The organism is Fibrobacter sp. UWR4 (genome assembly GCF_003149045.1).
In the GTDB taxonomy this organism is placed as follows: Bacteria; Fibrobacterota; Fibrobacteria; order Fibrobacterales; family Fibrobacteraceae; genus Fibrobacter.
This window is the reverse complement of sequence record NZ_QGDU01000026.1, coordinates 1-54,772: the sequence shown is the minus strand read 5'-3', so window position 1 is coordinate 54,772 and position 54,772 is coordinate 1. Positions and strand designations below refer to the sequence as shown.

The window sequence follows — 54,772 nt, the reverse complement described above, 5'->3', positions numbered from 1 at the left end:
ATTAAATTTTAGAAAATAGCCCATTTTTTGTTTAATTTAGGCGAAAGTCAACAAAAAAGGGTGGCGAAGCCACCCACACATGTTGATGAAGAGCCTGAAAAATTTTGTTATAGGTGATGGCCCTCACGAACGCATCGGGAAAACATCCTGCTTTCCGTAGGATAATTCATACAAAATAGATGTTTTAGTTTGTACGTACTTCCTTGATCACAAGCTTATTTTATCTGCAGGTAAACAAAAAAAGGTCCCTTGCGGAACCTTTGATGATGAACAAACTCTGGTTTCAGGCGCTAGAGTTTACCATTGACGTGGTCGATGTACTTCTTCATGCCTTCTACGCCCAGGCTGTACATGTCCACGAACTTGGTGGCGAAGGGGGGAATCTTTCGATCATGCATGCCCAGGGCGTCGTGCATCACAAGAACTTGACCATCGGTGAACTTTCCACCGCCAATGCCGATGGTAACGGCCTTTACCTGATTGGTAATGAGGGTCCCTAGTTCTTCGGGGATGTGTTCCAGGACGAATTCGAAGCAGCCCACTTCGTCGGCAAACTTGGCGGAATCCATGACCAGCGTGGCTTCTTCCTCGGTGCGGCCTTTCTGCTTGAAGTTTTCCGCAGTCTGGGGAAGGAGTCCAAAGTGGCCGCATACGGGGATGTTGTTGGCGATAAGTTTTTCGAAGACGCCTTCCTTGATGCCTTCCAGCTTGACGGAAGTGGCGCCTGCGTCCATGAAACGGCGGGCGTTGTCGTAGGCCAGCTGGGGATTTTCGTCGCTCATGTAGGGCATGTCTGCGACTACATGGGTGTTCGGGGCGCCGCGGCAAACAGCGGAAACGAAGATCAGCATTTCGGTCATTCCCACTTCACGGGTGCTCTTATAGCCGAGCATAGTATTGGCAAGACTGTCTCCTACCAGGATCTGGTCGATGCCGGCTGCTTCTGCCATCTGGGCGAAGGCGAAATCGTAAGCGGTAATCATGGATACTTTTTCGCCTCTGACTTTCTTTTGCATTATGTCATTTGCGGTGAGCATAGTTTTCTAATCTCCTGTAACCATTGAATAGAATGAAGTTCCTTGAGGAAGCCGATATGGTTTCGAAGGTAGGCGAGGAGGGCGTTTTCCACAAATGCTCTCTGCTCGCTGGAAAGGGACTGGTTGTGATGTAGGGTCCATAATCCCTGCAGGGTCTCTGGCTTTGCGCGGGGCGTGTCGATCCCGAGGCAGGCCTTACAGACGAGACCGCCTGTTTCCGGATGGAAATCCGCGGCTACTTCCTGAAGAGGCTTTTCGCACCTGCTGCAGGACGTAAGGTCCAGATGATAGCCCCACAGGTCGCTTGTGTCCAGAAGCCACCGGGCGAAAACGTCCTGGCGGGGCGTTTTCTGGCTTAGTTCGTCCAGCGCGGAGTTGAGCAGGACGAATTCATCCTGAAGGGGGACTCCTTGCGGGGCGTATTTCAGGACGATTTCCGCCATAACCTGGGCTGCCGCCTGACTCATCAGGTCGTTGCGTAAATTTTCCCGCCAGTTCAGGAGGGTCGCCTCCTTGATGAACTGCAGGGCGGATCCGTCCGCCTTCTGTGGGGTTTCCCTGTAGACCACTTCCGAAAGGGACAGCGGATCCAGCGCTCCCCTGAAGGGGGAGTCCTTGCGCTTGGCGCCTTTCAGGATAAAACTCACGATGCCACTCTCTTCGGTGAGGGCCTTAACGATTAAACTGGAATCGCTATAAGAAAACCGATGAAGGACGATCGCGCGAGTCTTGATCATCTTGCCTAGTCAGCTTTACTGCTGGACGGGAAACGGAGGCCAACCCAGTTTCTGTCCGCCCACTACGTGAAGGTGGATATGGAATACGGTCTGGCCGGCATCTTCCTTGCAGTTGAATACGAAGCGGGCACCGGATTCTTCAAGACCCAGTTCCTTGGCGATACGCTGTGCCTGGAACAAAAGCTTGCCGACTAGTTCGCAATCTTCAGCCTGCATTTCCATCAGGCTGGAAATGTGCTTCTTGGGGATCACGAGGAAGTGGACCGGAGCCTGGGGGGCGATATCGTAGAAGGCGAATACATCGTCGTCTTCGTAAATCTTCTTGGAGGGAATTTCACCCTTGATAATTTTGCAGAAAAGACAATTTTCACTCATAATGCATAAAAATAAAAAACTACCCTTTATTTTTCATCATAACTGGCGAAATTAGCGGTTTTTTACGGGTTTTGTACCACTTTTCAAATCTTTACATTATGAGTAAAAATTGCTATATATGGCGCCGACTTAAGGCGTAATTTAGGATACGCGCAAATTACACAAGGAGAAAATCATGACCTTCGAAGAAAAGGCTCTCGCATACCACGCTAATGGCAAGCCGGGTAAGATTGAAGTCGTTCCCACCAAGCCGTATAGCACCCAGACCGATCTGGGCCTGGCCTACACTCCGGGTGTTGCTGTTCCCTGCTTGGAAATCGAAAAGAATCCGGAAGCAGCCTATGACTACACCGGCAAGGGTAACCTGGTTGCTGTGATTTCCAATGGTACTGCTGTTCTTGGCCTTGGTGACATTGGCGCCGTTAGTGGTAAGCCTGTGATGGAAGGTAAGGGTCTCCTGTTCAAGATTTATGCAGGTGTGGACGTTTTCGACATCGAAGTGAATGAAAAGGACCCCAAGAAGTTTATCGAAATCGTTAAGGGTATTGCTCCTACTTTCGGTGGCATCAACCTGGAAGACATCAAGGCTCCGGAATGCTTCGAAATCGAAGAAACCTTGAAGAAGGAACTGGACATCCCCGTGATGCACGATGACCAGCACGGTACCGCCATTATTTCCAGCGCCGCTTTGATCAACGCTCTGGATATTGCCGGCAAGGACATCGACAAGATTAAGCTGGTGGTGAACGGCGCAGGTGCCGCTGCTGTGGCTTGCACCAAGCTTTACCTCTCTCTCGGCGTCAAGAAGGAAAACGTGGTGATGCTGGACTCCAAGGGCGTCATCTACAAGGGCCGTGGCAAGCTTACTCCGGAAAAGGAATTCTTCGCAACCGAACGTACCGACGTGAAGACTCTGGAAGAAGCCATCAAGGGCGCAGACATGTTCCTTGGCCTTTCCAAGCCTAACATCCTCACCAAGGAAATGATCCAGTCCATGGCGAAGAACCCCATCGTGTTCGCCTTGGCAAACCCCACACCGGAAGTTTCCTACGATGTGGCTACCTCCGCCCGTGAAGATGTAATCTTTGCAACTGGCCGTTCCGACTATCCTAACCAGGTGAACAACGTGATCGGCTTCCCCTACATCTTCCGCGGTGCTCTGGACGTTCGCGCCAAGTGCATCAACGAACACATGAAGCATGCTGCAGTCCGCGCTATTGCCGCTCTCGCCCGCAAGCCGGTGCCCGATGTAGTGAACATCGCCTATAACTCCGAACGTTTCAGCTTCGGTCGCAAGTACATTATCCCGAAGCCGCTGGATCCGCGTCTGTTGACCGACGTTTCCATCGCTGTTGCCAAGGCTGCTATTGAAAGCGGTGTGGCCCGTAAGGAAATCAAGGACTGGGACGCATATGCAAACAGCCTCCGCGATATGATGGGCTACGACAACAAGCTGATCCGTGAATACGAAAACATGGCTCGTACCAACCCGAAGCGTGTGGTGTTCACCGAAGGCTTGAGCGTCAACATGATCAAGGCTGCAATCCAGGCTAAGGATGAAGGCATTGCATTCCCGATCCTCTTGGGTAATGCAGATCGTATCAAGGAACTTGCCGCCCTCGAAAAGCTGGATGTTTCCGGTATCGAAATCGTGAATCCCCGTTCTCCGGAAGAATACAAGCGCCGCATGAAGTTTGCCGAAATTTACGCTGCTGAAAACGGCCGTAACGGCGAAACCTTCGAAAAGGCCGCCTACGAAATGCCGGAACACAACCACTTCGGCATGATGATGGTGAAGACCGGTGACGCAGACGCCCTGATTTCCGGCTCTAACAGTAGCTTCTCTACCAATATCAGTCTTGCAAGAAAGATGATCGGCATCCGCGAAGACTACAAGCACTTCGGCGCCCTCCACATTCTTTCTACCAAGAAGGGTACCTTCTTCCTGGCAGATACCTTGGTGAACCGCGACCCGGATACCGAAACCCTGGTGGACATTGCAAAGCTCACGCACGACGCCGTGAAGTTCTTCGCCCACGAACCGGTGATGGCTATGCTCAGCTACGGTAACTTCGGTGCAGACAAGAGCTCTACTCTCGGTACCGCAGGCAGCGTGCGTGATGCCGTGAAGATTCTTCACGAACAGTATCCGGACTACGCCGTAGATGGCGAAATGCAGGTGAACGTGGCATTGAACAAGGACCTTCGCGACAAGAAGTATCCGTTCAACACCATCAAGGGCAAGGACGTGAATACCCTCATCTTCCCGTGCCTCTCCTCTGCAAATACCACTTACAGAATGCTTCTGGAAATGGGCGTTGGCGAATCCATCGGTCCTGTTCAGATGGGTCTGAAGAAGCCCATCCACTTCACCGACTCCGAAGCTTCTGTCCACGACATCTTCAACCTGACCGTGGCTGCCGTCATCGACGCTATCGTGCAGGAACGTATTGATAAGGCTCGTCCGGTTAAGTAACTGGTGTGGCTCGTCTGCGATTTTGAATATCGCAGGCTTGAGCTGCAAGTGAACCAAAAAACATGAAGGGCTGTACCTCAGAAGGTGCAGCTCTTTTTCTTTTTATCTCCGTATGCTTTGACCGAGGGGGTTGATTAGTCTGGGAGATCTGTTTCGAGGTGTTGATTCCTTAAAGAAAACACCGGAACCACGGTGGATGTTGACGATGAGTCTGGAAGTTGTTTTTCCGGATGCTGTTGCTCTTGGCGTGATTGCTTCAGTGTTTCCGTTTACAGTAGAGGGAGCAAGGCCGCCTACGGCAATGCCTTCGCACTTCAGTTCCTTGTTGTCATTGAAGTCCAAGAACGTTACCTTGGTGCCGTCCTTCTTCCACAGGATAATGTTGTCCAATTCCAGGGAGGCATCCACATCTACGCCTTGAACATTGATGCCGATGGCTACTACCTTGGAAATGTCTTCAAAATCCATGCCCGGTTCCGAGGAGCCATCAAAGGCGATTTTGATATTCTGCCATTCGCCTGTAAAGTCATTAAAGTCCCCAAGGCTCACCTGGTTCCATTTCCAATCCGCGGACATGTTGAACAGGGTTACTCCAGACCATGAGCTGCTGGATCCCTTGAACTTGATGTCAAAGGACATGGCTGTATATTGGCTCCAGTCCTGGGCGGCAAAGCCGTAGCTAAGAGTTCCTGTTTCTGCGGTGTCGCTCTGGGCTTTGTAAACCACCTTCATTTCACGGTCGCTATTATCCAAACTCTTTTCTACCAGGGCGTCGATGGAGTTGCCTTCGAACTTGGGCAGGCCATAAGCGGCACGCATGGCGTTCAGACTTTCGTAATCCAGGATGCCGCGGTTCTTGTTTCTGCGGATGATGGTCATGTTGCCGTTGCCTTCGTCACCGGTATCCCAGATGCAAGGGACAAATCCGTACTTCTTGGAAAGTTCCGCAATTCTGCCATAGTAGTCGGCACGAGACTTCAGATGCAGCCGCAGGTCTTCACCTTTCAATTCAAGACGCTTGATGACGCCGAATTCACCAATGACCATAGGAATGTCCTTGAAGTCTTCTCCTAGCATGGCGAAGACGGAATCCACGTATTCGGGGCTGGCGTAGGCCCCCTTCTTAACATTGTGTGCTGCATCCGTGGTGGAGTAGTTGCCTTCGCCCCAGTAACGTATGGTGTTTCCCCAGTCAGCATCCTGTTCCATCAAGGCGAACGTATAGGGATAGAAATGGAATTCTCCCATCATGTAGTCGGTGCCGGCAGGGTCTGCGGGAAAGTTTCCCTTCAAGTAATTGTGAGCCTTGTTTTCGTCGGTGTCGGGTGCCTGCACGATGATGGTGCGTGTAGCGTTGTTACCGCCGGAACTGCGAACGGCCTTGATCATGGTTTCGTGATAGGCTTTCAGTGTGTTGGCGTTGTCCTGTTTCAGTCCGTCGCCACTTTCGCCGGGCTCGTTGGTGCTGGCGAACAGCAGATGTTCATCGTAATCCTTGAACTTGGCGGCAATCTGTTCCCAGTAGGATTTCTGGCGGGCGTTAATCTTTTCGTCTACGGAAGTTCCGATATGGTCTTCCAGCCAGCCGTTATCCCAGTGGATGTTGAGGATGGCATACATGTCTCGCTTGACTACGTAATCTACCACGGTCTTTACGGAATCCAGCCAGGTGGCATTAATGGTGTTCTCGTCACCGTTAGGAGTATAAAGTGTCCAGTTGGAATCTACGGCGATGGCGTTGGAATGGCTGTACCAGGCGCAGGGAATGCGGACCGTGTTGAAACCTGCGGACTTGACGGAATCGATCAGCTCCTGGGTGGGAAAATCGTTTCCCCAGGCGGATGGGTTCATGGGAACTTCCAGCGTGTTTCCGATGTTGTAACCCATTCCCATTTTCGCGAAGACTTCTTTTGCTGTGGGAAGTGCATTGGCTGAACTAAATAGTAGACCAATGCAGCAGGGAATGCTGAAAATTCTTTTGAAATTCATCGGAAGGTCCTTTGTTTTTTGTCTTTCCATAAACTATTCTAAAAAAAGAAAAAACTTTTGGAAAATTTCAAAGAGCAATGTATTTCGATGTTTTTTTCGCAACAAAATTTTGAACCATGGAAGCCTATAAAAAAAGCCCGATTCTCTATCAAGAGAATCGGACTTTTTGCCCAAACACCCGGGGGTGTATAATAATTACTTCAGGATTACCTTCTGGCTGTAAACCTGGCTGCCCTGCTTGATCATGAGGATTGCGGGACCGCGGGTTTCAGCCTTCAGCTGTACGGTGTTGTTGCCGCCGCGGGTCACGAAGTTTTCGCTGGCGATAACCTGACCCATAGTGTTCACGAGCATTGCCTTGGCCTGAACGTTGCCCTTTGCAGAGAAGGTGGCGTTCACGAAACCCTGCTGAACATTCACGAACATCTTGCTTGCTGCTGCGATAGCGGTAGGCTTGATGGCGGTAGTCATTCCCGGAGCGGTGGAGGTGGCCAGCTTGGCGGAAAGAATGCCGTCGGTTTCAGCACCGATCTTCTTGTCGAAATCGGCGAGGACATCGAAGGTACCGTCAGCCTTGATCAGACGGAAGTTATCGAAGAGAATCGTGCCGCTGAGCTGAGTGCCATAGAGGTTGATGCCTACGGCGTTGACGCTCTTTATGTTTTCAATGTCAAGGCCGTCGGGACCGAGCGGTACCGTGTAAGTTGCCCAACCCGCTTCCAGGTCATCTTCTTCGAAATTGTAGTCGTTCCAAGTCCAGGTGTTGCCGCTCATGGCGAACAGACTCAAGGTCTTCCATGCATAACTTCCACCAGTGGCAGGGCCTGCGGATTCAACGTCTACCTTTGCCTGGAAAGCGATAGCAGTGTACTTGCTCCAATCCTTGGTGGTAACGTTGAAGCGTAGTGTACCCACTTCGCTGGAGTCGGAGGTGACGGTGGTGTAAGTGGCTTCGAGCATCTTGTTGCTTTCGTCGAGACTTGCGTTTACAAGGGCGTCGATAGAGTTGCCTGCGATAGCGGTCATGCCGTATGCGGCACGGAGAGCATTCAGGGTTTCGTAGTCGGTAATATCGCCGACGTTACCGCCGAACTTCTTGGTCTGACGACGGACGATGGTGAAGTTGCCGTTGCCTTCGTCACCGGTATCCCATACGCAGGGGATGAGGCCGTTCTTCTTTGCAGATGCTGCGGTATAACCATACCATGCAGCTCGAGCTTCCAAATGAGACTTGAGGTTTGCGCCGGAAAGAACATCGAGGCGCTTGACGGCACCCATTTCACCGATCACAACAGGGATACCCTTGCTTGCGAACTGGGTGTTGAGACCGCCGAAAAGTTCATCGATAGAGGTCTTGGAACCGAGAGCGCCGTTTTTGCAAGTGTGAGCAGCGTCTGTACCCGGAGTCTTGTCTTCCCAGTAATAGAACATCTTGCCCCAGTCTTCGTCGCCTCCGGTCATGAGGGAGAATTGGTAGGGGTAGAAATGGATTTCTGCCATGGTGTAGCCTGCGCCAGCCGGGTCAGTGGGGTACTGGGCGGCAAGGAGAGGGGCCTTTTCAATTTCGGTACGAGGAGCCTGGACGACCACGATACGGGTCGCATTGTTGCCGCCGGTAGAACGGACTGCTTTAAGGCATGCTTCGTGGAACTGCTTGAGAACCTTCATGCGGTTTTCGTCGAAAGCCCACTGTCCATTATCAGCACCACCGTTCCACGGGTCGTTTACGCCCGGTTCGTTGGCGGATGCAAAAATCAGATGTTCATCATAGGCGGCGAACTTGGTAGCGATCTGCTTCCAGTAGTTTTCCTGCTTGGCGGCTACGGTTGCTGCAGCGCTGGTAACAAGACCGGACTTGTCGTAGCCCTGACCGTCAAAGACGTGGTCTTCCAGCCAACCGTTATCCCAGTGGCTGTTCAGCATGGCGTACATGCCTTCGGCGATAACCATGTCCACAACGTTTTTTACGGCGTCCATCCAGGCGTCATCAATGACTCCGTTGGTGGCGTGAGAATCCCAACCGCAGGGGATACGGACGGTGTTGAAGCCGGCTGCCTTGATTGCCTTGACATACTCGGCGGTGGGCAGGGGATTGCCCCAACCGGTATTGGCGCCTGTGATCATTGCGCTAGGCACTTCCATGGTGTTTCCGATATTGAAACCTAGGCCCATGTCGGCAACCAGGTCGGTTGCCTTGGGGAGGGCGAATGCGCTAGTGGCGGCCAGCAGGCCAAAGCCACAGGTGAGGCCAAAAAGATGCTTAAAATTCATTTGGGAACTCCTTTATTATAATGCCCAATTGTTGCTATACATTCTAAAAGTATATTGAAAAGCTTGAGCTGGAATCGATTTTTACGATTCATTGAGAAAATGTGATGAATATTTCACAACACCCCAAAATGCTTAATTCTTTCGAAAAAAGCCGTTTTTGGGGGTCGGTGTTGAAAATTTTAACGGATGTTGACCTTCAGGGTCTGTGCTCCGCTCTTGGCAATGTAGAGACCGCTCTGGATACCTGCCAGGCTCATAATGGCTCTGTCGGAAAGGGCGCTGACCTGACGAATCAGGTTGCCGTTCATGTCAAAGAGCTTGATGGAGGCGTTGTGTCCCTGGGAAACTATCATGTTGCCCTGGCGGGAGAGGGTTACCTTTGCAACCTGCGATTCGTTAATGCCCATGCCCGGGTCAAAAGAACTGCTGGAGTTAACGGGGACAACCGGCATGCAGTATTCTGTAATTCCCATGGAGCAAAGGGCTTCGTGCGTGTATCCGCATTCCGGTGTCAGGGCGTCGCAGGTTGCCTGATTACTGCTGGAGCTGGACTGGGGCTGCCACGGGTTCACGGAACTGGAGCTGGACTGAGGCTGCCACGGGTTCACAGAGCTGGAGCTAGACTGGGGCTGCCACGAGTTCACGGAACTGGAACTGGATTGAACCGGCTGCTGCACGCTGGAAGAGCTTGCCACGGAGCTGCTGGAGTTTTGAATGGGGGTGTTGCCCGGAATCAGGCTTTCGTTGTGGGTGACGCCCTTGTTTACGTAGGTTCCAAGACCATACACACCGCGCATGGCGTTGATGATTTCCGGTTCCACCACCTTGCCCATGGGACCGCCGAACTTGTTGGTTTGACGACGGATGTAGGCCATGTTGTCGTAGCTGGCGCCTTCGTTACCCATGTCCCAGACGATGGGAGTAAGGCCGTAGTTCTTTGCTGCGGTTACAACGTCCTTGTGCCACTGGATACGGCCCTGGCGGTGCAGTTCCAGGTCGGAACCGGAGAGTTCCGGAGAACGGTACAGGGATCCGAATTCACCGATAATGACGGGGTAGCCCTTGTCAACATAGTTGGATTTCATCTTGGCGAACTGGGCGTTGGGGAAACCGATGCCAGCTTGGTCCTTGTCGATGGAGTTGGCCCAGCAGTTGTAGCCTGCGTTGTGCTTCGGATCGCTAGCCTTCTGGTAATCGCCGTAATAGTACTGCACCTGAATGTCGCCGTTGGGGCATCCCCAGTTCTGGGAGCTGGTCATGAGCACATACTGGTAAGGACCATAGAAATGCACTTCGAACATGAGTCGGCCGGTAACCTTGTCCTTGGGGAAGATGCTTGTGGGGGCAAATTCTACGGACTTGTCGATGTCGGTCTGCAGGCCTTGAATAATCAAGGTACGGGTGGCGTTGTTACCGCCGGTGGCGCGGACTGCGTCAATGAAGGTCTGGTAATAGCCCATGAGAACCTGGGCGTGCTGGCTTGTCCAGGTGAGACCCTGCTGGCCTTCGCCCGGTTCGTTGGCGCCTGCAAAAAGAAGATGCTCGTCGTAGTTCTTGAACTTATTGGCAATCTGAGTCCAGTAAGTCTTCATCTTGTTATCGACAGTGGTGTTCTTGGTGGTTGCCATCTTGGTCTGGAACCAGCCACCTTCACCTTCGTGATGGATGTTAAGCACCACGTACAGTTCGTTACGTAGGGCGTAATCCACCACGGTCTTTACGGAATCCAGCCAGGTTTCGGTAATCTTGCCGTTCTGGGTATGGGAATCCCAAGCGCAGGGAATGCGAACGGTGTTGAAACCTGCTGCCTTGATGGAGTCCAGCAAGGCCTGGGTGGGATAGGGATTGCCCCATCCGGTAGGATTGTTGGGCACTTCCATGGAGTTCCCGATATTGTAACCCATGCCCATGTTCTTCTGAACCTGTGCCGCGGTGGGAAGATCGGCAAATGCGGCTGTTGTCAAAGCGCCTGCGAACATTAACCCAAACATCAATTTTTTCATAGCGATCCTTTACGTAAAGATCCAAAACACCGACTATAATATATACCGAAAGAAAACGACTGTCAAAAATAAGTGCCGCGGCGGAGAAAAGCAGTTGTGTTTTTTTCAACGAACGTAATCAGCACGTTACCAAACCGCGAAAAATCAAAAAAAACCGGCAATTGCTTGTCGGCTTCTTTGGTTAGGGGTATTGAAATTTATTTCAAATTCACGCGAAGAGTGTTGTTGCCGCTCTTGGCGATGTAGCTGCCTGCTCGAATTCCGGCCAAATCCAAGGAGGCGGAGCCAGAGTGGCCGCGAACTTCTCGAATCAGGTTGCCGTTCAGGTCGAAGAGACGGATGGCTGCGCGAGTCCCCAGAGCCACCAGCATGTTGCCTTGGCGGGTGAGGCTTTGCTGCCCTTGCTTCTTTGCGATGGCCTTGATGGCGGTTGTGGTTGCTTTGACGCTTTCGGTTGCTACCAAGGACTTTGCGGTGATGCCTCCGCCAACGTTCTTGGCTCCGACTAGGTTAAAGTCCAAAGTGTCTGCGGTGCCGTCGGTATTCTTGAAGATGATCCAGTCCACATAGACGTTGCCGGTGTAACCCAGAGTGTACATCTGCAGTCCCATGAAGACAATGTTTGTGGGGTTGCCCGGAACCATCAGGTTGTTGCCGCTTTCTCCTGTGGTAGCGACCTTGACCTCATAGGTGTTCCAGGTGCCCAGCTCGACTTCGCCGAGGCCTGCTTCCTGCCAGTTCCAGTCGGCGCCGTCCATGGTAACCAAGTTGGGAGCGATAAAGCCGTAGTCGTCACCTACCTTGGAAATGGTTCCGTCAAAGAAAGCCCGAATGGAAACACTGGAAATTTTGCTCCAGTCCTTGGGAACGCTGGAAAATTCGATTTGACCGTATGTGCTGTCTGCGATGGTGAATTCTGCCTTGATGGACTTGTCTGTATCGGTGCTGATGACCGGATTGCTGCTTCCGTCAAGGTTTGGCATGCCATAGACATTTCGCATGGCGTTCATGACTTCCGGGTCAAAGACGGATCCGTCGGGATCTGACTGACGACGGATGATGGTCATGTGGTTTTCGCCCTCGTGACCGGTATCCCAGGCGATGGGGACCACCTTGTTGTCGAAGGCGGCCTGGGCTACGGCCTTGTACCAGCCGATACGGCCATTGCGGTGGCGCTTGTAGTCGTCGCCTTTCAGAATGCCCAGTCGGTCGTTGGCGCCGAATTCACCGATGATGACCGGAATACCCTTATCCACATAGTTGGTCTTCATTTTCTTGAAAGCCACCTGCATGTCGTTGGCGCTGCAGGGAGTTCCCATGCTGCCGCCCCAGGGATTGTAACCGCAGTTGTGGACGATATCGGCACCGGTGGCGTAGTTTTCTTCGCCCCAGTAGTATTGTGGTTGCACTTCAACACCCCAGTTGACGGGTTCGCCAACGATGGTGTAAGGGGACGGATCGTAGTAATGCACTTCAAACATCATGCGGTTTGCGATAACGTCGTTAGGCATCATGCTTGCGGTGTAGGCTTCTACGGAGCGGTCGATGCTGGTGGAGGGACCCTGGATGATCAAGGTGCGGCTGGCGTTGTTGCCGCCGGTGGCACGCACTGCGTCTACAAATGTCTGGTGGTAGCCTTGAAGAATCTTGGATTCGTTCTTGTAGTCGGCGTCAGTGGTAGCGGGTTCGTTGGCACTTGCGAAAAGAAGCTTTTCGTCGTAGTCCTTGAAACGCTTTGCAATCTGGGTCCAGTAGGCTTTCTGCTTGGCGTTGACTTCGGTCTTCTTGTCGTCTTTCAGGTTTTCTTCCAGCCAACCGCCGTCCCAGTGGATGTTCAGAATTGTGTAGAGACCTGCCTTAACGCTGTAGTCCACTACGGTCTGGACAGAGTCCATCCAACTTTCGTTAATGACGCTGTTTGTGGCGTGGGAGTCCCAGGCGCAGGGAATGCGGATGGTGTTAAAGCCTGCAGCCTTAACACCCTTGATATAAGCCTCCGTAGGGAACTTGTTTCCCCAGAGGGTAGGATTCCCGGGCACTTCCATGGTGTTTCCGATGTTGATGCCCAGACCCATTTTTTCAAAGATTTGCTGAGCGGTAGGCAGGTCGGCTGCGAAAGTAGATACGGTGGCGGCGGAAAGTGCTGCCAAAAACTTGGACACAATTGTCCGTTTTAAAAGTGTGTTCATAACAACTCCCATAACAACGGGAATAAATATAAATTCGTAAAAATGCACTGCTATAACATATTTTTTGTGAAAATGTTGATAAAAAATCAATAAAAATATCAAGACTGTATCAGATGTATTTATAAAAAAGAGTGAAAAGCGTTTTTTGCCTTCCACTCAAACTTAATGACGAAAAAAATTAAAGGTGGGCGCCAAGAAGTACAATGGCGTTGCAGATGACCAGCAAGCCGATGATCAGGGCGATTGCAACTTTCGGGGACATTTTCTTAGGATTTTGATCTGCCATAGGTTACCTCTTGTATTTTTGAAATTCGTTGGGTGTAGTTAGTGGGCGATAAGCCAGTTTTCGCCGAAACCTACGCTTGCCACCAGGGGGACCTGCAATTTCATGGCGTTTTCCATTTCGGATTTTACCATGGCGGCGAGCGTTTGGACCTGGTCCTTGGGGCATTCGAAGACCAGTTCATCGTGAACCTGGAGCATCATGCGGAGCGGGAGCTGTTCGTCATTGATGCGTTTCTGGATGCGGATCATGGCAATCTTGATCAGGTCGGCGGCGCTTCCCTGCACGGGAGTGTTCACTGCCATACGTTCTGCCATCTGGGATTCCATTCTGTCCGAACTATCGATGCCAGCGATGTAGCGGCGACGTCCGGAAAGGGTTTCTACGTAACCATCGCGATGGGCGTTTGCCTTTGTGCTTTCGATGAACATCTGAACGCCCTGGAACATATCGAAGTAGCCTGTAATGAAATCCTTGGCCTGACCCATGGGAATTTTCAGGTCGCGGGAGAGGCGGAAGGCGGTCATGCCGTAAAGCACGCCGAAGTTCACCACCTTGGCGTCGCGACGCATATCGCTGGTGACGTTTTCCAGCGGGACTCCGTAAATGGCTGCTGCGGTACGGGCGTGAATATCGATCTCGTTCTTGTAGGAATCGATAAGGGCTTCGTCTCCGCTCAAGTGTGCCAGCATGCGCAACTCAATCTGGGAGTAGTCAACGGCGAGAATTACGTTATCCGGATTCTGGGGCACAAATGCGGCGCGGATCTTTTTACCCAAGTCGCTACGAACGGGAATGTTCTGCAGGTTAGGATCGCGGCTGGAAAGTCGGCCTGTTGCGGTTCCCCACTGGATAAAGCTGGTGTGGATACGCTTTGTCTCGGGATTCACAAGCGTCGGCAGCACACTGATGTAGGTGCTCTGCATCTTCTTCAGTTCGCGGTACTCAATGACGGAAGCTACAAAGGGGCTGGCGGTCTCGTAGAACAGCTCTTCCAATACGGCGGCGTCGGTACTGCGCTTTTTCACTTCCCGAAGTCCCAAGGTATCAAACATGACTTCGGCCAATTGCTTGGGGCTACCGATGTTGAATTCCGTTCCCGCCATGTCGCAAATTTCCTTTTCCAGGTTTTCAATGCGACGCTGCAGTTCAAATTCCAGAGTTTTCAGGCTGGGAACATCCACTGCAATCCCCACCGATTCCATCTGGTAGAGAACTTTCAGCAATGGCATTTCCTGCTGGTAGAAATACTTCTCGTAATCGTACTTCTGTAACTGCTTCTGTAGGGGTTGCCACAGACGTAAGGTGTAAACCGCATCCTCTGCACCGTATTCCGTTGCTGCAGGAATGGGTGCGCGGTCAAACGTAATCTGGTTCTTGCCGCGGCCAATGAGATTCTCGATAGGGATCATCTCGTGCTGCAGTTTCTGCATCACTTGATTGTCTAGACCAAGGCCGTTTTCGCCGGGGCTCAACATCCAGGCGGCAATCAGGGTGTCAATAATGTCTGCATGGTCGATTTGCTGTTGGGTAAGGCCGAAGGCTCTTGCAAGAATGTGCAGGTCAAATTTCGCGTTATGGAAAATAAAAGTATGGGTGGGCTGCGCGGAACCTTCTTGAGACTCGTCGAATAAATCCACGAACCACTGCTTGACTGCATTGGTGTCAAAGTTGCCGCCCTTCGCTACGGGCAAGGGGAAACCGATATCGTCTCGGTGATTCAGCGGAATATAATAACCCTTACTGACGCTATACTCGTCAGCGGAATTTTGCGGGTCTATTGCGGCAAGGCACAAACCGACCAGACCGCACTGCATGGGGTCCAACCCGTCTGTTTCCGTGTCTACACCGATGAGACGGGATTCTGCGAATTCGGACTTCATCTGTTCAAAGACTTCGACAGAATCTACGCAGATGTATGTGGGCAAGACGTCCTTCGGTAAGTCAAAATCCGCGCGGATAATACCTGCGTCCGCAGAAGGAGTTTCGGAACCGGCGTCTTCGTTTGTTTCGGCGTTAGCGGCCCTTACAAATCCGGTCTTGCTGGGAATTTTTTCCAGCAGGCGGAGCAGACTGTTGATTTCATGCTCCTTGAACATTTCCGCAAGAGTGTCTACATGAATGCCTGTGTATTCCAGGGTGTCCAAGTTTCCGTTAAAGGCCCGCTTGGTCTGGAGGGTAACCAGTTCGCGACTCAGGAATGCCTGTTCACGATTGTTTGCCAGGTTGTCGTGCAAACCCTTCTTCTTGATGTTATCAATGTTGGCGTAAATGTTGTCCATGTCGCCAAATTCTTCTAGCAGCTGGATGGCTGTTTTGGGGCCAACCTTAGGAACACCAGGGACGTTATCGCTGGCGTCTCCCATGAGGGCCAGGTAATCGCGAATCTTTTCGGGAGGCAGGCCGTACTTTTCGACCACTTGCTCCGGGCCAAAGTCAATGCCGTCGGCGCCCTTTTCCAGATGGAACAAGTGAATCTTGTCGTTTACGATCTGGCTCATGTCCTTATCCTTACTGATAATCAGGACGTGGTCAAAACCTGCTTCTGCCGCGGCAACAGCAGTACTTGCCATTACGTCGTCCGCCTCGTATCCCGGTTCCGACAGCAGGGGAATTCCACTAGCGATAAGGGATTCTCCAAGAAGAGGCATCTGGGCTGCCATTTCCTCGGGCATGGGGCCGCGATTGGCCTTGTAATCGGGATAAAGTTCGTGGCGGAAAGTCTTGGTGTGTGCCACATCTCGGGCGATGGCGAAATGGGTGGGTTTATGCTTCGCGAGAATCCTAAGGACGGCTCCCCAGTAGCCGTGCATCATGGACACGTCTTCGCCCGCGCTATTCTTTAGCGGGTTCTGGGAGTAGGCATAAAACATGCGGAACGCAAGTGCGTAGGAATCAAGCAAAAGTAAAGTTTTTTCAGCCATATAGTTATAGATAGCAAAAAGGTGGGGGTGACGGTCTTCTTTAGGCTCTCGGGTGAGTCTTCTTGAAGGCTTCCCGCAGGCGTTCCGCGCTGACGTGGGTATAAACCTGGGTAGTGGAAATGCTTTCGTGTCCCAACATTTCCTTCACGCTCATGATTTCTGCGCCATTTTCCAGCAGGTGGGTGGCAAAACTATGACGAAGGACGTGTGGACTTGCCTTGCCTTCCCAGCCAATGTCCCGAAGAAGATTGTGGATGTCGTCCCGCAAGGTGCGGAGGCCGAAGGGCTTTCCGTTTTCGCTCAGGAACACAAGTCCTGTAGCAGTCATCATGTGCCCCGCCTTTGTCTGCAGCTGCTTGAATTCATCGATGCGCTTCAGGAGGGCTTCGGTAACGGGGACGATTCGTTCCTTGTTGCCCTTACCAATCACTCGCACTAGATGCTCGCTTACCTGGATCTGGTTCCAGTGCAGTCCTTGACATTCAGAAATTCGAAGGCCGGAACCGTAGATCAGCTCCAGCAGGAGGCGGGCTCGGGCCTGTGGCAGGGTGGGGTTCTCGATTTCAGGGAACTTGTCCTCTCCCAGGTCCTTCTGGCTTAAGAAGGAAACAAGCCTTCTGGGGCGCTTGGGCATGGGAACGTTTCCTGCGGGATTACTCTGGAGAATGTGGCTTCGAATCAAGTATTTCCCGAAACTCTTAAGGGCGGCCAGGTGTTCGCATATGCTGGTGGGGGCAAGCTGCTGCTTGATTTTCATGTCCCATACGAAGCTTTTTACGGCTGTTTCCGTAAACTTTTCCAGAGGGGCGTTTTCATCGCCCAGATGCACCAGGAATTTTTCCAGGGATTTCCGGTAGGTGTCTTCCGTACGGTCGGAAAATCGGCGCTGCGCCGTCAAATACACAAGAAATTGCTGGATATATTCTGAAAGATTCATTTTACAGGGGGCTTCCCGGGTTTTGATAACAAAAATAATCTATCTTGTTTGCCAAGATATGACACTGAGACTTTCCAACGTAATTTTTACCAGCGTACTGCTTGCTGTTGCCCACGCTTTTGCCGTGGACAAGGTGTCTGGTGCCAATGAAACCTTTAATATCGAACCGGGTGCCCGCTCTGCGGCACTGGGTTCCGCCACTATGGCCATTGACGGGGACTATCTGGGCCTCCTTTCCAATCCCCATCAGCTGGCGAACGTGAATTATGGCTGGGTGAATTTCTCCCACACGGAATACTACGAAGATACCCGTTATGATTTCGCCTCGGCGGTAATGCCTCTTGGTGAAGGTCAGGGTCTAGGTATTTCCTTTGGACGATTTGGCGCCAATGATATTCCCTACATCAAGGAAGGGGAGCCTCTTCCGGATGGGGATGTCTATAACACCTTGTCCATTGCAGATTATGTATTCTCTGTTTCCTGGGGTCGACGGCTGACGAATCGTATAGACCTGGGCGTTTCCTTCCATGGCATCTATAGGGATATGGACCAGAGCGGATGGGGCTTCCGCGGTGATGCTGGCCTTCGATACAAGGTGATTGACCGACTTTATGTTTCCGGACTTTTGAAGGGATGGACCTCTTCTGCAACATCCTGGGAATCTGGCGAGTTTGAATACACTTCTCCCGAGTTTTATCTAGCTGCTAATTATTCCGTTCCAGTACCCTATTTGTACGGTACGCTTGCTGTTTATTGGCAAGGTGCTGGACTATTCCATGAAGAATCCAGGGCTTTGGACTTCGATACCGACGAGGATGTTGGCGCTCGAATTTGGGAAGATCCTCTGGATTGGCTTTCCGGTGGCAAGGCTGGTGTTGAGTTCAATTTTGACTTCGGTCTGTCCCTTCGTGCGGGACTCAGTAGCTTTACCACGTTCCAGAGCGTGACTGCAGGTGCAGGTCTTACCATTTCCAAGTTCCTGAAGATTGACTACGCTTTCGAATCCCACCCCACGCTTTCGCCTGTCCATCGTGTGAGCATCAGTGTAAGCCCCTACTTGTTCTCGAACAAGCCTAAGGCTGGTACTCCCGAGGCTTATGTACCTCAGCGCACTCGCCTGACCGAAGAACCGGACGAAGAAGAAGTTGTGGAAGAGCCGGCTGCTGAAATTCAGGAAAACAACCTACCTGTTCTGGAAAAGCCCCTCGAAAGCGAAGTGGGCCAGGGTGTTTCCCTTGAAGAACCTGCGGAAACGGTAAATAAACCTGCAATCATCGAGTCTGACGACGAGGTTTTGGAATAAACGGGATTCATTCAATCCGATTTTAAGTTATATTTGAAATATGGCTGTTAAGAATTATCGCGAAGTTGGCATTTTTGATTTGTTGGTTGCCCCGTTGAATCCAATTGGGGCCTTTGATGCTGAACAATTCAAAAAAGATGTCCAAGAACTTCTTAGCGAAAAAACGGACGAAAAGTTCCTGGCTGTGGATCTTTCCGGTTTGGATTTCGTCTATAGCGACGCCTACAACGCATTTATCCAGTTCCAGGAAGAAATGGAAAGCCGTGGCGGCATGTTCGCCCTCCTTACCAGCAACAAGATCATTATCGACGGGCTTAAGAAAGCTGGTCTAGATAAGCGTTTTAGAATTCTTGCCTCCGAAGAGGACATGATGTCCTTCTCTCTCCAGATTCAGTCCCCCGAAGAATCTCAGTCTGCATCTCCTGCAGCTCCGGCTGTCGAAGAACCTGCAGAATCGGTTACTCCTGTGGCTGCAGTCGCTTCCCAGAATGTGGCTGGATCTATGGACGAAACGAGAATTGTTCCGCCCACCTCCCGTCCTACCGGGAACCATCGTAGGTTTACCAAGAGCTTTAACGCTATCCCCAAGGAAGATGCTCAGTCGCAGAAGAAGGGTCTGGATGTTCCCTTCGACGAAGAACCGTCCTCTGCACGTACGGTCATCGTAGTCATTCTTCTCCTGTTGATTGCTGTAGGTGCCACCCTGGCCTTCTTCTACATCAAGTAATCGATGGCTGTTGAATTCCAGGAATATAAGGGCAAGCGAAAGCCCATCAATACTCAACATAAGTTTCCTCTGCTTAGGCTGCTGATTGTTGCCATAGCCGCTTTTGCCGTATATTGGTCTGGTCTTCCTACTAAAATTGCCAATGCGCTTCCCTTGCCGGGGAACGAACCTGAGGTTGTGGTAGAAACCTGGGATAGTCGTTGTGTTGCTGTCGGTGGTGAAGCTGTTACCGTAAACGACAGTATTGGGCAGTGCTCCTGGCAGTTAAGCGAAAATGATTCCCTGCTTCTTCCAGACCCGTTCCTCCGTTACCTGTCTTCCCGTCGAAAGATTTCAGATCCCAAACTTTACTGGTATGCCAAGACTACGGATTTCGCTTCTCCGCTGGTGGTTCTTTATGACAATGGTACTCGCGAAGGCTATTACCATATGATGAAGAAGGATTCCAGCTACGTCTGGGTGAAGGATAATGGATGCCGTTTCCCTGGGGTGTGTCCTCATATGCCTCTGGAATGGTCTGCACTTTCCATTACGGAAGGTTTCGACTTTGAAGGTCAGGAATCCCTCATTGCGATGGATGTCTTCCGTGGTATAGGGGAGGCTCCCATTCATGCCGTGCTGCCGGGTCGTGTTCTTGACTTGGGCAAGGATACTCTGGGCTACTTTGTTGAAATTGATCACGGCAACAATATTTCCAGCCGTACTTCCGGTATGGGACTGCGTGCTGATTCGCTGAAAGTGGGTGATTCTGTGAAGGTGGATGTGCCTGTAGGTAGAATCGCTCCTATGGATAGTTCGGAATTCTATCTCTCTGTCCGCGAGAATGGTCGTTTCGTTCGCTGGAAAGATTTCTACGCTGAAGCTTATCCCTTCACCGCAGAAGATGTTTCGACTTTTGTACGTCGCTTCAAGTAAGGGGCTACAGGATGAGCCAGAAAAAGTTGAACGTCTTTAGAATAGTCCTTACGGTATTGGCAAGCGTGCTTGCAGTCCTTTTGTGTAGCTGCGAGAAGAGTACGGATGGTCCTCTCTCTGTATCGGACAGTAGCGCTAAGTTTGAAGATGAGGGTTATTTCCTTTCCGCCAATTTGGATTCCGGTGCGACGATCCATCTTGCTGATGACACCCTCTATCTTGCAATGGGGAAAATCTGGTCTTTCAACAATTGTTCCCTGAAGGATATCCAGTTGAACTACACCCAGGAGGATTCCATTCTATGGATTGCTCCGGTAATCAAGATCAGGTCAAATGGGGAAGACTGTTCTGCTCCATATTTCAGACCTGATACCGTACTTAAACTGAATCTGGAAAGTCGCCTGAAGGATGACATTTCTGTAGTCAAAGTCAAGAACGATACGGACTCCCTTCTGGATTCCATTATGGTTCGTCGCGGCTCCTTCCGGAAGGACACGTTTGAGATCTACCTGGATTCCATTTTCAATGACGTAAAGCATTATCCTGTACGTACCAGCGATAAGGGCGATTCCGCAGAAAAGCCTACGGTACTCCGCATGCTGGATTCTCTGACCCCGCGTGTTTTTTACTGGAGAACGATGGAATCCACTTGCACCCATCGCGTAGACATGTGCAAGTCTGTCGTTCCAGATACGTTGTATCCGACTACTTGGAACGTCAACGATACCAACCTTGTTCCGATCCACTATGCTTGCGCCGATTCCGATTCCGTGTACTGCATCAATTCCAAGTGGGAGAATGATTCCTCCGCCCTAGGTAAATTGCAGGAAAGACCTGATACCATTTGGCATTATAGCACCTACTACATGGAGAAGGTGGCGAAGTGCGGTACGTACAACAGCTTTGCGGTTAGAAATTATTATATCGGTTCCAAGGCTTACGTGATTCGCGAGTTGATGATTCCTGCTGAACGCGAAACCCATTGTGGTCCTTCGTCCACGGAAGACTGGATGATTTACAATTTAGCAACATGGAAACTGGTGACAAACACGGATTCAACGGCTCTCGTAGATACCGTCTTTGCTCATTGGGATAAGGCTGAAGTTGCCCCGGAATCCCTGGTTGTAAAGGAGTAGACATGATTGAATATACCTATGCCGCAGAAATTGCTGAAGCAGATCGTGAAATCCTTCTGAACTCCAGAATCTATACGGAATGGCTGGCTGCCGCCCAGAAAAAATTTACGGTCTCCAAGGTCCACTTTGCATCCGCAGATTTTCTGATGAAGGGCCGACAGCCCCTGTTCATTAAACTCCAGGCTACGGCAACGCTTCCCGATGGTCGACCTGTTCACGGAATTGTTCTTGTCCGCGGTAACGCCGTGGGTATTCTGGTTGTTCTTCGCTGTGAAGGCAAGCCTTACTTGCTGCTGGTTCGACAGCCTCGTTTTGCCATTACGGAACAGGCTTCCCTGGAAATTCCTGCAGGTATTCTGGACTGGACAGGAGACTATCGCAAGGTGGCCCTTTCCGAACTGGAAGAAGAAGCCCAGATCAAGGCCGAAGATTCCGAACTGATCGACCTGATGGACTTCTGGTATAATGGTTCTACTCCCGGTTTTGCAGCAAGTTGCGGCCTACTGGACGAACGTATCCGCCTTTACGCCATTGAACGTGAAGTGACCCGGGAACAGCTGGAAGCCATGGACGGCAAGGACCAGCAGTATACCGAAGAAATCGAATGGATCCGTACGGAAGTTCTCCCATACGAAGAAGCCGCCCATCAGTTTGTGGACGGCAAGAATCTCATCGCCATGTTCCTTTACGAACGCTGGCTAAAGGCTCAGGGAAGAACTCTTTAAGTTCCTAGAAAATATTGTTGACGGTGAGGCCAACAAAGAATACGGCCAGATAACCGTACCAGAGACCGGTCAGCACGTAGTTCAATCCACGCTTGTAAGCTTTGGGTTCGTTCTTGTTCTTTTCACGGATGGTAAGAACATTTTTGCGGCAGAAGAATGCGCAGACGGCGAGACCTGCTAAGCTTGCGAGAATCAGAAGTACGTATGTCATATTGACCCACAAGATAACTATTTTTTGACCTATGGAAAACTTGTTTGCGTCACAAAAGCGATTTAAGGATGTTTTTAGGATCCTCTCCACGGTTCTTGCCTTCTGGGGAATTCATGCCATTCTTCGCGTGTTGCTCCTTTTCAGAAACAATCCTTATGGAATTCCTTTTGTGTCCAAACCGGACTGGTACATCTTCCATGCCATCTGCATTGACTTTATCTGGCTTGCGGAAATGGCGTTGCCCTTTGCCTTACTTGCCTTTTTCCTTTCTCCCGAATCCAAGGGACGCAGGTTTTTAGGTCCCGTATTTACGGTACTGCAGAGTATACTACTTCCTTTTACCCTGCTGGATCATGAATTCTGCAGATTTCTGGGAACGCATTTTTCCATATCCCTGCTGGACACCTATAAGGATGTTTCCTCCCTGGCCATGTTGATTGACTATGTGGCTGCGGACCAGTCGGTACCTTACCTGCAGTGGTTTTTATGCGTGACCATGATTCCTGCGGCGGTACTTCTAGGGAAGTTTATTTTCGGTAGGTTCCGCAAGAGGAATTATAGGGGTGGCCTCCTGAAGGTCTGGCTTATAGGCTGTGTGGCGTTCTTTGGCGCATCCGAACTTTTCCTGAAGGTCATCTGGACGGGTGGCAACCGTATGCGCAAGCTGGAACCTGTGGTCAGCATCTTTACCCGGGATATCCAGAAGATTATTACGGGGGAAGGGGAGATGGACCCTGCCTATTTAAAGGCTGCTACGGAAACAGCCCGTAGAATCTGGGCGGAAGTGGAAGGGGACAACGCCAACCTCTACGAGTATCCTGATGATGACTATCCGTTGTACCGTGTCCGTAAAGATACGACGGCGGAATTGTCTTACTTGCCGATAACGGTTGACTCTGTCAGCGGTGAAATTGTCCGCCCTAATTTCCTCGTCATTTTCATGGAATCCCATCGTGGTATGAATGTGGGATTCATGAATGAATGGAAGGATCGTAAGGAGAACCGCCCGAGTGCAACGCCTGTTTTAGACTCCTTGTCTCGAGAAGGGATGGCTTGCACCAAATTCTATACAAGTGGAATTCCCACTGTCGGTGGAGTACTTTCGACTCACTTCGGTTTCCCGCCTCACCGCTTTAAACAGACTGCATCGGAACTGACTTACATTGATGCACCTAGTTTTGCTTCGATCCTGAGGGATGCGGGCTACAAGGCTCAGTTCTTTGCGGCTGCGGATCCTGCCTGGGATAATCTTTCCGTGTGGTTCCAGAAGTGGTACGAACGTACGCACTATGACCGTCAATATGAGGACGACTCCACCTTCTTTGATGTGACTGCTGCCTTTATCAAGGATAGTCTTGCTCCTGCTGCTGCAAGCGAGAATAAGCCGTTTATCGCTTCCATGATTACCCGCAGTAATCATTATCCTTTCAATCTTGTTCCTGGAATGCCTGATTCTGCAAAGGCTTTGCCTCAGGCGGAACGTATGCGCTGGACCATGCATTGGGCGGATGCCCAGATGGGACGTTTTTTGAACAAACTATCTGGCGAACCCTGGTTCAAGAATACCTATGTGATTGTCCTTGGCGACCATGGTTTCCCGCAGGGAGAGCATGGGGTTTCCGCTATCGGTAGCGACGCCTATTCCAATGTGACCTGGATTCCATTTGTGGTGAATGGTCCGGGACTTCCCCATCGTCTGGATACCCTTGTGACTCCTGATGGTGCTCATGGAAATCTCATTTACGAAGCTGCCAGCCAAAGCGATGTGGCGCCTACGATCTTGGCTCTTGCCCGGGTGGATGCTCCCAACTCCTTTATGGGGCACAATCTTTTTAGAAAGGGTGCAAAATATTGGAGAGGTTGTCTTCGTGAGGAAGATGGCGATCAGTGGCATGGTTCCTTTGCTATTGGCTCCCATTCCGGAAAGATGGCGATGAGCAACGACAAGTATCGATTAATTGCCGATGCTTCCGGGGAATCTTCTCCCATGATTTTCCTTAGCCATGATGATGAAGAAAACGAGAACTACTTCGATAAGGGTGAGTCCTATCGGAATATTGCGACCAGGATGATGGCTCAGCTGGATTCGATTCTGGCCTTGAATGACTGGATTTTGGTGCATAACAGGGTGGATCGTCCCAAGGAATAGGATTTATACCCCTTAAAAGGCCTTTGAAACACAGGAGTGTGTTGCCCACACTCCAATTTTTTTCTCTATTTGTACCCGGTTTAAGACTGTCCGTGGATATCGCTCTGCCTAGAACCTGGCTGGCGGCATCCGTTAGCGGACGGCAATTTTTATATAAGAGGTCTATTTGGCTAACGCAAAGTTGGATTCACTGATTGAAGAGGCTTGTGAGGCTGTGGGTGTCACCTTGGTGGAACAGGATATGTTCCGCGCCGGAAAGCGTAAGACGCTGCGTCTTTATATCGACAAGCCGGAAGGTGTGACTATTGATGATTGCTCTGCCGTGAGCCGTCATCTGTCCGACGCTCTGGACCTGGATCCCGAAATTATTGAAGGGGCTTACACTCTGGAAGTGTCTTCCCCGGGGTTGGACCGCCCCCTGAAGTCGGTTGCTGATTTTACCCGCAACAAGGGTCGCCTGATTCGAGTGACCCGCAGTACCGGTAAGCCTGTTGTTGGCACCCTGGTCGATGCGGACGAAGAAAATTTGACGCTTACCATTAAGGGCAATCCCGAGAACGTCGTCGTTCCTCGTAGCGAAGTGCTGGTAGCGAAAGTGGATGTACAAATCTAAAAGAAGGTCATGTTATGAAGAACGAACCGAAAGTTAATTTGGTCGAAGTGCTGAAGGGCGTTGTCGAAGCCAAGGATATGGAAGACACCGCTGTAATTGACGCTCTCAAGGAAGCTTTGATTACCGCTGCTCGCAAGTACCTGCACATCGAAAAGAAGATCGAAGTTGATTTCGATATGGAAACCAACGAAGTCCACGTCTACCTGCGTGTGGCTGTGGTGGATGACTATCCCGATTACGATCCGAACATGACCGCTGACGAAGTGGAAGAACTGGACAAGGGTTACATGCTGGTCGATGAAGCCCGTGACTTCAACGAAGATGCTCAGCCCGGTGACTTCCTTGAAATGGAAATTCCTATTGCTGCATTTGGCCGTCAGGCTATCCAGACTGCAAAGCAGCTGTTGAACCAGCAGATCCGCGACGCAGAACGTCAGAAGATCATGGACACCTACCGCAGCCGTATCGGTTCTATGGTGAGCGGCGAAGTGATCCGTTTGGAACAACGTAATATTATCGTTCGCCTCGGTAAGACCGAAGCGATGATTCCGCCCCGTGAACAGATTAGCCGCGAACGTTGGGCTCAGGGTAATTCCATCAAGGCTGTGATCGCCCGCGTGGAAGAATCTTCCAAGAACGGCGCCCAGGTGATCCTGTCCCGCGCAAATGGCGACTTCCTCAAGGAACTGTTCCGTCAGGAAGTTCCCGAAATTTATGAAAACACTGTGGAAATCAAGGGTGTGGCTCGTGAACCTGGTTTCCGTGCAAAGATTGCCGTTTACTCTCGTGACGAAAAGATCGACCCCGTTGGCGCATGCGTCGGTATGAAGGGTGCTCGTGTTCAGACGATCGTCCGCGAACTGGGTAACGAACGTATCGATATCGTCCAGTGGAATCCGGACCTGGATGTGTTCATCCAGCGTGCTCTCGCTCCGGCAAATGTGGTCAAGCTCATGCACGTTCCCGAAACCCTCCGTACTGTGGTGATCATCAGCGACGAAAACCTGGCTCTTGCTATCGGTAAGAATGGCCAGAACGTGAAGCTCGCTGCTGAACTCGTAAAGCGCAACCTGGACGTTTTCGGTGAAAAGGAATGGTCCGAAAAGGATGACGAAGCCAAGGCTAAGGTGATGGCTCCCTCCGCTGCTGACCTCGGTCATGCAAATAACGCTCGCAGGGCTCACTAAGCAAAACGGTTTTAGACAAGGATATTGGAATAGGCTAATTCATGGCAATTGATAATCAAATTAAACCTACAGATTGGGCTGAATCTCACGGCGTAAAGGTCGATTTAGTGATGAAGCTGCTTCGTGACGCCGGTGTGACCGTGCGTACTCACATGTCCAAGGTGGATGCCGCGGACTATGCTAAGATCGAAGCTGCTGCTGAAGCTGAACGTGCAAAAGCCGAAGCCCGTAACAAGAACCTGAAGAAGGCCTCTTCTTCCGATGCTCCTGCCGCTACAGCAACTAAGGCTAAGGCCGCTCCCGCTACTGGTGGTCGTACCCTGAAGGCTACCCTCATTAAGGGTGCTACCGTTACAGTCAAGAAGGGCGCCGCCGCGAAGGCTGCTGCAGCCAAGGCTGAAATTCCTGCCGTTGCCGAAAAGCCGGCTGCCGCAAAGGTCGAGGCTCCTGCAGCACCGAAGGCTGAAGTCGTTAAGCCGGCTGCCGTTAAGGTCGAAGCTCCTAAGGCAGAAACTCCGGCTGCAGCAAAGCCTGCTCCCGCTAAGGTTGAAGCTCCTGCAGCACCGAAGGCTGAAGTCGTTAAGCCGGCTCCTGCTAAGGTTGAAGCCCCTAAGGCTGAAGTTCCTGCAGCAAAGGCTGCTGCCCCCAAGGTCGAGGCTCCCAAGGTAGAAACCGCACCTGCAAAGGTCGAGGCTCCTAAGGCTGAAGCACCCGTCGCAGCAAAGCCCGCTGCTCCTGCAGAAGCAGCTCCTGCCATGGTTACTCCGGGCATGGAACTGAAACAGCCTCCCATGAAGGCTCAGGTCTTCAAGCCGGATGCAGCAATCCTTGCTCGAATCGAAAAGTCTCGTCAGATGGCTCAGCAGAACCGTGGCCCTCATCGTGGTCCCGGTGGCCCTCGCGGCAATGGTAACGCCCAGGGCTATACAGGCACTTTTGGCCGTCTGAACAATAACAACGGTCAGGATAACCGCAATGGCGGTAACCGCCGTCCGGGGCAGGGTGGTCCGGGTGGTGACCGTAACAACAATAATGGTGGTCGTACCTTTACCGGTCGCACTGGTGGCTTCACCGGTTCCTCCATGCAGGATGCTTTCAACGCCAGCAACAACAACCAGGGCTTTGGTGGCCAGGGTGGTTTCGGCGGCCAGAATGGCAAGGGTAATGGCAAGGGGGGCCAGCAGAATGGTCGTCATGGCCAGAACGATAAGAACCGTCGTAACAACGGTAAGGATCGTGACCAGCAGAGAGAACAGCAGCAGGAAGCCGTTCGCCAGAACGTTTCCCGTGTGATGGCTGACCTTTCCAAGAAACCCGTCAAGAAGGTTTACCGTAAGGAAAAGTCTGAAGGTGAAACCGGTGACGAAAAGAAGATCTTGAAGACTTCTGACTTCATCACTGTCGGCGAACTTGCCGGCCTGATGGAACAGATGCCTGCACGCGTTATCGCCAAGTGCATGGAAATGGGCATGATGGTGACCATCAATGCTCGCCTTGATTTTGAAACCATCCAGCTCCTGGCCGATGAATTTGGCTTTGAAGCCCAGCTGATGGAAGAATATGAAGAAGAAGCTCTCGGTGTCGAAGAGGAACAGGAAGAAAACCTCCAGCCTCGTCATCCGGTGGTTACCGTGATGGGTCACGTTGACCACGGTAAGACTTCTCTCCTTGACTGGATTCGTAAGACTCATGTGGTCGCAGGCGAATCCGGCGGTATTACTCAGCATATTGGTGCATACGAAGTTACTACCAGTCAGGGCAAGGTTACCTTCCTGGATACTCCGGGTCACGAAGCATTCTCCGCAATGCGTGCCCGCGGTTCCCAGGTGACCGACGTTATCGTTCTGGTGGTGGCTGCAGACTCCATGGTCATGCCCCAGACTGTTGAATCCATCGAACTTGCCAAGCGCGAAAAGGTTCCGATGGTTGTTGCTATTACCAAGATTGACCTCCCGACCGCTAATCCGGACAAGATCCGTGCCCAGCTCGCCGAACGCGGCGTTGAAGTGGAACAGTGGGGCGGTTCTACCAGCTGTATCGAAGTTTCTGCCCGTACCGGTCAGGGTATGGAAGAACTTCTTGAAACCTTGGCTCTGGAAGCCGAAGTGCTGGAACTGAAGGCCAATCCGGATGCACACGCCCGTGGTGCTGTCGTTGAATCCAAGCTGGACGTTGGTAAGGGTTCCATGGCTACCATTCTCGTGCAGAACGGTACTCTCCATGTGGGTGACCCGTTCGTCTGCGGTATCTACGCAGGTCGTGTCCGTGCAATGTTTAACGAACGTGGTGAACAGTTGAAGGAAGTTCCTCCTTCCGCTCCTTGCCAGGTTCTCGGTTTTGACGGTACTCCTCAGGCCGGTGATGACCTTATCGTTGTGGACGACGAAAAGGCCGCACGTGAAATCGCTTCCAAGCGCCGTATGGCTGCCCGTGAACGCGACCTCCGTGCTCGTAGCACCATCTCCCTGGAAAACATGTACAACGAACAGAAGGAAGGCAAGCTTTCCGAACTCAACCTTATCGTCAAGGCCGACGTGGGTGGTTCTGCAGAAGCTCTGGCTGCCTCTCTGGAAAAGCTTTCCAACAAGGAAGTCAAGGTCAGCATCATCCGCAAGGGTGTGGGTACCATTACCGAATCCGATATTCTCTTGGCAACTACCGCTAAGGCTATCATTATCTCCTTCCACCTCATGCCGTCTCTCTCCGTACGTGAAATGGCTCAGAAGGAAGGTATCGAAATTCGTAACTACCGTGTGATTTACGACTGCATCGAAGATATCACCAACGCTGTGGAAGGCCTCCTGAAGCCCACGCTGCGTGAAGAGCTCAGTGGTGAAGCAGAAATCCGTCAGGTCTTCAAGGTTCCCAAGGTCGGTCTCATCGCTGGCTGTATGGTTACCGACGGTTCCGTGGACCGCGAAAGCCATGTCCGCGTGTACCGCAATGGCGTAGAACTGGGTACTACTGTTGTCCAGTCTCTGAAGCGTATGAAGGACGACGTCAAGTCTGTTGCTCGTGGCTTTGAATGCGGTATCGGCCTTAAGGGTTATGACGATATTCGTGAAGGCGATAGCCTGATCTTCTTCAAGGAAGTCTCTGTGGCTCGTACCTTGAAGGATGTTGCCCGCGAAGAAGCCGAAGAAAAGGCTAAGAAGCAGGCTGAAGGGGAAAATGCCTAATGAGTCGTAGAACCGACAGACTGGATGAACAGTTCCGCGAGGAAATCTCCAAGCTCTTGCAGAAGGGCTTGAAGGATCCTCGAGTCAGTTCTCTTTCCAGCATTACCCGAGTGGAAATCACCGATGACCTGAGCTATGCGAAGATCATGGTTTCCGTCATGGGTACAGACAAGGAAAAACGTGATTCTCTCATTGGTCTCAAGAATTCTGCCGGATTTATCCGCACAGTTCTTGGCAAGGCCCTGAAGATCCGCAAAATTCCTGAACTGAATTTTGTGTTGGATGAAAACCTGGAACATGCAATGCATATCGAAAGCATTCTTGCGGACCTAAAGCAGAAAGGGGAACTTTAATTGTCCAATTCTGGCTTTGTCCTGTTAGACAAGATTGCTGGTGAAACTTCTTTTAAGGCCCTTTTCCCTCTGAAAAGGGTCTTTTCTACGAAGCGTGTTGGCCATGCAGGTACGCTGGATTTGCGTGCCTCCGGCTTGATTATTGCCGCTACTGGTCGCGTTACCCGGTTGTTGCCCTTTGTGGAAGCGAAGGACAAGTGCTACAGCTTTAGACTACATCTGGGTTACCAGACTGATACCCTGGAATGGGACGGCGAAGTGGTGGAACAGGATGATCGTGCAGGCTTGACTGATGGTGCCGGCACCTCCGCTGTTCAGATTACCCGCGAGGCTATGGAGGCCGTGCTGCCCCAGTTCACCGGTGATATTGAACAGATTCCGCCTAAGTATTGTGCCGTCAAGATTAATGGTGTCCGAGCCAGCGATTTGATGGAACGTGGTCGTGACATTGAATTGAAACCTCGTAAGATCAACATCAGTTCCCTGAAAGTTTTGGAAGCGGTGGCGAATGATGCTACGGAAGGCTGTTCCGGCAAGTGCATTGCCACCTTTGACCTGATTTGTGAATGCTCCAAGGGTACTTACATTCGTGCTCTCGGTCGCGATATAGCTCGTGCCCTTGGCACGGTGGGCTGCGTTTCCGGAATTCGCCGTCATCGTATTGGTGAAGTGACCTTGGATAAGGCTGTCCGTGGTGAGGATCTGACTCGCGAACATTTGCTGCCTGTAGACAAGGTCCTGGATTTTCCTGTAGTTCGTCTGGATGATACTCAGGTGGCTGTTATCCGTCAGGGAAATTATCTGCCTTGGAAAACTCCTATTGAAGGCGTCGATAAGGACGGCAATGTCTTTGTGGCAAACCTTCAGGGCGAAGTACTGAGTTTCTGCCATTATGAACCGGGTCGAATCAGACCTAAGATTTACCTGGCTGAGGATGAATAGAGAATGACTGTAAAGCGTGCTGTTACCATGGGAAATTTTGATGGCTGTCATTTAGGCCATCAGGCTCTTTTCCGTTCCCTGAAGGCGGTGGCTGAAGTGAATGACTTGCGCCCTACGGTGATCAGCTTTGAACCTCATTCTAACTACATTCTCCGCGGTCCGGGCAATCCCTTGCTCTTGACCACTACGGAAGAAAAGCGCGATTTTATTACCAGCTTAGGTCTGGATTTTGTGGTCCTTCCTTTTACCCAGGAAATGATGCACCAGCCTTTCGACGAATTTATCCGTAAGGAACTGATTGAAAAGCTGGATGTATGCTCCATGTTCTTTGGCCATGACCATTGCTTTGGGGCTGGAGGTAAGGGTAATTACGAGACGATTACCGCAGCATTCCCGGAACTTTCCACTCAGATGCTTTCCATTGTCCTTCATAAGGGAGAACGTGTCAGCTCTTCTGCTGTTCGTACAGCCCTTGAAAACGGGGATGTGGAACGCGCCCAGACTTATCTGGGACGTCCTTATCGCTTGACGGGAACGGTGGTGGAAGGAAAACGCCTGGGAAGGACTTTGGGTTTCCCCACGGCAAACCTGAAAGTGGAACAGTACAAGTTCCTGCCGAAGGGTGGTGTGTATGTGGCCAATGCCCGCTTGGCTGATGGCAGGATTTACCGTTCTGTCCTGAATATAGGCATTCAGCCTTCTACTCCTGGCACGCATCACATGGCTATTGAAGCTTTTTTACTAGACTTTAGCGAAGATATTTACGGCAAGCATCTGGAACTGGACCTGATGGGGTACTTGAGGCCGGAAAAGAAATTTGCATCCTTGGACGATTTGATTCGACAAATCGGAATGGATGCGGATACTGCCCGAAATTACAATGGTAATCATTGGGCTGAATAAAATAGTAGGTTAGGAGAATTAAATGAAAAAATTGTTATTGGGCATATCCCTCTTGTTCGCTGTATTAGTCCTTAATGCATGTGATTCTTCCGCATCCAGCAATTCCGATGAAAATCCTCCTGCAGAAACAGCGGTTAAGGGCAGTTTTGATCCTAACGGAGATCCTGATTTTTCCTGTGTAGTGACTGGCGGCCGCGATTTAAATGGTGATCGCTGGGTCCAGTACCGCTTGAATATACCCAACTATAAGGGCATGGTGGAACGCATTACCGTTAGTATTTCTGGAGAGGGAACTCAGTATTTCGAAGAAACTTATTTCAATCTAACTCCTTACAAAGAGAATGCGATGTGCCTGGAATTTAACGCGGGTATCGCGGAAAAGGAAAAGAAGGGCCACTCGTTCAAAAATTATAAGTGCGGTAATGGAGTGTCCTACTTTGTAAGTGAATTTGACGGCAATAGATGGATTGAATCTGAAGATGAAGAAGATCCTGTTGCATCCAGAGAAGATACCTATATAGATTGGTGCAACGATTATAAGCAAGAATGGGAAAATGGTGAATACGATTTCGCCCAGAATCCGTAACAGTCTTCTTTAAAGCATCTTGTTGTCCAGAGAGAAAATCTCTGTCAGCTGCTTGTCGTCCATATCCGTAAGCCAGGTTTCGCCGGCGTTGACGGTCATATTTGCAATTGCCTTCTTGGTTTCCAGGAGGGCATTGATTTTTTCCTCGAAGGTACCCTTGGTGATAAAGCGGTGAACCTGCACGTTACGCTGCTGTCCAATACGGAAGGCGCGGTCCGTAGCCTGGGCTTCAATGGCGGGGTTCCACCACAAGTCATAATGAATGACCTGGGAGGCGGCGGTCAAATTAAGCCCGGTACCGCCAGCCTTCAAGGATAGGATAAGTACCTTGCAATCCGGATTGTTCTGGAAATCCTCGATCATGGTGGAGCGCTGTGACTGGGTGCAGTCTCCATGATAGAAGTGGCAACGGAGATTCAGCTTTTCCTGGATGGTAGATTCCAGCAGATTTCCCATTTCGGCGAACTGAGTAAAGATCAAAGTTTTTTCGCCGGTTTCCTGGATGGATTCCAGAAGGTCCATAAGCATTTCCATCTTGCCGGATTCTGCCGTGTTCTTGGCGGCAGGATTTTCTGCAGCACCTTCGGGAAGTCCTTTGAGGAATGTGGCGGGATGGTTGCAGATCTGCTTGAGGGCGAGAATCATCTGTAGGATAATCCCCTTGCGCTTGAACAGCGCCTTGGAATCCTTGGCGATTTCGCTTAACATCTGTTCTTCTTCCAGCTGCTCCAGGAATTTCTGGAGGGTCTTCTGGTACAGCGCCGCCTGGGAGCGGGTCAGTTCCGCATACTCGTCCTGGATGATCTTGTCCGGAAGGTCGCTAATGACGCTCTTGTCCGTCTTGAGACGGCGCAACATGAAGGGAGCGGTAATGGTCTTGAATAGTTCCGCCTGATGGATGTCGTTGTTCTTCTGGATGGGAACTTCGAACTTGTCCCTGAATTCTGCTGCACTGGGGAATAGCCCGCGGTTGGCGAAGTCCATGATGGTCCAGAATTCCATTAGACGGTTTTCCACGGGCGTGCCGCTCATGGCAATCTTGATGGGGGCTTCCATGGAACGTAACAGCTTGCTCTGTTCGCTATCGGCATTCTTGATATTCTGGGCTTCGTCTATGACCACTGCCTGCCACTTGAGGTCCTTCAGTTTCTTGTAGTCCTTGCGGAAGGTGGCGTAAGTGGTGAGCAGCAAGTCTGCGTCAAACTTTTCCAACTTGCGGGATCCGCCATGATAGGCAAATACATTCAGTTCCGGAGCGAACTTCTTGATTTCTACCTGCCAGTTGCACAGCAAGCCTGCGGGCATGACCACCAGACCCTTGCCGTTTTCGAACTTGCCTTCCTGCTTCATCTTTAAAAGGAAGGTAATGACCTGAAGGGTCTTGCCCATACCCATATCATCGGCGAGGATACATCCGAAACCCATTTGCAGGTTCTTGTACATCCAGGAATAGCCGCGATGCTGGTAGGGACGGAGCGTCGCGTTCAAATCGCGGGGGAGCTCTACTTCCGATTCGCTACGCCAGTTTTCGACCTGCTTCTTTACGTCGTCATTTAGTTCCACGGGAACATTGTCGCATTGTCCTGTAAGGCATGCCTGAATGAGTTTGGCTTGCAGGACAATGGCTTCGCGGGAAACCTGCTGCTTGGCGATACTGGGATCCAACTCCTCTTCGCTATCGCCATCTTTGTCTTCTCCCGATTCGGAGGCGTTTTTATTTTCAGACGACTCGTCAAATAACTGGAGGTCTTCGTCCTGGACGTTCTTGTTCTCAAGCTTTTTCTTCAGGTCTTCGATGACGTCCGGGCCCACCTGGACAAAGGTATCCTTGTATTTCAAAAGACCGTCGGCCTGTTCTGCCAATTCTAGAAATTCCTCTGCAGAAATCTTGTCGTCCCCAAGAGCCACTTCCCAGTCGAAGTCCAGCAGGTCTTCTGCGTTAAAGGCGCCGAAGCTGATGGATCCTTGCAGGCGCATGAGTGCCTTAGGTTTTTCGATGTGCAGTAGGGACTGGGGCAGTTCCGTCTTGATACCGAAAATTTCCAGTTTCTTTAGGCTGTCCTGGAGAAAATCCAGAAGGTCACTGCCGTGCATCAGAATAGGATGTTCCGCCTTGGCTTCGATATAGGCGTTCATGGGCTTAAGAGTCTCGCCAATTCCGTTCAGTATACTGATCACGGAAAGGAGACGAGCGTCATTTTCCTGGAACAGCCTGGATAGGGGAGTACGTCCGTTGTTTTCCTGGACGAAAATTTCCAGGGCGATTTCGTCCCCGGCATCGGAACAGCAGAATACCAGCGGGGTCTTGAAATCAAGGGTGCTATAGACGGAGAACCATTGCTGGATCTTACTGGGGATTGTCCGTGCATTGTTGGCCAGACGACCTGATTTGCAGTCGAAGAAGAATGCCAGCAGGTTCTCGTGAGGGGAACGCTTTGTGGCCGGATGGTACTTGCGGAAGAAAGTCAGCAACTGTCCGATAAAGAGGGACAGGATGTGTTCCGCAGGATTCAGCACTTCCAGAAATTCTTCCTCACGTACGGACTGCACAATGCTCTTGGGAGCCTGTTTTTCCAGGTCGGAAACGATGGCGAGAACGTCCGGCAGCATCTCCGCCGGGAGCCAACGCATCTGTGCGGTTTCCTGCCCAAGCCAGAAAACTTGGGGGTAGACGGCCCCTGTACGGACCAAGTAGAAGGCGGCCATCATCAATCGCTGGAGGTAGCGGACATTATGGTGGTGCCAGGAGAAATTGCCTGCACTTAAGGTGCAGAGAGCTCCCATGGCGCTTCTGACAGGAAGCTCGCTCTGGCTGTTTCCGTTTTTATCTCCCTGGACAATGACCCAGTTCCAGTTTCTCTTGTGGACCGCCCACAGGATGTCGCCTTCTACCAGGAAGGTATTTGCGTTATAAACTTTGAAGTTGTCGGAAAACTCTTCGAAGTCCTTGAATTCAAGATAGAACTGACGGCAACGTTCCAGTTCGTCCGCGAAACTCTTGCGGAAGTTTCCCGTGGGGCAGAACTTAGGAAAGTTCTGCAGCATGGCGGGCAATATTCTGGAATAATCGTTCCAATGCTCGAAATCAAGTTCCGGTGTCCGCTGGGGAATATTCAGGTTGTTTTCTACAACAGTTGCCTTGCAGCGGACCAGAGCGCTTTCCCTGGGGACTTCGATCTCAATTTGCTCAGGTTTATAATCCTTCAAATGCTCGATATTCAGACCATGAATCCTGAAAATCATGAAGGGATTCTGGTCAATCTGTTCCGCAATTTTGAGTAGGGTCGTAACGATGTACTTGCAGGGGAGGGGATCCTTGCAGTCGCAATTCAGGTTGACACTTTCAATCCCATGAAAAACGGAAAGACCGCTCTTGTCCAGCAAAAGTTCGATGGAAGGGTTCATTGCCCTGTTGGAAAGAGCCAGAAGGTCGGAGGGCTGCTGCTTGAGCAGGTTCTCGAAAAGATCTCCCTTTTCCTTTTCGAACTTGGGGAATACGATGTAGTTGGTGTGGGTCCCGCCGGCAGGACCGAGAATTTCTGCGGTAATCCTGTTGTCGGGAATGTCCAGCTTGGTCAGCTGTCCTTTCTGGGCGTAACGGAGGCCTGTGGCTACAACTTTAGGGTCCACTGCTTGCAGTAGACTTTCCAGCCATTTTTTTCCCCACCAGGTGTTTCCGTAGTTTCCAAAATTCATTGGGCGCAAATATAGTAATGTTTTGCTCAAATGAGCATGGGCTTGCCGTTAGTCCATATTGTTATCGACCTAACTCGTCAAATTGTCAAATTTTTATTTATTTTGTGAAGCATGAAGAGTTTATGGAAAGCTCTGTTTCTTTGTGTTGCCTTGTGCCTTTGCGCCTGTGTGGACGATGATGTCAACAGGGGCAATGTTGCCTTGCGCATTGGAGATTACAACCGGGCCATTTCCAACTTTTCCAGGGCCCTTGACCAGGATCCGGGACATCGTGATGCACGTTATGGTCTGGCGCTTGCCTATTATGCCGTGGCCGAAAATCACGAACATTTGAAAAATCCCACCTATGAACTGTGGGAACGTGCTGTCCAGGAATTTGAAATTCTTTCACGAGTGGATGAGACCGGTAGCATTAACGGTAATTTCTCCAACAGCCTTTTTTATCTGGCGCGAGCTACGTTGGATAAGAGTCCCAAAACAGACGTGGTTCCCTTGCTGGACCGCTCTATCCACCTGGATAGTCTGAACTTTTTCAGTATGAACCTGAAGGCTCTTATTCTGGACCATCGTGGACAATCTGAAGATGCCAGGAAAATCTTTATCTATGTCGTGACCAAGGAACCGAAATTTGCTTCTGCCTACGTCAACCTGGGCAACAGTTACTGGAACGAAGGTGATGTGGAATCCGCCTGGGATATTTGGTCCCTGGGGCACGAGGCCTTGCCTGACGATCGCGTACTTGCTCATTGGACGAAGGTTGCCGAAGATTCCCTGAAAGTCCTGGTTCAATCGGGTAGACTATGAGTGCTCCCGAGAAAGTAACTCTGCTCAGTTCTGCAAGGAACGGAGTCCTCCTGCGTCAAGGAGGCGAGGCCGACGTTTACTTACTTTGTCTTGACAGTGGCGAACGACTTACCCTAAAGTGGTTTAAACAGCCTTTCCATGCGGAACTTGTTGAAATCATCCAGAGAATCAAGGATGATGGAATCTGCAGGATAAGGGAGTTCGGTATTTATGAAAATAGTCCCTACCAGCTCTATGACTACGTGGAGGGAATTTCTTCTGATCGCTTGAAGGAAATGCCCGTGGCCGTAGCGCTGTACGCCATGCGTCAGGTCGTTTCGTCCTTACAGAAGGTCATCAAGGTCGGTTCCTCTCATGGGGATTTAAATCCCTCCAACATCATCTTTACCGTTAAGGAACGAAAGGACTGCACGGAACTTCAGACGGTTCTCATCGACTGGGGAATTACAGGTCCGGGTGCATTGGCTTATGCCGCCCCCGAAAGATTCCAGGGGAAGGCTCCCGACGAAAAGAGCGACCTCTTCAGTTTGGGAATGCTGTTGTTCCGCTGGATTGCCGGTGAAAACCTGGTGGAAGCCTCCAGCTTCGATCAGTTCGCTTCCGAAAATTCAAGACAGGAAACGTCCAAGGTGTCGGAAAAGCTTTTCCTTTCGGGAAAACTTTCCCCGGAAGAAATTTCCGCTCTGGAACCTATCTGGGATGCTACGCTTTCCTGCAATATGGAAGATCGTGCTGATGACTTTGAGGAACTGGATGAACTTCTGGAAATCGCGTTGTCCTGTGTTGGCGGGGGAGATGTCGCCCTCTCAGGCTGCTTGAAAAAATATTTGATAGAACTCACACCCATGATTGGAAAAGCGGGGCAAAATGTCTCGGACAATCTGGAATGCGCTGGAGAACCCCAGTTTCCCTTCAAAAATTTTTCTCCAAAAAAGCACGGAAATACCCTAAAAATTGCAATTTTAGGTGCTGTAGGGATTTTTGTTTTGGCAATCGCCCTTGTTTTTGCTCTCGGAACGAAAACTCCCAATGTGGATGATACCGCTAAGGTCATCTTGGATAATTCCAGAAGCCACTTGCTGCAAAATTCGCCGACGCCGTCAAAGGAGTAATTATGAAATCGGAATCCATGCTTGCCACGGAAAAAATGCTGGATGTGGTTAAAATCCTTCTGGATGAAGACCAGCCGGAATCCCTTTTCAATAAGATCCTGGAAGTTGCCAAGGACGTACTTCATGCGGATGCCGCCGTCCTGGAAATTGGCGGTGAAAATCCCCTGCATTTCAGCCAGCCGGAAAACGTTTCCATTTCCATTTCCGCTGTACGTTTGGCAAAATCGGAAAAGCGTGCCGTGGTATGGAACCAGCTGGACGATGACTCTGCGGATCTTTCCAAGTCCATCGTGCAGAATCAACTGACTAGCATTATGGTCTCTCCTTTCCGTACCACGGAATCCGAGGAAGGTTATCTCTATCTTCAGCGTGCCGCCCGTGAGGACCCTTTCACGGATGAGGATAGCAGCCTGTTCGATAATTTCGTTGCGGTCTGTGAAAAGGTGGCGTTCTCCGTATTTGACCGCCTGAGGGATAAGGAATCCCTGGATGTCCTAAAGAATGTGGTCCGTAAGGATAACATCGTCTATTCCAGCCAGGTGATGGCTGACCTGACGGCTCTTGCAGATAAACTAGCGCCGCTTCCCCTTCCCGTGATTATTCGTGGTGAAACGGGATCCGGCAAGGAAGTGGTTGCCCGCTACATCCATAGGAACAGCCCCCGTGGGGACAAGCCTTTTGTGGCGGTAAACTGCGGTGCCATTCCTGAACATCTGATGGAATCCTTGCTATTTGGTCATGCCAAGGGATCTTTTACGGGGGCTATTGAAAATCGCAGGGGCTTCTTCGAGGAGGCCGATGGTGGTACCATCTTCCTGGATGAAATTGGCGAACTTCCCATGAACATGCAGGTGAAACTCCTTCGTGTCCTTCAGGAAAAACATATTACCCGCGTAGGTGACAATCGTGAAATTCCTGTGAACGTCCGTGTCATCAGTGCCACCCATGTGGATTTGGAAGAAGCCGTCAAGGAAAAGAAGTTCCGTGAGGACTTGTACTTCAGAATTCAGGTGATGCCTCTTTACCTTCCGCCTCTTCGCGAGCGTGGTCAGGATGTGGTGCTTCTGGCGGAAGAATTCATCAAGCGTTATGGTGCGGAGTACGGCCGTGGCAAGTACCGCATGAGCCGTAATGCGGAAAAAGCTTTGTTAGGTTATTATTGGCCGGGCAATGTCCGTGAACTGGAAAATAAAATCCAGAAGGCCCTTGTCCAGGCGGTTCATGGGGTAATCCAGCCCAAGGACTTGGGACTGGACGATATGCAATCCCAGGCCAAGGAATCTCCCCGTACCTTGAAGGAAGCCCGCGAGGCGGTAGACCGTGAAGTGATTTCCAGGGCCATGAGGGATAGTAACGCCAACATGACCTTGGCATCCTCCATTTTGGGAATAGACCGTAAGGTCCTTCGCGAAATCATGGAACGTCTTGGCATGAAGAAGGAGGATTTTAAGGGGTAGACTTTTTCGGGAACAAATCTCCCGATGGGGGCGTGTGGTTCCGTTTTTTGTCCGAGGTTAACGAAAGTTTTAATGTATATTTAGGCTAAAGTACGTCAAAAAAACGTATTATTAGCCTAAAAGGATACTCTGGCACGGATGTTGCGTTTAAACCGCAGAGAGTGTTAAACTGGGTTTGTATGAAGAAGAATATTTTCACATTGGTGATGCTGGCTGCTGCAATGGCATTTGCAGGCCAGTCTTCTTTGCGTCCGGAGTCAGTTGTCCCGACCCCTGCTGAAAGATCTGAAGTTTCCCGAGGAACTCCTGATTTAAGTGCTAAAGATAGCGAGGAATGGCAGAAAATGCGTGCGGAACGCCGTGAGGCCCGTCGTCAGATTCTTTCTGATTTACGTAATAGCTCCGCTGCAGAAAAACAGTCCATTCGCCAGAACGTTACCGAAACTCGTAACGAAAGGAATCGCATCGAAGGGGAACGTGCAGAAAAAGTCCAGCCCCGTGAGAGAGAAAAAACTCCTGAAAAGGAATGGAATACTCCTCATATAATGCCTCCTCCTCCGCCGCATTGGTGGGGGAATCCGAGACAGAGTCCAGGCTGGGGCGATCTCTCTCATTGATGTATCGGATAGCGATAGTTCTTCTATTGCTTTCCGCGACCCTCTTTGCTGAAACCCAGGAGGCCGCGTACTTCCGCGCTATGCAGGCGGAAGCGTCCGGTGATGTTCCCCTTGCAATCAGAACTTTTGAAGAAGCCCTAAATATGGGCGGGGAATATACTGAGGAAATTCAGGAAATCCTCAACGAATATTATGAAGCGCTAGACGTTCCTGCGAATAAACGTCACGAGACTCTACGAAAAGGTACCGAGGAATCTCCGGAGAAATCCTTTTCCTACCGTTTTCAGGGGGATCTTGGTGCTGTGGGACTGTACTACTCCGCCTCTGGCGACAAGTCCGATTATGGATCCGCCTTGCAGGGGGGCATCTCTGCTTTCCTGGATTACTCTTCTGGAGACTTGATTCATTCTCTCGGCTTGAACATTACGGGTGATGTGAACTTCTATAATGATGACATGCCTGCCCTGGATACCAATGATTGGAAGGGTACGATAGGGCTTGAATATACCCTGGTCTCCAGTTCGTTGCTTTTGGATGTGGGCGTGGACTTGAATGTCTATCAGCAGGAAAATTTAATCCCCGCCTTTTTTTCGTGGCTGGAATACAATTTCCTGAAACGAAATAAACATCAGTTCGGTGTTGCTTTTTGGGCCTACGATGATGTCTCTGGTCCTATGTCCTTAGCGCTTTATGGCACTTGGCGCAGGACCAGTACCTATGGCTTTGGCTTCTCCCTGATGGTAGGCCCAAGGCTTGAGGTTGATTCTGCATTTGATTACAGTAGCTACATGACTCGTTTTGACGAGGCTCTGGATGCCGTGGAAGCCGAAATGAAAAATTATGGTGGCAGCGGAAATCCATTTGAGGAGTGCCTGGAAACCTATGGGGAACAGTGCTATAGCTGGAATATTGCCACAGTGGATTCCCTGAATTGGGTCAGCCATTATGAAAAGCTTCTGTCCGAAATAAAGGTGAAGCCTGTTTACTACTGGACGAAATGGTTTGGCCCTTCCCTCAGGGCTCGCGCTCAGTACCGATTCAGGAACGGGATTGTCCTGGAAACGAAACTGAATCTCTTCTATAGCTTTGTCGTGGACGGGGCTGATGCCGATTATGAGAATATTTCCAAACTGACGTCTGTATGGAACGGTATGGCTTCCTGGAATATGGGACTTATGGAACTTTATTTAGGGCTGGAGGGTGTATTTAGAATCTACAGCCTTCCTGAAAAGTACGAAAGGGTTTATTCCCGATTCAGTACAACTGCGAAACTGCGTCTCGGGACCAAGTGGGAATTTTAATCAAAAAACGGTTCTTGCCTGGGCAGGTTCTTTTTCGTTTGTTAGAATTTTATTACATTGGACGTCATGTCGAAGAATGAATCCAGAAATAAGCAAAGTAAGTACCTGTGGCAGTATATCCTGACCCTCGTGTTGACTTTAACCGCTCTTATAGTCATTGTTTACTTTACGTTTAACTCCTTCTTCAAGGTGACTAAGGAAAACGTCGTTACCATTGGTGAAAACTCGGTTTCCGAGAGTGCAGCCAACTTGAACAACTTCCTGCTGAAGAGTATGGATGTGCTCATCGTTACCTCACAGATTGTGGACTACATGATGCTGAACGGTGCTTCGTCCAAGGAACTGGAACGGCTGCTGGTGGATGAAAACCGCCGTTATATCCGCTTCCTGGATAGTAGCTTTACGGGCGTCTATGGCTTGTTCAATGGTGTCTATCTGGATGGCTCCGGCTGGGTTCCTGAAGAAGGTTATGTTCCCGAAAGCCGTCCCTGGTATAAGGACGCAATCGCTGCCGATGGGAATGTCGCCCTTGTTCCTCCCTACTTCGACGCCAAGGAACGTAAGATTATCATTTCCGTAAGCCAGATGCTCTCTGACAAAAAGAGTGTTGTTTCCTTTGATATCATGTTGGATATTGCCCAGGAAATGGTAAACAATGTGAATGTGGATGGTAGCATCGGTTCCATGATGGTGTTTAACCATTCCGGTCTGGTGGTGGCCCATCCGGATACTCTGGAAAAGGGAAAGAACTACATGGATGAGGAATTTAGCGGCTCTGAAAAGCAGGAACTGCTGAAGAGACTGTATGATTCCAAGTCCAAGTCTTTCGAAATGGAAATTTCTGGTCAGGCATGCATGGTGTTCTATTCCGTGGTCAAGGACGACTGGTATGTGGTGACTATCGTGAACGAAAGCGAACTGTTCCGCAATGTTCAGAAAATTCTCTATCGTAACATCCTGATTTCCCTGATCCTGTTTGCCTTGCTGCTTTATTTCTGCACGTCCAGCTATCGCAACCGTATTATCGCCTTGTCTTCCAGTGCCGCTAAGTCCCAGTTCCTGGCTAACATGAGCCATGAAATCCGTACGCCGATTAACGGTATTCTGGGGATGAACGCCATGCTCCTGAAGAAGGTGACGGATGAGTCCATGAAGGAGTGCGCCCAGAATATTGATAGCGCTGGTCATACCTTGCTTTCCATTGTGAATGACGTGCTGGATATCTCTAAAATTGAATCGGGCAAGATGGAAATCCTGCCTGTGCCTTATGAGATGTTCTCCGTGCTGAACGATTGTTACAACATGGTTCATGACCGTGCGAACGAGAAGGCTCTGGACCTGGAACTGCGGGTGAACCCAAACCTGCCGTCGGGCTTGCTGGGTGATGAAATCCGCATCCGTCAGATTGGTAACAACTTGCTGTCCAACGCAGTCAAGTATACGGACAAGGGCAAGGTGACCCTTATTGTTGATTTTGAAAAGTCCGGAGAGGTGGCGGAAAAATCCACCATCACGTTGATTATCCGTGTGGCGGATACGGGGCAGGGTATCCGTAAGGAACACCTGGATAAACTGTTTGAAAAGTTTGAACGTGTCAATGAACGCTCTAACCGTGCTATTGAAGGTACCGGTCTCGGCCTGAACATCACGAAACGTCTTGTGGAGATGATGGGTGGTGAAATCTCTGTGGAAAGTGAATTCGGAAGGGGTTCCGTCTTCTCTGTCAAGATTCCCCAGGTTGTGGAAAATGTTGCCCCCATGGGTGACTTTGCTACTCGTCATAAGCAGGCTTTGTCCAAGACCGAAAATTTCAAGAGTGGCTTTACCGCAAAGGATGCCCGAGTCCTGGTTGTGGACGACGTAAAGATGAACCTTCGCGTAGTCGAGGGACTTCTGAAGGATACTCAGATCCAGCTGGATACGGCTACCAGCGGTAAGGATGCTCTAGCAAAGGTGACGAAGACTCGTTACGATATCATCCTGCTGGATCACATGATGCCGGAAATGGACGGTATTGAAACATTTGCCGCCATGCAGAAAATGGATGATAACCTTTCTAACGGAACCCCTGTAATCATGCTGTCCGCGAACGCCATTATTGGCGCCAAGGAAAATTATCTGAAGCATGGATTTACGGATTATCTTTCCAAGCCCGTGAGCGAAAAGGCTCTCCATTCCATGATTCTCAAGTACCTGCCTCACCATATGGTCCGTAAGTCTGGTGAAGCTGCTACTCCGGAACCCCTAGTGGCTGAATCGGTTGCTCCCGCAGTTAATAAAAATCCTTTGACCTTTATGGAATCCATGAAGGGAATTCCCGAAATCGATGTGAAGCAGGGACTTGCCTATTGTGCTGAAAGTGAGGATTTCTACCAGGAAATGGTAGAGGAATACTTGAAGTCCAATCCGGTTTCCGAGTTGCAGAAATTCCTGGATGCCGGGGATTGCGCAAATTATCGCATTGTGGTTCATGCCCTGAAGAGCAGTTCCAGAACCATCGGTGCCGAAAAACTTGCGAAAATGGCTGAAAATCAGGAACGTGCCGCAGCCGCAGGTAATCTTGCCGAGGTGCAGGAAAACCACGGTGCATTGGCTCTTGCCTATAAGAGCCTAGTCGAAAAATTTGTATATTTCACCCGAAAACTTTAAATACTACTCAAAAGAGGTTAAATAATCATGGGTATCAATTACTTCAATTCCATTCCTCTGCGTCGTCAGCTGGAAGAAATCGGCCACTGCCGTTTCATGGATTCTTCTGAATTTTCTCGCGGTGTAGAAGCCCTCAAGGGCAAGAAGATCGTGTTCGTCGGTTGCGGCGCTCAGGGTCTCCACCAGGGTCTCGACCTGCGTGACAGCGGTCTCGATGTTTCCTACACCCTCCGTCCGGAAGCAATCGCCGAAAAGCGTCAGTCCTGGAAGAACGCTACCGAAAACGGCTTCGCTGTCGGTACCTACGAAGAAATGATTCCCACTGCTGACCTGGTTTGCAACCTCACACCGGATAAGCAGCACCACAACGTGATTCCCGCTGTCATGAAGCTCATGAAGAAGGGTGCCGCTCTCTCCTACAGCCATGGCTTCAACATCGTTGAAGAAGGCCAGCAGATCCGTGAAGACATCACCGTTATCATGGTGGCTCCCAAGGGTCCGGGTTCAGAAGTCCGTTCTGAATACGTTCGCGGTTTCGGTATGCCCTGCTTGATCGCTGTCCACCCCGAAAACGACCCCGAAGGCAAGGGTTGGGACTATGCCAAGGCTTACGCCGCTGGTCTCCACGCTGACCGTCCGGGCGTTCTCGAAAGCTCTTTCGTTGCAGAAGTGAAGTCCGACCTCATGGGCGAACAGACTATCCTCTGCGGTATGCTCCAGACCGGTACCATCCTCTGCTACGACAAGATGGTCAAGGAATTCGGTGTCGAACCGGCATACGCAACCAAGCTCCTCCAGTACGGTTGGGAAACCATTTCCGAAGCTCTGAAGCATGGTGGTATCACCAACATGATGGACCGCCTCTCCAACCCGGCTAAGGTTCGTGCAAACGAACTCTCCGAAAAGATGAAGGTCATCATGCGCGGCCTCTACCAGGAACATCAGGACAACATCATCTCCGGTAAGTTCTCCTCTACCATGATGATCGACTGGGAAGCTGGTGACAAGGACCTTCTGGCATGGCGTGCAGCTACTGGCGAACTGGAATTCGAAAAGGTTGCAGCTACCGACAAGGCTATCTCCGAACAGGAATACTTCGACCGCGGCGTCCTCATGGTCGCTATGATCAAGGCCGGTGTGGAACTGGCATTCGAAACCATGTGCTCCGTCGGCATCAAGCCCATGAGCGCATACTACGAATCCCTCCACGAAACTCCGCTCATTGCAAACCTCATCGCTCGTAAGAAGCTGTTTGAAATGAACCGCGTGATTTCCGATACCGCAGAATACGGCTGCTACCTGTTTGCTAACAAGTGCGTTCCTCTGCTGAAGGACTTCATGGCTAAGGAAGTCACTAAGGAAGATATCGGCGCTATCTTCGGCGAAGGCAAGTCCACCGCTGTCGATAACGAAGAACTCATCAAGGTCAATGCCAACATCCGTAAGCACCCGGTTGAAGAAATCGGTGCATGGCTGAGAGCAAGAATGAGTGGTATGACTCGCGTGGTATAATTCCGCGGATTGTACAAACTCCTGATTTTAGTCTCGCTAGGCTCTACCTGGCGGGACTTTTTTTGTTTTTGGCTCAGTGCAGCGCTCGGTTGTTTTTTCAGTGAGTTTCGTTTTCTATAAGAAATGCGATTTTCATCACATCGTCTCGGTCGTTTTATTCCGAGTTGGAATATAAAAGTCCTTTACAAAGTCCTTTTGGTGGCGCCTTTTTCTTGTTGATTATTATAGTTTAGACTATAGGGATTATTGGGGATTCGGTCTATGCTTACTGTACAGGACATTCTATCGAATTTTGATTCGGCGGTTGCAAACGAAGAATTTCAGGTGTATTTGCAGCCACAGTATAACCATTCAGCAGGACTGTTGATTGGCGCGGAGGCTCTTGTCCGTTGGGTTTCTCCCAAGTATGGCTTTATTTCTCCTGCAGACTTTATCCCTGCCCTGGAAGAACAGGGTCGCATTTCGGAAATCGATCTTTATGTTTTCGATAAGGTCTGCCGTTTTCTCCGCCACTGCATCGATGTGAATTTGCCTTTAGTTCGCATTTCAGTGAATATGTCACGAAACGATGTCCTGCGTGACGATTACATCGATCGTATGGAAGAAATTCGACAGGGGTATGATGTTCCTACTCGTCTGGTGCATGTTGAGCTGACTGAGTCCGCTGCCATCTCGGGCTCGCAGGTGATTATTGATACCATCGATAAACTCCATCAATTGGGTTACACCGTGGAGATGGATGATTTTGGTAGTGGCTACTCCTCGTTGAATGTTTTGAAGGATATTAATTTTGATGTCCTCAAGTTGGACCTGAACTTTATTTCTGGAAGCATGAGCGACGAACGTGGTGGAACCATTTTGAGTTCTGTGGTTCGTATGGCCAAGTGGCTGAGCCTTCCGGTGATTGCCGAAGGTGTTGAAACGGTGGAACAGGCTGACTTTTTGAGAAGCGTGGGCTGTGATTACATTCAAGGCTATTTATATTCCAAGCCAATTTCTGTTTCTGATTACGAAAAACTTTTGGATGGCAGTGCTGTAGGAGCCATTGTCCCTCAGATGAATCTGGATGATGTTGTGGAGGCTGGAAAGTTCTGGAATCCCAACTCTATGGAAACCTTGATTTTCAGTAATTTTGTAGGTGCCGCAGCCATTTTGGAACAGCGTGGTGATGGTCTTGAAATTTTGCGTGTGAATCAAAAATTCCTCCGCGAAATGGGGATGAATTTGTCTGAAAAGGACCTGCTGAAGCTTGATCCCTTGAAGACTTTGGATGACCTCAACAAGGAAGTTTATCTTTCTTGCTTGGAGAAAATCGTGGAATCCCGTGCCGAGCAGGAATGTGAAACCTGGCGAAGTGTCCCATCTGCTGAAGGAAACGTTCAACGTCTTTGCGTCCGCAGTTCCATACAACTCATCGGCATCAGTAAGGTTAGTCGCCTTTTCTTTGTGAATATCCGGAACATTACTGCAGAGAAAAACTTGATGCTTCAGATGCAAGCCTATATTGATTCAAATATTCGTAAAGCATAAAAGTGAATTGTATAGAGAACAATTTGATAAGAATCGCTTCTTTTTTTGAAAGGGAAACCTAGGAATGGTTTCTCCTTTTTTTTATTTTTGGTCCGATAAATTTTATGCATGTGGAGCATATATGTTCAAAGTAGGATTTGATAACGACGCGTACCTGAGAACGCAGTCCGAGAAGATTGCCGAACGTATTGCAAAGTTCGGTGGAAAGCTTTACCTTGAATTTGGCGGCAAACTGTTTGATGACCACCATGCAAGCCGCGTGTTGCCTGGCTTCGCTCCGGATTCCAAGATCCGTATGCTTGAAAAGCTGAAGGACAAGGCCGAAGTCATTATCGCCGTTAATGCCAACGATATCGAAAAGAACAAGGTCCGTGGTGACTTGGGCATTACCTACGACCAGGACGTTCTTCGTTTGATTGACGCCTTCCGCGGTTATGGCCTTTATGTGAGCAGCGTGGTGCTGACTCGTTGGCAGGACCAGCCCAGTGCTCTCGCTTACCAGAAGAAGCTGGAAGGCTTGGGCCTCAAGGTTTATCGCCACTATCCTATTGCCGGTTACCCCAACAACATTCCTCTGGTAGTGAGCGACGACGGCTACGGCAAGAACCAGTTTGTTGAAACCTCCCGTGAACTTGTGGTGGTGACTGCTCCTGGTCCGGGAAGTGGAAAGATGGCTGTGTGTCTTTCCCAGATTTATCACGAAAATACTCGCGGCGTCAAGGCTGGCTATGCCAAGTTTGAAACGTTCCCCATCTGGAATATTCCTCTGAAGCATCCGGTGAACCTGGCTTACGAAGCTGCTACCGCCGACTTGAACGACGTGAACATGATCGACCCGTTCCATCTGGAAGCCTACGGCAAGACCACCATCAACTATAACCGAGACGTTGAAGTGTTCCCGGTCTTGAATGCTCTGTTTACCCGCATTCTTGGCGAGTCCCCGTACAAGAGCCCCACCGATATGGGCGTGAATATGGCGGGTAACTGCATCATTGATGATGAAGCCGTCAGCGAAGCTGCAAAGCAGGAAATCATCCGCCGCTACTACAACACCCTTTGCGATGTCCGTAAGGGTAACGCTGATCAGGATCAGGTTTACAAGCAGCAGCTGGTGATGGAACAGGCTCATGTGAGTGTTGCGGATCGTCCGGTAGTTGCAGCCGCACTCAAGCGTTCCGAAGAAACCAATGGCCCTGCAATTGCTATTGAACTTCAGGATGGCGCCATCATTGCCGCCAAGACTTCTTCCTTGCTGGGAGCCTCCTCCGCCATGGTTCTGGATGCTCTCAAGCATTTGGCAGGCATTCCTGATGAAGTCCGTCTGCTTTCTCCCATGGTGATTGAACCCATTCAGAGTCTCAAGACCAAGCAGCTGGGCCACACCAACCCCCGTCTCCATGTGGACGAAGCTTTGGTTGCTCTTTCTGTCTGCGCCCTCACCGATTACAACGCAAAGATCGCTCTGGAAAAGCTTCCTGAATTGCGTCACTGCGATGTACATTCCAGCGTGATCCTGTCCCAGGTGGATGTGGGCGTGTTCCGCCGCCTGGGTGTGAACTTGACCTCTGAACCTAACTATCAGACCAGCAAGTTGTATCATACTTAATTGCTTTAAATATTTAAAGCAAATTGAAAAGTCCCGGTTTATTCCGGGACTTTTTCGTTACCATGAATGTTGCAAAAAAAAACGGCCGGCATAAACCGGTCGTTTTTTAATGCTTTGTTGGTCCGAAATGATTAGCGATTACTTGCTCTGGCACTCTACGAGTGCAGAGCAATCGGCTCAGAAATGCGAGTGCTAGCTCTCGCGCTTCGCTCGCCTTACTTGCTCTTCCGTGAAAAAAGGACTGGTTTTCACCAGTCCTTTTTGAGAGCAAAGGCCTACGAGAGGTCTTGTTCTGAATTAAGCCTTTGCGGTCTTTTTAGGGGGGTGAGCAGCGATCTTCTTCACGCCCTTGGCCTTGTCTGCTGCCTTGGCGGCCTTTTCAGCAGCTTCAGCTTCTTCTTCAGCCTTTTCGAAAGCTGCCTGCATGTCTTCCAGAGCGCCAACGGGATCTTCTTCGATGATTTCGGAAGCTTCGTCTACCAGCTCGGCGAATTCGTCGTACCAGTCTGCGAAGATTTCGACTTCAAGGTGGTCAACACCGGGAACGGTGAGACGGACGCCGCAGCTTTCGCCGATGCGGTCCATGTACTTGACCATTTCAGGCTTCAGGAGGGACAGGTCGAGACCATCCAGGTCTTCCGGTTCCAGCCATACGCCGTCTTCTTCCTTCTTGGACTTCTTGGAGGCCTTCTTGTCGTCCTTGCAACCGCACTTGCAGTCGTCGCCGCAGCAGCAACAGCAGCTGCTATCTGCGCCATTCATTGCCAGGTATTCTTCGTCATCGATGCCGCTGTCGTAGAAGAATTCGTCTTCTTCCAGGTACAGGGTTTCAACAAAGATGCTCTTTGCGTTGAGAGACTTTGCTGCAGCGATGAATTCCTTCAGGTCGCCACCGAAATAGCGGGTTGCTTCCACTTCTTCGTTCAGGGTCTGAACGGGAATGGGGAGGAGCTTCTGCTTGCTGATGTAAGCGCAGACTTCGTCGCTAATGGACTTCTGATTCTTAGCCATTGTAAATCTCCTTATAAAAGGTGTGTGGTGTGAGGTCGCTCGCAAGCTCGCTTTGAGGTATGAGGCTAAATAATCGCAGCGCAGCCACCTTATATAACCTCAGAGGGCCGAAGGCCCGACCTCAAACCTGAAAGCACCGAAGGTGCGTCCTCAAACCTAATTAAACATGGTACTTCTTGAGGCTTGTGGCCTTTTCGTTGATAAGCTTCATGATGCGGGCGACAGCTTCGTCACCGCGTGCGGTGTCCTTCACGCTGGTCATAGGCTGGAACAGCGGGCTATTGAACATGGTGCCCAGAGGAATGGGGTTCTTGCGGCAGAAGGTTGCTTCTACGTAATCACGAGCGGCATCCTGCAGGTCGTCGCACTTCTGGAATTCGCCAGCCTGGTAAGCCTTGTAGAGGTCAGAGAAAATCTTTGCTGCTTCCGGAATGTTACCGGTAGCGGTAATGAGGCCCTGGCCACCCATTTCAAGCATGTCGATGAAGAAACCGTCTTCGCCGGAAAGAACAGCGAAGTCATTGTTCTTGGTTTCGTTGATGACGCGCTTGGTGTCTTCGTGGTACTTTTCGCCAATACGGAAGTCAACAGCCTGCTTCAGGCCAATGATATTCTTGTCCTGGGAAAGGGAAATCAAGGTGTCGGGGTGAACGTAGCTAGCGGTACGGCCCGGAACATTGTAGATGATGATCTTGGCGCCAGTTTCTTCGCTCAGGGTCTTGAAATGCTTTTCGATGCCTTCCTGGGACGGGTTGTTGTAGTAACCGGTCACGCAGAGCATGGGAACTTCGGCAATCTTTAGGATTTCCTGAATCATTTCCACAGATTCACGAGTGCAGTTGGAACCTGCGCCTGCGATAACAGGTACGCGGTTGTCCACATAGTCCAGAGTGAACTTGATGATATCCAGATGCTGCTTGTGAGTGACGGTTGCGCTCTGACCGGTGGTACCAACCGGGAGAATGCCGGAGACGCCGGAAGCGATAAGGTCGTCAATCATCTTTTCCATCTTCTTGTAGTCGATGGAGTTGTTAAGGTTCTTAGGATCATCGTTCATCAACGGAGTGAACAATGCGGGAAAAACACCAGTAAGTTGAGAAGCTTTTGTAATTTGCATGCCTATAAAATAGCTAAAAAATCACGACCCTGGTAAAATTTTTATAAATTAGAGCCGTTAAAAAACTTTAAAATAGGAACCCATATGGAAAACATTACACAGATTTGGAAGAAAATCCAGTCCCCCGAATTCAACCCCGCTACCGACATGGCTCTGGTGGAACAGGTCAAGCAGGTTGCTCTCACCTCCCAGGAACCGGCTAAGGTTAGCTTCGGTACTTCCGGCTGGCGTGGTGAAATCGGTTCTGAATTCACTCTTCGTAATCTGCAGGTTGTTGGTGCCGCTATCGTTCGCCTTTACAAGGAAGCCGACGCTGCTATGTTCGAAGCTCTCGGTGTGAAGGATTTCGCTGATCTCCAGAAGCGTGGCGTGGTCGTTGGTCACGACAACCGTCTCCTGGGTCATGAATTCTGCGAAGCTGTGGCTGACCAGTTCGCCAAGGCCGGTGTTAAGGTTTACTACGGCAACGAAATGCCGACCCCGGAATTCTCCGCATGTATCGAAATGCTGGGTGCTGCTTGCTCCATCAACATGACTCCGTCTCACAACCCCAGCCACTACAACGGCATCAAGTTCAACCCGGCTGACGGTGGTCCTGCAGGTCCGGAAATCACCAACGTCATTACCAAGCTTTCCAACGAAATGATGGCTACCTGGAAGTTTGAACCGGTATCCAAGGTTGACTGGGAAATCATCGACTCCCTGAAGATCTACAAGGAATTCCTTATCAAGCAGGGCACCATCAAGTTCGCCCGTATCAAGGAATTCATCAAGCAGGGTCGTCTGACTCTGGTTTGCGACCACGTTCACGGTTCTACCCGTCGTCGTCCGGCCGCTCTCCTGGACAATCCGGAATGCCTCATCACTCTTCGTAACGAAGATGACAGCCTGTTTGGTGGTATCGCTCCGGAACCGTCCTCCAAGAATCTCGAAAAGGTTCGCAAGGAACTGGATGGCAGCAAGTCCTGGTTCCGCCTGGGCGCAATCTTTGACCCGGATGGTGACCGTATTCGTTTCTACGATGGCACTCGCGAAATCGATATGAACCAGTTCGGTGCAATCGCTTTCCACTACATGGCTACCTGGCGTAAGGAACAGGGCGTTGTGGCTAAGTCCGTTGCAACCTCCAACTTCGTAAACATCATTGCTGAAAAGTTGGGCGTTCCTGTGATGGAAACTCCGGTGGGCTTCAAGAACTTCCGCCCCTGGTTGTCCCGTACCGCTAAGGATAAGGCTCTGGTTGCTTTCGAAGAATCCGATGGTATTTCTGGCCTTAACAACACTCTGGAAAAGGACGCTCAGTTCGGCCTCCTCATCGCTCTGGAAATCATGGCTACCACTGGCAAGAACCTGGGTGAATACCTGGATGCCCTGTACGAAGAATACGGTCGCTTCTATCCCAGCCGCGCTGGTTTCGAAGTGGACAAGTCTCTCGTGGGTGCTCCCCTCATTGCTAAGGTGAATGCTGTTGCTGAAGCAGCTCAGGTTGGCGCTAAGGTCATGGTGGGTAACACCGAAAAGACCGTTAAGCAGCTCCTCACTCTCGATGGCGTGAAGATCATTTTCGAAGACGACTCCTGGATGCTGGTTCGCCCGTCCGGTACCGAACCTAAGGTTCGTATCTATACCGAATGTCGCAACCCGGATGAAAAGGATCCGATGTTCGAAGCTGCAAAGGCTCTGTTCTACAAGAACTAGTCTTTGCTGTTGGTTGGAGTAAAGTTTGTTCTAAAGGAGCTGTCCCATGAAACGATTGATTGCTTTTCTCTTTTTGGCCTTTGCGGTTGTCTGCTCCGCCCAGAACCTGAAGCCTGAATTCCAGGCTTTCTCAGGTGGTTTGCTGAAGCTGACCCCGAAGGTGACTAAGGGATTCCACAAGTTCCAGCTGACGGTGGACGTCGCCCCCTGGGCATTCCAGGCTACTGGCGAAGTCCTTGCCCCCGGTGGAGATCCGGACGTTCTGTTGAATGCCCTCTTCGACGGTGACCTGTACGCAGTTCTTGCTTACATTCCGTCTGCAGCATCTGGTACTGACGGTGAAGAATACCAGGTGGGTTTCTTTGACATGATGCTTTATTATGAAGAAGAAGCTACCAAGATTCGTAATCTGAAGTTCAAGTTGCTTCCTCCTGCCAATGATGAATGGGCCGAGGGTATCCTGAAGGATGCCCAGGAATCCGGTTCCTTGGTGGGTAACGTCTGGGGCGGCAAGTACGAAAGAGCAATCACTAAGGCTTCTGCAGATCCCATGGACAAGAAGAAACTCCAGGCCATGCAGGGCAAGAAGAAAAGGACTCTCTCTGATGACGATGGTACCATCTCGCAGAAAAAGCGCCGTGTAGAAGCGGAACAAGCCCCTGCTAAAAAGGCTAAGTCTGCGGATGAATCTTCGTCCTCTGGAAAGAAGGACAAGAAGGCTAAAAAAAAACAGCAAGACTGTGAAGACCCGAGCCTGAGCGTCAAGGAAAGACGCCAATGCAAGATGAAGCAGAAGTAGTTCGCTTTACATTGCCTTGAAAAAAAATTATTTTTGACTTGTAAACTTTGAAACCTATAAGAGGTAATTATGTCCGGTCACTCCAAATGGGCTACCACCAAACGTAAGAAAGCTAAGACTGACGTTGCTCGTGCTAAGGCATGGAACAAGTTGATTAAGGAAATTTCTATCGCTGCTAAGCTGGGCGGCGGCAACCCGGATGCAAACCCCCGTCTCCGTGCTGCAATCATCAAGTCCAAGTCTCAGTCTCTTCCCACCAAGAACATCGAAAGTGCTATTGCCAAGGGTACTGGCGCTAACGGTGGTGCAGACGTTGTGGAACCGCTGTACGAAGGTCGCGGTCCTGCAGGTATTGCAATCATGGTGCAGTGCATGACTGATAACAAGGTTCGTACCGTTGCTGAAATCCGTAACATTTTCAATAAGAATGGCGGTGCAATGGGTGAAACCGGTTCTGTTACCTGGGCATTCACTTACAAGGGCATGATTGTTGTTGATGCTGAAAAGTATCCTGAAGATCAGGTCATGGATCTGGTTCTGGAAGCTGGCGCAGAAGACATGAGCACCGAAGATGGCGTTCATGAAATCTCCACCACTCCGGATGCATTCGACGCTGTTACCCGTGCTCTTGAAGGCGCAAACATCGAAATGATGAGTGCTGAAATCACCTACGTCGCTAACGACCCCGTCAAGCTGGGCCACGACGACGCTGTGAAGCTCCTCAAGCTCATCGACAAGTTCGAAGATCACGACGACGTTCAGGACGTTTACCACAACGCTGAAATCGACGAAGCCGACATGGACGCTGAGTAGTAGTCAGTGTTGGTGTTGTAATCGAATACATCGAATTTGAAAAAAGTCCGCTCCGCTTGGAGTGGACTTTTTTATTTGGCTATGTTCTTTCAATGTGTAGATGTAATATAACTATCTAAAAAACACACCCTATTAGAAACTGAGATTTACCTACCTAAAAACTGTATCTTAGATACTTGGTCTAACCTAATTTTTGTTGGGTTAGACCATTTTTTAGTAATTTTTCAGTAAATTCAACATAAAATGGCAGTCCTACACATTAGTAGAACATAGCCTAAGTTTTTTTAGGGAGATAAATATGGTTGGAGTTCTTAAGAGAGTTTTTCTTGGGACACTTTTGCTATTGTCGATGATTTCACTGAACGCCTGTGGTGAAAACTCAGCCAGTGGCGTTGATGATGACTCTGAAACGTCTGTAACGGATTCTTCTAGTAGCGAAGATTCTAGTTCGTCTAGTCGTTTGTCAAGTTCTTCAAACAAAAAGTTTAGGTCGTCGAGTAGTACTCAAAGTTCTTCTAGCAGAATGTCAAGCTCGTCTAGAAGAGTGTCTAGTTCATCCAATGATGAATCTCCAAGTTCGTCTAGCGGAATGTCTAGTTCGTCCGATGAAGAATCTTCAAGTTCTACCAAGTGGACATCCACGGTTCTGCCACCGGGTAAGTATGATTGCAGCATCTACAAATGTGCGCCTACAGATTACTTGAACCCAAACGTAAAATATGGTGAATATTTAGATGTACGCGATAGCAATGTCTACCATACGATAATGATTGATGACGAAGAATGGTTTGCTGAAGATTTGAGAGGCGAATTTAAGTCGCCAAGTAAATTTGTTTAACTTGCCTAGAAATATACTCTAATGGGGTGAGAAATCCAAGTCGTTTTCTCGGCCGATTGTTC

Annotated in this window: 40 protein-coding genes; 27 read left to right on the top strand and 13 right to left on the bottom strand. The window is 50.3% G+C overall.

All coding sequences use genetic code 11. The features are described 5' to 3' along the window. Positions 1-290: 290 nt before the first annotated feature. From panB to BGX12_RS11190, 3 genes are read right to left on the bottom strand one after another with little or no spacing between them, the layout of a single operon-like run. Entirely contained in the window at positions 291-1,016 is a 726-nt protein-coding gene (gene panB / locus BGX12_RS11200) for a 3-methyl-2-oxobutanoate hydroxymethyltransferase (RefSeq protein ID WP_233246372.1), read from the bottom strand. Further along, the gene (gene recO / locus BGX12_RS11195) at positions 1,016-1,774 is read right to left on the bottom strand and encodes a DNA repair protein RecO (RefSeq protein WP_109736148.1); all 759 of its coding nucleotides are present in this window, start codon (positions 1,772-1,774) and stop codon (positions 1,016-1,018) included. The genes panB and recO overlap by 1 nt, the downstream gene beginning before the upstream one ends. Positions 1,775-1,789: 15 nt before the next feature. Further along, entirely contained in the window at positions 1,790-2,149 is a 360-nt protein-coding gene (locus BGX12_RS11190) for a histidine triad nucleotide-binding protein (protein ID WP_109736145.1), read from the bottom strand. Positions 2,150-2,324: 175 nt separating this feature from the next. On the opposite strand from BGX12_RS11190, the gene BGX12_RS11185 reads away from it, so the two are divergent. Beyond that, entirely contained in the window at positions 2,325-4,625 is a 2,301-nt protein-coding gene (locus BGX12_RS11185; protein ID WP_109736144.1) for an NADP-dependent malic enzyme, read from the top strand. Between the two features lie 102 nt (positions 4,626-4,727). Here the strand turns inward: BGX12_RS11185 and BGX12_RS11180 are convergent, their stop codons facing one another. The 6 genes from BGX12_RS11180 to BGX12_RS11155 form a co-directional block, all read right to left on the bottom strand. After that, positions 4,728-6,614, bottom strand: coding sequence for a glycoside hydrolase family 5 protein (locus tag BGX12_RS11180; RefSeq protein WP_158278227.1), 1,887 nt, complete (start codon positions 6,612-6,614; stop codon positions 4,728-4,730). A 195-nt stretch (positions 6,615-6,809) separates the two neighbouring features. Further along, on the bottom strand, positions 6,810-8,885 hold the full coding sequence (locus BGX12_RS11175; protein ID WP_109736142.1) for a glycoside hydrolase family 5 protein: 2,076 nt from the start codon (positions 8,883-8,885) through the stop codon (positions 6,810-6,812). 179 nt (positions 8,886-9,064) lie between these two features. Beyond that, positions 9,065-10,888: a cellulase family glycosylhydrolase gene (locus BGX12_RS11170; RefSeq protein ID WP_109736141.1), complete on the bottom strand. Its 1,824-nt coding sequence runs from the start codon at positions 10,886-10,888 to the stop codon at positions 9,065-9,067. Positions 10,889-11,085: 197 nt separating this feature from the next. Continuing rightward, entirely contained in the window at positions 11,086-13,077 is a 1,992-nt protein-coding gene (locus BGX12_RS11165; protein ID WP_109736140.1) for a glycoside hydrolase family 5 protein, read from the bottom strand. Positions 13,078-13,401: 324 nt separating this feature from the next. Beyond that, positions 13,402-16,284 carry a DNA polymerase I gene (polA, locus tag BGX12_RS11160; protein ID WP_109736139.1) on the bottom strand — a complete coding sequence of 961 codons (2,883 nt, stop codon included), beginning with the start codon at positions 16,282-16,284 and terminating at the stop codon, positions 13,402-13,404. Positions 16,285-16,324: 40 nt separating this feature from the next. After that, positions 16,325-17,221 carry a tyrosine-type recombinase/integrase gene (locus BGX12_RS11155; protein ID WP_109736138.1) on the bottom strand — a complete coding sequence of 299 codons (897 nt, stop codon included), beginning with the start codon at positions 17,219-17,221 and terminating at the stop codon, positions 16,325-16,327. 58 nt (positions 17,222-17,279) lie between these two features. Between BGX12_RS11155 and BGX12_RS11150 the strand changes: the two genes are divergently transcribed. From BGX12_RS11150 to BGX12_RS11130, 5 genes are read left to right on the top strand one after another with little or no spacing between them, the layout of a single operon-like run. Next, positions 17,280-18,524 (top strand): hypothetical protein, encoded by a 1,245-nt coding sequence (locus BGX12_RS11150; RefSeq protein WP_109736137.1) that lies wholly within the window; start codon positions 17,280-17,282, stop codon positions 18,522-18,524. 40 nt (positions 18,525-18,564) lie between these two features. Further along, the gene (locus BGX12_RS11145; protein ID WP_109736136.1) at positions 18,565-19,251 is read left to right on the top strand and encodes an STAS domain-containing protein; all 687 of its coding nucleotides are present in this window, start codon (positions 18,565-18,567) and stop codon (positions 19,249-19,251) included. Positions 19,252-19,254: 3 nt separating this feature from the next. Continuing rightward, positions 19,255-20,166, top strand: a complete 912-nt coding sequence (locus tag BGX12_RS11140; protein ID WP_109736135.1) for a M23 family metallopeptidase — start codon at positions 19,255-19,257, stop codon at positions 20,164-20,166. Between the two features lie 11 nt (positions 20,167-20,177). Further along, complete coding sequence (locus BGX12_RS11135) at positions 20,178-21,302, top strand: hypothetical protein (protein ID WP_109736134.1); 1,125 nt, start codon at positions 20,178-20,180, stop codon at positions 21,300-21,302. Positions 21,303-21,304: 2 nt separating this feature from the next. Further along, positions 21,305-22,027 (top strand): NUDIX domain-containing protein, encoded by a 723-nt coding sequence (locus BGX12_RS11130; RefSeq protein WP_109736133.1) that lies wholly within the window; start codon positions 21,305-21,307, stop codon positions 22,025-22,027. A gap of 4 nt (positions 22,028-22,031) precedes the next feature. Here BGX12_RS11130 and BGX12_RS11125 read toward each other — a convergent pair whose 3' ends face one another. Further along, positions 22,032-22,238: a hypothetical protein gene (locus tag BGX12_RS11125; protein ID WP_109736132.1), complete on the bottom strand. Its 207-nt coding sequence runs from the start codon at positions 22,236-22,238 to the stop codon at positions 22,032-22,034. Positions 22,239-22,269: 31 nt separating this feature from the next. Between BGX12_RS11125 and BGX12_RS11120 the strand changes: the two genes are divergently transcribed. From BGX12_RS11120 to BGX12_RS11085, 8 genes are all read left to right on the top strand, one after another. Continuing rightward, the gene (locus BGX12_RS11120) at positions 22,270-24,387 is read left to right on the top strand and encodes an LTA synthase family protein (protein ID WP_109736131.1); all 2,118 of its coding nucleotides are present in this window, start codon (positions 22,270-22,272) and stop codon (positions 24,385-24,387) included. Between the two features lie 166 nt (positions 24,388-24,553). Beyond that, positions 24,554-25,000, top strand: a complete 447-nt coding sequence (gene rimP, locus BGX12_RS11115) for a ribosome maturation factor RimP (RefSeq protein ID WP_109736130.1) — start codon at positions 24,554-24,556, stop codon at positions 24,998-25,000. A 14-nt stretch (positions 25,001-25,014) separates the two neighbouring features. Then, entirely contained in the window at positions 25,015-26,187 is a 1,173-nt protein-coding gene (gene nusA, locus BGX12_RS11110; RefSeq protein ID WP_109736129.1) for a transcription termination factor NusA, read from the top strand. A 41-nt stretch (positions 26,188-26,228) separates the two neighbouring features. Continuing rightward, positions 26,229-29,366 (top strand): translation initiation factor IF-2, encoded by a 3,138-nt coding sequence (infB, locus tag BGX12_RS11105; protein WP_109736128.1) that lies wholly within the window; start codon positions 26,229-26,231, stop codon positions 29,364-29,366. After that, entirely contained in the window at positions 29,366-29,719 is a 354-nt protein-coding gene (gene rbfA, locus BGX12_RS11100) for a 30S ribosome-binding factor RbfA (RefSeq protein WP_109736127.1), read from the top strand. The genes infB and rbfA overlap by 1 nt, the downstream gene beginning before the upstream one ends. Continuing rightward, a complete protein-coding gene (truB, locus tag BGX12_RS11095) occupies positions 29,720-30,661 on the top strand; it encodes a tRNA pseudouridine(55) synthase TruB (RefSeq protein ID WP_109736126.1) in 942 nt (313 codons plus the stop codon). A gap of 3 nt (positions 30,662-30,664) precedes the next feature. Then, on the top strand, positions 30,665-31,564 hold the full coding sequence (ribF, locus tag BGX12_RS11090) for a riboflavin biosynthesis protein RibF (RefSeq protein WP_109736125.1): 900 nt from the start codon (positions 30,665-30,667) through the stop codon (positions 31,562-31,564). Positions 31,565-31,586: 22 nt separating this feature from the next. Continuing rightward, positions 31,587-32,150, top strand: a complete 564-nt coding sequence (locus tag BGX12_RS11085; RefSeq protein ID WP_146196321.1) for a hypothetical protein — start codon at positions 31,587-31,589, stop codon at positions 32,148-32,150. A gap of 9 nt (positions 32,151-32,159) precedes the next feature. Here the strand turns inward: BGX12_RS11085 and BGX12_RS11080 are convergent, their stop codons facing one another. Next, a complete protein-coding gene (locus BGX12_RS11080; protein WP_109736123.1) occupies positions 32,160-35,846 on the bottom strand; it encodes a DEAD/DEAH box helicase in 3,687 nt (1,228 codons plus the stop codon). A 111-nt stretch (positions 35,847-35,957) separates the two neighbouring features. Between BGX12_RS11080 and BGX12_RS11075 the strand changes: the two genes are divergently transcribed. The 9 genes from BGX12_RS11075 to BGX12_RS11035 all read left to right on the top strand — a co-directional run bounded on the left by BGX12_RS11075 (position 35,958) and on the right by BGX12_RS11035 (position 48,434). Continuing rightward, on the top strand, positions 35,958-36,650 hold the full coding sequence (locus BGX12_RS11075) for a tetratricopeptide repeat protein (protein ID WP_109736122.1): 693 nt from the start codon (positions 35,958-35,960) through the stop codon (positions 36,648-36,650). Beyond that, positions 36,647-37,762 (top strand): serine/threonine protein kinase, encoded by a 1,116-nt coding sequence (locus tag BGX12_RS11070; protein ID WP_109736121.1) that lies wholly within the window; start codon positions 36,647-36,649, stop codon positions 37,760-37,762. The genes BGX12_RS11075 and BGX12_RS11070 overlap by 4 nt, the downstream gene beginning before the upstream one ends. 2 nt (positions 37,763-37,764) lie before the next feature. Further along, a complete protein-coding gene (locus BGX12_RS11065; RefSeq protein WP_109736120.1) occupies positions 37,765-39,219 on the top strand; it encodes a sigma-54-dependent Fis family transcriptional regulator in 1,455 nt (484 codons plus the stop codon). Between the two features lie 179 nt (positions 39,220-39,398). Beyond that, positions 39,399-39,836 (top strand): hypothetical protein, encoded by a 438-nt coding sequence (locus BGX12_RS11060; protein ID WP_109736119.1) that lies wholly within the window; start codon positions 39,399-39,401, stop codon positions 39,834-39,836. A 26-nt stretch (positions 39,837-39,862) separates the two neighbouring features. Then, positions 39,863-41,137: a hypothetical protein gene (locus tag BGX12_RS11055; RefSeq protein WP_109736118.1), complete on the top strand. Its 1,275-nt coding sequence runs from the start codon at positions 39,863-39,865 to the stop codon at positions 41,135-41,137. 66 nt (positions 41,138-41,203) lie between these two features. Then, on the top strand, positions 41,204-43,786 hold the full coding sequence (locus tag BGX12_RS11050) for a hybrid sensor histidine kinase/response regulator (RefSeq protein ID WP_109736117.1): 2,583 nt from the start codon (positions 41,204-41,206) through the stop codon (positions 43,784-43,786). Between the two features lie 27 nt (positions 43,787-43,813). Then, a complete protein-coding gene (gene ilvC, locus BGX12_RS11045; RefSeq protein WP_109736116.1) occupies positions 43,814-45,298 on the top strand; it encodes a ketol-acid reductoisomerase in 1,485 nt (494 codons plus the stop codon). A gap of 261 nt (positions 45,299-45,559) precedes the next feature. Then, positions 45,560-46,828 carry an EAL domain-containing protein gene (locus BGX12_RS11040; RefSeq protein WP_109736115.1) on the top strand — a complete coding sequence of 423 codons (1,269 nt, stop codon included), beginning with the start codon at positions 45,560-45,562 and terminating at the stop codon, positions 46,826-46,828. Between the two features lie 121 nt (positions 46,829-46,949). Then, entirely contained in the window at positions 46,950-48,434 is a 1,485-nt protein-coding gene (locus tag BGX12_RS11035; protein WP_109736147.1) for a DUF1846 domain-containing protein, read from the top strand. Between the two features lie 297 nt (positions 48,435-48,731). Here the strand turns inward: BGX12_RS11035 and BGX12_RS11030 are convergent, their stop codons facing one another. Both BGX12_RS11030 and dapA read right to left on the bottom strand, forming a co-directional pair. Next, positions 48,732-49,445, bottom strand: coding sequence for a hypothetical protein (locus tag BGX12_RS11030; protein WP_109736114.1), 714 nt, complete (start codon positions 49,443-49,445; stop codon positions 48,732-48,734). A 160-nt stretch (positions 49,446-49,605) separates the two neighbouring features. Then, positions 49,606-50,562 carry a 4-hydroxy-tetrahydrodipicolinate synthase gene (dapA, locus tag BGX12_RS11025; protein ID WP_109736113.1) on the bottom strand — a complete coding sequence of 319 codons (957 nt, stop codon included), beginning with the start codon at positions 50,560-50,562 and terminating at the stop codon, positions 49,606-49,608. A gap of 84 nt (positions 50,563-50,646) precedes the next feature. Here dapA and BGX12_RS11020 point away from each other — a divergent pair, with 84 nt between their 5' ends. The 4 genes from BGX12_RS11020 to BGX12_RS15345 all read left to right on the top strand — a co-directional run bounded on the left by BGX12_RS11020 (position 50,647) and on the right by BGX12_RS15345 (position 54,710). After that, a complete protein-coding gene (locus tag BGX12_RS11020; RefSeq protein WP_109736112.1) occupies positions 50,647-52,260 on the top strand; it encodes a phosphomannomutase in 1,614 nt (537 codons plus the stop codon). Between the two features lie 46 nt (positions 52,261-52,306). Next, positions 52,307-53,059: a hypothetical protein gene (locus tag BGX12_RS11015; RefSeq protein WP_109736111.1), complete on the top strand. Its 753-nt coding sequence runs from the start codon at positions 52,307-52,309 to the stop codon at positions 53,057-53,059. 69 nt (positions 53,060-53,128) lie between these two features. Continuing rightward, positions 53,129-53,872, top strand: coding sequence for a YebC/PmpR family DNA-binding transcriptional regulator (locus BGX12_RS11010; protein WP_109736110.1), 744 nt, complete (start codon positions 53,129-53,131; stop codon positions 53,870-53,872). Between the two features lie 349 nt (positions 53,873-54,221). After that, positions 54,222-54,710, top strand: a complete 489-nt coding sequence (locus tag BGX12_RS15345) for a hypothetical protein (RefSeq protein WP_146196320.1) — start codon at positions 54,222-54,224, stop codon at positions 54,708-54,710. Positions 54,711-54,772 lie beyond the last annotated feature (62 nt).

Coding starts and splice junctions, on each gene's coding strand:
- panB (WP_233246372.1), bottom strand. CDS start 1,016: ATGCAAAAGAAAGTCAGAGGCGAAAAAGTATCCATGATTACCGCTTAC.
- recO (WP_109736148.1), bottom strand. CDS start 1,774: ATGATCAAGACTCGCGCGATCGTCCTTCATCGGTTTTCTTATAGCGAT.
- BGX12_RS11190 (WP_109736145.1), bottom strand. CDS start 2,149: ATGAGTGAAAATTGTCTTTTCTGCAAAATTATCAAGGGTGAAATTCCC.
- BGX12_RS11185 (WP_109736144.1), top strand. CDS start 2,325: ATGACCTTCGAAGAAAAGGCTCTCGCATACCACGCTAATGGCAAGCCG.
- BGX12_RS11180 (WP_158278227.1), bottom strand. CDS start 6,614: ATGAATTTCAAAAGAATTTTCAGCATTCCCTGCTGCATTGGTCTACTA.
- BGX12_RS11175 (WP_109736142.1), bottom strand. CDS start 8,885: ATGAATTTTAAGCATCTTTTTGGCCTCACCTGTGGCTTTGGCCTGCTG.
- BGX12_RS11170 (WP_109736141.1), bottom strand. CDS start 10,888: ATGAAAAAATTGATGTTTGGGTTAATGTTCGCAGGCGCTTTGACAACA.
- BGX12_RS11165 (WP_109736140.1), bottom strand. CDS start 13,077: ATGAACACACTTTTAAAACGGACAATTGTGTCCAAGTTTTTGGCAGCA.
- polA (WP_109736139.1), bottom strand. CDS start 16,284: ATGGCTGAAAAAACTTTACTTTTGCTTGATTCCTACGCACTTGCGTTC.
- BGX12_RS11155 (WP_109736138.1), bottom strand. CDS start 17,221: ATGAATCTTTCAGAATATATCCAGCAATTTCTTGTGTATTTGACGGCG.
- BGX12_RS11150 (WP_109736137.1), top strand. CDS start 17,280: ATGACACTGAGACTTTCCAACGTAATTTTTACCAGCGTACTGCTTGCT.
- BGX12_RS11145 (WP_109736136.1), top strand. CDS start 18,565: ATGGCTGTTAAGAATTATCGCGAAGTTGGCATTTTTGATTTGTTGGTT.
- BGX12_RS11140 (WP_109736135.1), top strand. CDS start 19,255: ATGGCTGTTGAATTCCAGGAATATAAGGGCAAGCGAAAGCCCATCAAT.
- BGX12_RS11135 (WP_109736134.1), top strand. CDS start 20,178: ATGAGCCAGAAAAAGTTGAACGTCTTTAGAATAGTCCTTACGGTATTG.
- BGX12_RS11130 (WP_109736133.1), top strand. CDS start 21,305: ATGATTGAATATACCTATGCCGCAGAAATTGCTGAAGCAGATCGTGAA.
- BGX12_RS11125 (WP_109736132.1), bottom strand. CDS start 22,238: ATGACATACGTACTTCTGATTCTCGCAAGCTTAGCAGGTCTCGCCGTC.
- BGX12_RS11120 (WP_109736131.1), top strand. CDS start 22,270: ATGGAAAACTTGTTTGCGTCACAAAAGCGATTTAAGGATGTTTTTAGG.
- nusA (WP_109736129.1), top strand. CDS start 25,015: ATGAAGAACGAACCGAAAGTTAATTTGGTCGAAGTGCTGAAGGGCGTT.
- infB (WP_109736128.1), top strand. CDS start 26,229: ATGGCAATTGATAATCAAATTAAACCTACAGATTGGGCTGAATCTCAC.
- rbfA (WP_109736127.1), top strand. CDS start 29,366: ATGAGTCGTAGAACCGACAGACTGGATGAACAGTTCCGCGAGGAAATC.
- ribF (WP_109736125.1), top strand. CDS start 30,665: ATGACTGTAAAGCGTGCTGTTACCATGGGAAATTTTGATGGCTGTCAT.
- BGX12_RS11085 (WP_146196321.1), top strand. CDS start 31,587: ATGAAAAAATTGTTATTGGGCATATCCCTCTTGTTCGCTGTATTAGTC.
- BGX12_RS11080 (WP_109736123.1), bottom strand. CDS start 35,846: ATGAATTTTGGAAACTACGGAAACACCTGGTGGGGAAAAAAATGGCTG.
- BGX12_RS11075 (WP_109736122.1), top strand. CDS start 35,958: ATGAAGAGTTTATGGAAAGCTCTGTTTCTTTGTGTTGCCTTGTGCCTT.
- BGX12_RS11070 (WP_109736121.1), top strand. CDS start 36,647: ATGAGTGCTCCCGAGAAAGTAACTCTGCTCAGTTCTGCAAGGAACGGA.
- BGX12_RS11065 (WP_109736120.1), top strand. CDS start 37,765: ATGAAATCGGAATCCATGCTTGCCACGGAAAAAATGCTGGATGTGGTT.
- BGX12_RS11060 (WP_109736119.1), top strand. CDS start 39,399: ATGAAGAAGAATATTTTCACATTGGTGATGCTGGCTGCTGCAATGGCA.
- BGX12_RS11050 (WP_109736117.1), top strand. CDS start 41,204: ATGTCGAAGAATGAATCCAGAAATAAGCAAAGTAAGTACCTGTGGCAG.
- ilvC (WP_109736116.1), top strand. CDS start 43,814: ATGGGTATCAATTACTTCAATTCCATTCCTCTGCGTCGTCAGCTGGAA.
- BGX12_RS11040 (WP_109736115.1), top strand. CDS start 45,560: ATGCTTACTGTACAGGACATTCTATCGAATTTTGATTCGGCGGTTGCA.
- BGX12_RS11035 (WP_109736147.1), top strand. CDS start 46,950: ATGTTCAAAGTAGGATTTGATAACGACGCGTACCTGAGAACGCAGTCC.
- BGX12_RS11030 (WP_109736114.1), bottom strand. CDS start 49,445: ATGGCTAAGAATCAGAAGTCCATTAGCGACGAAGTCTGCGCTTACATC.
- dapA (WP_109736113.1), bottom strand. CDS start 50,562: ATGCAAATTACAAAAGCTTCTCAACTTACTGGTGTTTTTCCCGCATTG.
- BGX12_RS11020 (WP_109736112.1), top strand. CDS start 50,647: ATGGAAAACATTACACAGATTTGGAAGAAAATCCAGTCCCCCGAATTC.
- BGX12_RS11015 (WP_109736111.1), top strand. CDS start 52,307: ATGAAACGATTGATTGCTTTTCTCTTTTTGGCCTTTGCGGTTGTCTGC.
- BGX12_RS11010 (WP_109736110.1), top strand. CDS start 53,129: ATGTCCGGTCACTCCAAATGGGCTACCACCAAACGTAAGAAAGCTAAG.
- BGX12_RS15345 (WP_146196320.1), top strand. CDS start 54,222: ATGATTTCACTGAACGCCTGTGGTGAAAACTCAGCCAGTGGCGTTGAT.